Annotated in this window: 51 protein-coding genes, 1 pseudogene and 2 riboswitches; of the genes and pseudogenes, 13 read left to right on the plus strand and 39 right to left on the minus strand. The window is 35.3% G+C overall.

Annotated elements, in window-relative coordinates:
• The first annotated feature begins 332 nt into the window (after positions 1-332).
• Positions 333-1,961 carry an aspartate 4-decarboxylase gene (gene aspD / locus LY60_RS13535; protein ID WP_145084901.1) on the plus strand — a complete coding sequence of 543 codons (1,629 nt, stop codon included), beginning with the start codon at positions 333-335 and terminating at the stop codon, positions 1,959-1,961.
• A gap of 145 nt (positions 1,962-2,106) precedes the next feature.
• On the opposite strand, the gene LY60_RS13540 is transcribed toward aspD, so the two are convergent.
• The 4 genes from LY60_RS13540 to arsA all read right to left on the minus strand — a co-directional run bounded on the left by LY60_RS13540 (position 2,107) and on the right by arsA (position 6,182).
• Complete coding sequence (locus LY60_RS13540) at positions 2,107-2,766, minus strand: DUF2703 domain-containing protein (protein WP_145084904.1); 660 nt, start codon at positions 2,764-2,766, stop codon at positions 2,107-2,109.
• Between the two features lie 70 nt (positions 2,767-2,836).
• Entirely contained in the window at positions 2,837-3,739 is a 903-nt protein-coding gene (locus LY60_RS13545) for a permease (protein WP_145084907.1), read from the minus strand.
• Positions 3,740-3,765: 26 nt separating this feature from the next.
• Complete coding sequence (locus tag LY60_RS13550) at positions 3,766-4,206, minus strand: MarR family winged helix-turn-helix transcriptional regulator (protein WP_145084910.1); 441 nt, start codon at positions 4,204-4,206, stop codon at positions 3,766-3,768.
• Positions 4,207-4,442: 236 nt separating this feature from the next.
• Positions 4,443-6,182: an arsenical pump-driving ATPase gene (gene arsA / locus LY60_RS13555; RefSeq protein ID WP_145084913.1), complete on the minus strand. Its 1,740-nt coding sequence runs from the start codon at positions 6,180-6,182 to the stop codon at positions 4,443-4,445.
• Positions 6,183-6,541: 359 nt separating this feature from the next.
• On the opposite strand from arsA, the gene LY60_RS13560 reads away from it, so the two are divergent.
• Positions 6,542-6,991 (plus strand): universal stress protein, encoded by a 450-nt coding sequence (locus LY60_RS13560; RefSeq protein WP_145084916.1) that lies wholly within the window; start codon positions 6,542-6,544, stop codon positions 6,989-6,991.
• A 231-nt stretch (positions 6,992-7,222) separates the two neighbouring features.
• On the opposite strand, the gene LY60_RS18355 is transcribed toward LY60_RS13560, so the two are convergent.
• The 7 genes from LY60_RS18355 to lpdA all read right to left on the minus strand — a co-directional run bounded on the left by LY60_RS18355 (position 7,223) and on the right by lpdA (position 11,274).
• The gene (locus tag LY60_RS18355) at positions 7,223-7,345 is read right to left on the minus strand and encodes a hypothetical protein (protein ID WP_281291863.1); all 123 of its coding nucleotides are present in this window, start codon (positions 7,343-7,345) and stop codon (positions 7,223-7,225) included.
• Between the two features lie 165 nt (positions 7,346-7,510).
• On the minus strand, positions 7,511-7,915 hold the full coding sequence (locus tag LY60_RS13570; RefSeq protein WP_145084922.1) for a putative zinc-binding protein: 405 nt from the start codon (positions 7,913-7,915) through the stop codon (positions 7,511-7,513).
• A gap of 1 nt (position 7,916) precedes the next feature.
• Positions 7,917-8,327 (minus strand): putative zinc-binding protein, encoded by a 411-nt coding sequence (locus LY60_RS13575; RefSeq protein ID WP_170226231.1) that lies wholly within the window; start codon positions 8,325-8,327, stop codon positions 7,917-7,919.
• On the minus strand, positions 8,311-9,162 hold the full coding sequence (gene gcvH / locus LY60_RS13580) for a glycine cleavage system protein GcvH (protein WP_145084928.1): 852 nt from the start codon (positions 9,160-9,162) through the stop codon (positions 8,311-8,313). Before gcvH ends, LY60_RS13575 begins: the two co-directional genes overlap by 17 nt.
• Positions 9,155-9,448, minus strand: a complete 294-nt coding sequence (locus LY60_RS13585) for a 4Fe-4S dicluster domain-containing protein (protein ID WP_145084931.1) — start codon at positions 9,446-9,448, stop codon at positions 9,155-9,157. Before LY60_RS13585 ends, gcvH begins: the two co-directional genes overlap by 8 nt.
• Complete coding sequence (locus LY60_RS13590; RefSeq protein ID WP_145084934.1) at positions 9,448-9,831, minus strand: hypothetical protein; 384 nt, start codon at positions 9,829-9,831, stop codon at positions 9,448-9,450. Before LY60_RS13590 ends, LY60_RS13585 begins: the two co-directional genes overlap by 1 nt.
• A 48-nt stretch (positions 9,832-9,879) precedes the next feature.
• The gene (gene lpdA, locus LY60_RS13595; RefSeq protein WP_246145480.1) at positions 9,880-11,274 is read right to left on the minus strand and encodes a dihydrolipoyl dehydrogenase; all 1,395 of its coding nucleotides are present in this window, start codon (positions 11,272-11,274) and stop codon (positions 9,880-9,882) included.
• A 248-nt stretch (positions 11,275-11,522) separates the two neighbouring features.
• Here lpdA and LY60_RS13600 point away from each other — a divergent pair, with 248 nt between their 5' ends.
• The 3 genes from LY60_RS13600 to LY60_RS13610 are packed head-to-tail and all read left to right on the plus strand — an operon-like array spanning position 11,523 to position 13,100.
• Entirely contained in the window at positions 11,523-11,816 is a 294-nt protein-coding gene (locus LY60_RS13600) for an ArsR/SmtB family transcription factor (RefSeq protein ID WP_145084937.1), read from the plus strand.
• Positions 11,817-11,837: 21 nt separating this feature from the next.
• The gene (locus tag LY60_RS13605) at positions 11,838-12,842 is read left to right on the plus strand and encodes a permease (protein ID WP_145084940.1); all 1,005 of its coding nucleotides are present in this window, start codon (positions 11,838-11,840) and stop codon (positions 12,840-12,842) included.
• 18 nt (positions 12,843-12,860) lie between these two features.
• Positions 12,861-13,100 carry a thioredoxin family protein gene (locus LY60_RS13610; RefSeq protein ID WP_145084943.1) on the plus strand — a complete coding sequence of 80 codons (240 nt, stop codon included), beginning with the start codon at positions 12,861-12,863 and terminating at the stop codon, positions 13,098-13,100.
• A 56-nt stretch (positions 13,101-13,156) separates the two neighbouring features.
• Here LY60_RS13610 and LY60_RS13615 read toward each other — a convergent pair whose 3' ends face one another.
• The 4 genes from LY60_RS13615 to LY60_RS13630 form a co-directional block, all read right to left on the minus strand.
• Positions 13,157-13,441: an ArsR/SmtB family transcription factor gene (locus LY60_RS13615; RefSeq protein WP_145084946.1), complete on the minus strand. Its 285-nt coding sequence runs from the start codon at positions 13,439-13,441 to the stop codon at positions 13,157-13,159.
• Between the two features lie 112 nt (positions 13,442-13,553).
• Positions 13,554-15,044, minus strand: coding sequence for an HD-GYP domain-containing protein (locus tag LY60_RS13620; protein ID WP_145084949.1), 1,491 nt, complete (start codon positions 15,042-15,044; stop codon positions 13,554-13,556).
• 64 nt (positions 15,045-15,108) lie between these two features.
• Complete coding sequence (locus tag LY60_RS13625; RefSeq protein WP_145084952.1) at positions 15,109-16,284, minus strand: iron-containing alcohol dehydrogenase; 1,176 nt, start codon at positions 16,282-16,284, stop codon at positions 15,109-15,111.
• 190 nt (positions 16,285-16,474) lie between these two features.
• Complete coding sequence (locus LY60_RS13630; RefSeq protein WP_145084955.1) at positions 16,475-16,879, minus strand: hypothetical protein; 405 nt, start codon at positions 16,877-16,879, stop codon at positions 16,475-16,477.
• Positions 16,880-17,310: 431 nt separating this feature from the next.
• Between LY60_RS13630 and LY60_RS18215 the strand changes: the two genes are divergently transcribed.
• Both LY60_RS18215 and LY60_RS18220 read left to right on the plus strand, forming a co-directional pair.
• Positions 17,311-17,571, plus strand: a complete 261-nt coding sequence (locus LY60_RS18215; protein WP_246145482.1) for a hypothetical protein — start codon at positions 17,311-17,313, stop codon at positions 17,569-17,571.
• 9 nt (positions 17,572-17,580) lie between these two features.
• Positions 17,581-17,994 (plus strand): C-GCAxxG-C-C family (seleno)protein, encoded by a 414-nt coding sequence (locus LY60_RS18220; protein ID WP_281291867.1) that lies wholly within the window; start codon positions 17,581-17,583, stop codon positions 17,992-17,994.
• Positions 17,995-18,252: 258 nt separating this feature from the next.
• Here LY60_RS18220 and LY60_RS13640 read toward each other — a convergent pair whose 3' ends face one another.
• From LY60_RS13640 to LY60_RS18395, 6 genes are all read right to left on the minus strand, one after another.
• Positions 18,253-18,897 (minus strand): hypothetical protein, encoded by a 645-nt coding sequence (locus LY60_RS13640; RefSeq protein ID WP_145084961.1) that lies wholly within the window; start codon positions 18,895-18,897, stop codon positions 18,253-18,255.
• Between the two features lie 586 nt (positions 18,898-19,483).
• Positions 19,484-20,221: a peroxiredoxin gene (locus LY60_RS13645; protein WP_145084964.1), complete on the minus strand. Its 738-nt coding sequence runs from the start codon at positions 20,219-20,221 to the stop codon at positions 19,484-19,486.
• Positions 20,222-20,416: 195 nt separating this feature from the next.
• Positions 20,417-20,812: a universal stress protein gene (locus LY60_RS13650; RefSeq protein WP_145084967.1), complete on the minus strand. Its 396-nt coding sequence runs from the start codon at positions 20,810-20,812 to the stop codon at positions 20,417-20,419.
• A 27-nt stretch (positions 20,813-20,839) separates the two neighbouring features.
• Positions 20,840-22,027 (minus strand): cation:proton antiporter, encoded by a 1,188-nt coding sequence (locus tag LY60_RS13655; RefSeq protein WP_145084970.1) that lies wholly within the window; start codon positions 22,025-22,027, stop codon positions 20,840-20,842.
• A 185-nt stretch (positions 22,028-22,212) separates the two neighbouring features.
• Positions 22,213-22,271: riboswitch (Fluoride riboswitch) on the minus strand.
• Between the two features lie 361 nt (positions 22,272-22,632).
• Positions 22,633-23,643, minus strand: coding sequence for a GNAT family N-acetyltransferase (locus tag LY60_RS13660; protein WP_145084973.1), 1,011 nt, complete (start codon positions 23,641-23,643; stop codon positions 22,633-22,635).
• Positions 23,644-24,165: 522 nt separating this feature from the next.
• Positions 24,166-24,258, minus strand: a complete 93-nt coding sequence (locus LY60_RS18395; protein ID WP_425474239.1) for a DUF6578 domain-containing protein — start codon at positions 24,256-24,258, stop codon at positions 24,166-24,168.
• 55 nt (positions 24,259-24,313) lie between these two features.
• On the opposite strand from LY60_RS18395, the pseudogene LY60_RS18225 reads away from it, so the two are divergent.
• Positions 24,314-24,611, plus strand: a pseudogene (locus tag LY60_RS18225) (transposase); the annotation flags it as partial.
• A 206-nt stretch (positions 24,612-24,817) separates the two neighbouring features.
• Here the strand turns inward: LY60_RS18225 and LY60_RS13670 are convergent.
• The 5 genes from LY60_RS13670 to fusA all read right to left on the minus strand — a co-directional run bounded on the left by LY60_RS13670 (position 24,818) and on the right by fusA (position 32,455).
• Entirely contained in the window at positions 24,818-26,503 is a 1,686-nt protein-coding gene (locus LY60_RS13670) for an SAVED domain-containing protein (protein ID WP_145084978.1), read from the minus strand.
• Positions 26,504-26,568: 65 nt separating this feature from the next.
• Positions 26,569-27,036: a Mov34/MPN/PAD-1 family protein gene (locus LY60_RS13675; RefSeq protein WP_145084981.1), complete on the minus strand. Its 468-nt coding sequence runs from the start codon at positions 27,034-27,036 to the stop codon at positions 26,569-26,571.
• Positions 27,037-27,041: 5 nt separating this feature from the next.
• Positions 27,042-28,778 (minus strand): ThiF family adenylyltransferase, encoded by a 1,737-nt coding sequence (locus LY60_RS13680; protein WP_170226235.1) that lies wholly within the window; start codon positions 28,776-28,778, stop codon positions 27,042-27,044.
• Between the two features lie 9 nt (positions 28,779-28,787).
• Positions 28,788-29,795 carry a nucleotidyltransferase domain-containing protein gene (locus tag LY60_RS13685; protein WP_145084986.1) on the minus strand — a complete coding sequence of 336 codons (1,008 nt, stop codon included), beginning with the start codon at positions 29,793-29,795 and terminating at the stop codon, positions 28,788-28,790.
• 605 nt (positions 29,796-30,400) lie between these two features.
• The gene (gene fusA / locus LY60_RS13690) at positions 30,401-32,455 is read right to left on the minus strand and encodes an elongation factor G (RefSeq protein WP_145084989.1); all 2,055 of its coding nucleotides are present in this window, start codon (positions 32,453-32,455) and stop codon (positions 30,401-30,403) included.
• A gap of 192 nt (positions 32,456-32,647) precedes the next feature.
• On the opposite strand from fusA, the gene LY60_RS13695 reads away from it, so the two are divergent.
• Positions 32,648-36,739 (plus strand): DUF445 family protein, encoded by a 4,092-nt coding sequence (locus LY60_RS13695; protein ID WP_145084990.1) that lies wholly within the window; start codon positions 32,648-32,650, stop codon positions 36,737-36,739.
• Positions 36,740-36,864: 125 nt separating this feature from the next.
• Here the strand turns inward: LY60_RS13695 and LY60_RS13700 are convergent, their stop codons facing one another.
• From LY60_RS13700 to LY60_RS13750, 11 genes are all read right to left on the minus strand, one after another.
• Positions 36,865-38,229, minus strand: coding sequence for a sodium-dependent transporter (locus LY60_RS13700; protein ID WP_145084991.1), 1,365 nt, complete (start codon positions 38,227-38,229; stop codon positions 36,865-36,867).
• Positions 38,230-39,056: 827 nt separating this feature from the next.
• Positions 39,057-40,256, minus strand: coding sequence for a TolC family protein (locus tag LY60_RS13705; RefSeq protein WP_145084992.1), 1,200 nt, complete (start codon positions 40,254-40,256; stop codon positions 39,057-39,059).
• Between the two features lie 27 nt (positions 40,257-40,283).
• Positions 40,284-40,862, minus strand: a complete 579-nt coding sequence (locus tag LY60_RS13710; protein ID WP_145084993.1) for a TetR/AcrR family transcriptional regulator — start codon at positions 40,860-40,862, stop codon at positions 40,284-40,286.
• Between the two features lie 9 nt (positions 40,863-40,871).
• On the minus strand, positions 40,872-43,949 hold the full coding sequence (locus tag LY60_RS13715; protein ID WP_145084994.1) for an efflux RND transporter permease subunit: 3,078 nt from the start codon (positions 43,947-43,949) through the stop codon (positions 40,872-40,874).
• A gap of 2 nt (positions 43,950-43,951) precedes the next feature.
• Complete coding sequence (locus LY60_RS13720; protein WP_145084996.1) at positions 43,952-45,061, minus strand: efflux RND transporter periplasmic adaptor subunit; 1,110 nt, start codon at positions 45,059-45,061, stop codon at positions 43,952-43,954.
• A gap of 120 nt (positions 45,062-45,181) precedes the next feature.
• Positions 45,182-45,727, minus strand: a complete 546-nt coding sequence (locus tag LY60_RS13725) for a permease (RefSeq protein WP_145084998.1) — start codon at positions 45,725-45,727, stop codon at positions 45,182-45,184.
• Complete coding sequence (locus LY60_RS13730; RefSeq protein WP_145085000.1) at positions 45,727-46,206, minus strand: permease; 480 nt, start codon at positions 46,204-46,206, stop codon at positions 45,727-45,729. Before LY60_RS13730 ends, LY60_RS13725 begins: the two co-directional genes overlap by 1 nt.
• Positions 46,207-46,218: 12 nt before the next feature.
• A complete protein-coding gene (locus LY60_RS13735; protein ID WP_145085002.1) occupies positions 46,219-47,343 on the minus strand; it encodes an ABC transporter permease in 1,125 nt (374 codons plus the stop codon).
• Positions 47,340-48,143 carry an ABC transporter ATP-binding protein gene (locus LY60_RS13740; RefSeq protein ID WP_145085003.1) on the minus strand — a complete coding sequence of 268 codons (804 nt, stop codon included), beginning with the start codon at positions 48,141-48,143 and terminating at the stop codon, positions 47,340-47,342. The genes LY60_RS13735 and LY60_RS13740 overlap by 4 nt, the downstream gene beginning before the upstream one ends.
• Positions 48,127-49,071, minus strand: a complete 945-nt coding sequence (locus tag LY60_RS13745; protein ID WP_145085004.1) for an ABC transporter ATP-binding protein — start codon at positions 49,069-49,071, stop codon at positions 48,127-48,129. The genes LY60_RS13740 and LY60_RS13745 overlap by 17 nt, the downstream gene beginning before the upstream one ends.
• A gap of 8 nt (positions 49,072-49,079) precedes the next feature.
• Complete coding sequence (locus LY60_RS13750; protein WP_145085005.1) at positions 49,080-50,306, minus strand: HlyD family secretion protein; 1,227 nt, start codon at positions 50,304-50,306, stop codon at positions 49,080-49,082.
• 120 nt (positions 50,307-50,426) lie between these two features.
• On the opposite strand from LY60_RS13750, the gene LY60_RS13755 reads away from it, so the two are divergent.
• The 4 genes from LY60_RS13755 to LY60_RS13770 all read left to right on the plus strand — a co-directional run bounded on the left by LY60_RS13755 (position 50,427) and on the right by LY60_RS13770 (position 54,754).
• Positions 50,427-51,107 (plus strand): Crp/Fnr family transcriptional regulator, encoded by a 681-nt coding sequence (locus tag LY60_RS13755; protein WP_145085007.1) that lies wholly within the window; start codon positions 50,427-50,429, stop codon positions 51,105-51,107.
• Positions 51,108-51,201: 94 nt separating this feature from the next.
• Positions 51,202-52,608: a sensor histidine kinase gene (locus LY60_RS13760; protein ID WP_170226237.1), complete on the plus strand. Its 1,407-nt coding sequence runs from the start codon at positions 51,202-51,204 to the stop codon at positions 52,606-52,608.
• On the plus strand, positions 52,598-53,230 hold the full coding sequence (locus LY60_RS13765; protein ID WP_145085011.1) for a response regulator transcription factor: 633 nt from the start codon (positions 52,598-52,600) through the stop codon (positions 53,228-53,230). Before LY60_RS13760 ends, LY60_RS13765 begins: the two co-directional genes overlap by 11 nt.
• 111 nt (positions 53,231-53,341) lie before the next feature.
• The gene (locus LY60_RS13770; protein WP_170226239.1) at positions 53,342-54,754 is read left to right on the plus strand and encodes a flavocytochrome c; all 1,413 of its coding nucleotides are present in this window, start codon (positions 53,342-53,344) and stop codon (positions 54,752-54,754) included.
• A gap of 41 nt (positions 54,755-54,795) precedes the next feature.
• On the opposite strand, the gene LY60_RS13775 is transcribed toward LY60_RS13770, so the two are convergent.
• Both LY60_RS13775 and LY60_RS13780 read right to left on the minus strand, forming a co-directional pair.
• A complete protein-coding gene (locus LY60_RS13775; protein ID WP_246145489.1) occupies positions 54,796-56,469 on the minus strand; it encodes a methyl-accepting chemotaxis protein in 1,674 nt (557 codons plus the stop codon).
• Positions 56,470-56,898: 429 nt separating this feature from the next.
• A riboswitch (cyclic di-GMP riboswitch) is annotated at positions 56,899-56,982 on the minus strand.
• Between the two features lie 226 nt (positions 56,983-57,208).
• Positions 57,209-57,631, minus strand: coding sequence for a GNAT family N-acetyltransferase (locus LY60_RS13780; protein WP_145085015.1), 423 nt, complete (start codon positions 57,629-57,631; stop codon positions 57,209-57,211).
• Between the last annotated feature and the right edge of the window lie 40 nt (positions 57,632-57,671).

Genomic DNA, 57,671 nt, shown 5'->3' on the forward strand with positions numbered 1-57,671 from the left:
GGGAGAACACAAGGTTCTCCCCTACATACTGAAATCCAGGTTCACAGCCAAATGTTAATATTCGGTGCGTAGGGGCGGACCTCGTGTCCGCCCGTGTTTATTAAATATTGACTAACCTCTTTTATACAAAGAGGTTTTTTATTTTGTTCAGGCATATTTAAGATTTGCTTTTTTAAATAATTTTAAAAACAATAAGTCGTAATTATCAAATGTATTTTTTCAAATACACCTTATATAATGTATTCCATATTCTTAAGTGCTGTGATAAAATCAACCCATTCTAAATCTGATTGAGAACAAATTATTTAAATATATTACTATTGGGAGGATACATGTATAACTCAAGTTATCATCGAGAAGAAATCGAAAAAGTATACGGAAAAATAAGTCCTTTTGAACTTAAGGACAAATTGATAAACCTTGCAGAGGACTCCAGCAAGGGAAGCGCCCATTCATTGCTTGATGCAGGAAGAGGAAATCCCAACTGGATTGCTGCAACACCTAGAGAAGCTTTTTTTACATTTGGACAATTTGCTGTTCTAGAAAGCCGCAGAGTCTGGAATCAAGGAGACCTGTCGGGTATGCCAAGGAAAGAAGGTATTGCGGAGCGTTTCAAGGAATTTGTCAAAAACAATCCAGATGCTCCTGGAATTAATTTACTTAAGAAAATGATAAATTATGGAATCACCGTTAAATGTTTTAATGCAGACGCCTGGATACATGAACTTGTTGATGGAATTATAGGAGACAATTATCCTCAGCCTGACAGAATGCTGCGCCATGTGGAACTTGTAGTCAATGATTACTTGATTCAGGAACTTTGCTACAATGAGCCTCTTGAAAGGAAGTTCAACACATTTGCAGTTGAAGGTGCTACTGCTGGAATGTGCTATATTTTCGATTCGCTTATTGCAAACAACATATTGTCCAGAGGTGACAAAATTGCATTGATGACTCCTATTTTCACTCCATACCTGGAAGTTCCCCACTTGCCCAGATATAATTTCGAAGTCGTGAATATTTCAGCTGATGAAGTTGATGAAAAAGGAAGACACACGTGGCAGTATCCTGAAGGTGAACTGGACAAGCTGAGAGATACATCTATCAAAGCATTGTTTGTTGTAAATCCAAACAACCCTCCATCAGTTGCAATGAAGGCAGAGACTGTAAAACAGCTAAAGGATATAGTTAATAATTCTAACCCCGATTTAATGATTATTTCAGACGACGTATACAGCACATTTGTTGACAATTTTGTTTCCATAATGGCAGATTTGCCATACAACACCATTGGAGTTTATTCCTATTCCAAGTATTTCGGTGTGACCGGATGGCGTCTTGGAACAATTGCATTATACGAAGACAATGTATTTGACAAACTGTTGAGAGAACAGGATGATGACAGAAAACAAAGGGCAAGAAGGCGTTATTCCGGTTTGTCAACTGATCCTGATAAAATTCCGTTCATAGACAGGATTGTAGCTGACAGCAGACAGGTTGCCCTCAACCATACTGCAGGTCTTTCCACACCACAGCAGGTTCAGATGGCATTCTTTTCACTGTTTGCCATAACAGATAAGGAAAACACATACAAAAAATTAACAAAAAGCATATGCCGCCGCCGTAAAAAACTGTTGTTTGACGGATTGGGCCTGGAACTAAATACAGATGCTTATGATGCAGCTTACTACACCCACTTTGATCTTCTTGAATGGGCTACAACAAATTACAATGCTGAATTTGCCAGATATCTGCAGGACAATTACAAACCGGTTGACATTCTCATACGTCTTGCTGAGCAATCATCCATTGTGCTTATGAACGGCAGCGGATTTGGAGCTTCTGAATGGTCCATTAGAATTTCTCTGGCTAATCTAAGCGATGAATCATATTCCAAAATAGGCGAAATTCTTTATGATATTTTAGGAAAGTATGTTGAAGAATGGAAAACTTCCAAGTAAATAAAATGTGGCTGTTGCATTAACCATGTTCATGTCATCCTGAGCACCAGCGAAGGATCTCATTTCTTAAATGAGATTCTTCGAGCTAAAGCTCTCAGAATAACACGATAATAATCACTATGCAACAGCCCATTATCTTTACAACTTATTTTTTCTCTTTCATAACTCTGTAAAAATGTTTAAGGTTATCCGGAACAACATATTCATCTTCCTTGTAACTGCTGTTTGAAACTCCTCCGTACACTTCCTTAAGAATTCCTTCAATTATCATTGCCTTAGGCGGTTCCGTATATTCATTTCCCTGATAAATCCAAACTCTGCAGTCAACCTCGTCACCGCACAAATCTCCGCAGGATTCACAGAGGCTTTCCTTGTATTCCATTTGAATGTCTCGTCCGTTTACACGAATTGTGGGAGATGTGAGAAATTTATATTTTACAGCCAGTTCTTCAGTGTTTACATTGACCTTGTTTATTACAACATCTGTTCCTGTTGCTTCGAGAACATGAGAAACATCCTTCAAAGCCTCATCAAGATTGCTTTCTGCTCCCTGGCACCTTGTGCACACACTTAAATCCAGAAACAGGAAATCTATAGTAATTTTTTTCCTTTCAACCTTAACCTTGACTTCCTCTTTGTTTGAACAGCAGCCAGATGACCCGGAGCAACATGAAGAACTGCTGTTTTCGCTAACTTTCACGTTTTCTTCTTCCGGAATTTCCTCAATCTCAATATTGCAGCATGAGCTTTTCTTTTTATTACTTCCAGTTATGCGTCCAAATATTCCTTTTTTTTCATTATCCATGATAAAATTTCTCCTTTTATTCTATACAAGGATTATGCCCCTTGCAAGGCAATTTTTAAAACTATTTTACTTAAATAACCAGAATCATATTAAATATCAAGCCAGACAATACTGCAGAAATAAAAACTACAACAATGAATGTAATAATCAATTTTTCCTTAAATATACTTGCAAGCATTGTCAACTCTGGAATAGCTATACCTGCCCCGCTTATAATAAGCGCTATGACAGCACCAATACTTGCACCCTTATCCATCAATGCAAGGCCTATGGGAATTGCTGACGTTACACGTATATAAAGAGGCATACCAATAATCGCTACAACCAGGACAGCAAATGGGTTTTCAGGTCCTGCGACTTTTGTTATAAGCTCTTCCGGAAGGTATCCATAAATTGCCGCCCCTATTGCGACCCCAATTACCATGTAAATAAATACGTTCTTAAAATCTTCCCAGGCTGTTATAAATGAAACCTTAAGCCTGTTTATAAACCCTTCCGGCTTTTCAGCATTATCCTGCTCATGCCCATTTTGTTTAATTCGTACATTTTTAACTTGATTTGACCAGCCCATTTTATCAAGAATCATTCCAAATATTACTGCAAAGAATGATGTCAGCACCAGAAATCCTACAGCAACCTTCCACCCCATAAATGTTCCGAGCATAACAAATACCAACGGATCCATTAAAGGAGAAGAAATTACAAATGACATAACCGTTCCGAATGGTACACCAGCCTGTAAAAATCCAAGAGTCATTGGAACAGTTGAACATGCACAAAATGGCGTTACAGCTCCAAAAATTACGCCCATAATATTGCCCCATACACCTTTTCCAGACATCCAGTTTTTAAGTTTATCCTGAGATACGTACATGAATAACAATGCTATAAGAGTGCTGATTCCTAAAAATAGGATAACAAGTTCAGCCATAATAGATATAAAATATTTAGTTGTATCAATAAAAGTGTTCAACTAGCTCGCCCCCAAAATTAATTAAATCATATAAATCCTTGCTTATGTACTAAATTCACCAGAATATCCAATGATGTTTTGATATTATCAACAGTCTCAGAATCCAGTTCCTTAAGTATGTTTTCTAGGTATGCAACATATTCTTGTTCAATTTTATCGATTATTGATCTCCCCTTTTCTGTAATTCTGACACAGCATACTCTTCCATCTAAAGGAGATTGAACTCTCATAATATATCCCTTTTTTTCCAGCCTGTTTACAATTTTGCTTGCACCGCTTTTAGTTATATTCAATTCATTACCTATTGAAAGAATTGTTATGTGTTTGTTTTTAGATGACTTTTTCAGTGCCATAAACTCTATCAAAGATAAATCTTCACAACAACAATCTCCGCAGAAGCCCTGGCTTCCAAAATACCAAGATAAATCTTGAATTGAATTATAGACATTCAGTATATTGCTATTCATTAATTCCCTCCTTTCACAATAATAGTTTCCTTTGTCAACTATTATTATATGCATTTTGGTTTCCGCTGTCAACTATTATTACATGATATTCTGTTTTTTTTGCTAACATATTTGCTATTCAAATTAGAAACAAAAATGCCAACAAAGGCATATTAATACCTTGTCGGCATTTTATAATGTAAATCAACATTTTATATAAGGAAGAATTGTTGCTCCTTTCAGATAATTATCTGCTATTATAATAACTTGTTTAATTCATCACCTTTAATTTCATCTGCTCTCCACCCTATAACCGCAAAATTACCATTTGCATGTGCTGCAATTTTGTTAATCCATTCAATTTCATTGCTTGCCTTTGCAGCCAGCATTTTGTTGGTAGTCTTTGTCTGATATAGAGAAGAATTAATAACCCACCACTTCGCACTTATGCCGGCGCGTTTCAAATCTTCTTCCAGGCGCATTGCTTCATATACAGGTGTTGTTTCTGCCAGTGTAACAATTATTACCTCAGTTTCATCAACATTTTTCAATCTAGGCAGCAGCCTCTTAGCAGATTCAGGAATATCCCCTTGAGAACGAGATATTTCTTTGTTATAGCTTTGTGTTGATTCTAACAGCAGCAATGTATGCCCTGTGGGTGCCGTATCAATTACTACTGTTTGATCTTCTGCCTTATTAACGACTTCTGCAAATGCTCTGAACACGGCTATTTCCTGTGTGCATGGAGATCTCAAGTCTTCTTCCACATATGCTACATCCTCTTCAGACATGGTTTCTCTGGCCTTTGAAAGAACTTCCTCGCTATATTTTTTAAGTTCAGCCTGTTCATCAATGCTACTTAATGTAATACCTTCCTGTTCATTAATAACAAAATTAAGATGAGCAGCAGGATCTGTTGTAGTCAAATGTACCTTTTCCCCTTTTCTAGCAAGCCCCAGAGCAATAGCAGCAGCTATTGTAGTCTTTCCGACCCCGCCTTTGCCCATAGTAAAGATTACCCTTTTACCACTGTCATACAAATCATTTACAACATCCTTTAGACCAGGTACATATTCAGCATTTATTTTTTCTTCACTTAATATATAATTATCCCGCGTTAATAATGCTCTGACATTTTCCAGACCTGTAATGTTATAGGCTCTGAGTGGAATAACATAAGATGTTAAGTTCTTTAAGCCCTCCGGAATTTGTGACAGAGCTATTTTTTGTTTATTATAAAGACTCTCGGATATTTCATCATCATAGGAATTCATCAAACCATTGATTATCAACATTTGATTGTTTACACCGATTTCAGAAAGTTCCTTGGAAGCTCTTTCTGCTTCTGTGAGAGGGCCGGTTTCAGGTCTTGTTACAAGAATAAGGGTTGTTAGCTTACCATCAGCTAATGTTTCAACCGCCTTCTTATAAACTTCCTTTTTGCTTTCCAGTCCGGATAGTTGCCCTAAGCAGGAAGCTCCATGTGTATTTTCAATTATAAAATTGCTCCATGCAGATGGCAGCTGCAGCATTCTTAGAGTATGACCTGTTGGTGCAGTATCAAATAATATATAATCGTATTCTTTCTGTGCTGCTTCATCTGTTAGAAAGTTAGAAAATTCATTAAATGCAGCAATTTCAACAGTACAGGAGCCTGATAACTGCTCTTCCATGTTATTTATTACAGACTTTGGCATCAATCCTCGATATGGAGAAATTACACTTTCACGATACTCTGCTGCCGCTTGAAGAGGATCAAGGTTTGCCACAACCAAATTAGGAACTTCCTTAATTGGAACTCCTTTGTTATTCAAATCAGCATTGAATACATCCTGTAAATTTGAAGCAGGATCAGTGCTGACTAAAAGCACCTTTTTCCCGCTGTCAGCAAGTGCTACAGCAGTAGCACAAGCAGAAGATGTCTTTCCGACTCCTCCCTTGCCTGTGTAAAACAAGTATTTTGTAAGTTTTATGTTTTGTGGATTAAAAATTTCCATTATTAAATTATCTCCTTAATTTACATATGAATTATCATATTTTTTCTGGTCTTATTGACAAACATTTATATTATGCTCATATGAGCATGTACTCATATATCGCTGTTTTTTATAGCCATTTGTCAATGGCTTTTATACAATATTATTTTACTGCTTCAAATTGTACCATTAAATAGCCTCTTGTCAATATATTTTTATTTATTAACATAACTTATGATTTATTTTGTCAGATAATTCTTTAATTTTCTTTTTAATTATTATATATAATTAAAATTTATGTATACATTTTATACATTTAATCGAATACCATGAAGGGTAATGAAATATAAATATTGCTTTGACAAACAAGGAGGAAATGTATGAAAAAAATACTTGTGCCAGTTGATGGTTCTCCCGTGTCACAATCAGCAGCCGATATGTCTATTGACCTTGCAAGACAGAACAACAGCGAAATTAAATTTATAACCGTCGTGAAAGTTAACGAAATAGCTCGCTTCAGTGAAGAAGGGATAGGTTATGTAATTGATTACACAAAAACAAATGAAGAACTGATTAAAGAACAAACTAGAATATTAGATGCTGCTATTGATAAATATTACAGTTCCAGTGTTCCTTTCGAAAAAAAGGTGTTGATCGGAAAACCTCATGACCAAATATTAAAATATGCTGAGGAAGAAAATTGTGATTTTATCATTATGGGCCGCAGAGGCTTATCAAAAATTAGACGTTTTTTTATGGGTTCAGTAACACAGAAAGTAATTTCAAATGCTAAATGCCCTGTTATGATAATTAACGAGTCAATGAAATAGATGGATGCTAAGAAAATAAAATTAAAAACAGTATGCGTATTGAGCTAAAAACCACACCCTTGGAGAAAGCAATCCAAATTGATAACAAAGTCATTAAATCAATTAATATTGGTAATTGTCGTGAACTTGAAATCTAAGTGAATTTATAGCCACGGGCGGACACGAGGTCCGCCCCTACGCTTTGTCAATAGTCAGGATTGTTTTCGATAAGCAGTCTTTTAAATTAAATGATTAACATCCACATGACTTTCTATTTATTTTAAAATTATCCCCAGTCTTTATTATTTCTGGACTTCCAATACCTACTTCAAGATCACTTTCTATTACAAATTTAACTCCATCAACTTCTTCCAAAGCATCATCTTCTCTTAATTCATCAAACTTGATGTCAAAAATAGGACCGCTTCAGCCAAAATCCACCATTTCAAATCTGGCTGCAGTTTTTCCTTCTTTATTCAATGCTTCTTTCAATTCCTGCAAAACCTCTGATTGAATTTTAATATTCATATTTCCCTCCTTCTAGTCCGCTAATATTTTATCTACCTTTCTACATATATCTTCAGCAACCTTATCAACCATATCAAGATGTTCCTGTGATAAGTTCCTTGTTGATACTGTCTTGCCTGCTGCAGCTTCTTCACCGATAATATCCGAAACAACTACCAGGTCAGAAACATCGCCGCTGTATTTTTCTGTAGCTTTTTTTGCACAGCATTTATCGCAGCCTTCTACTGCTATAACAGGAAACGCCTTTGCAAAAAATCTTTCTTCCTGACCTCCTGCAACGTATAGCGGGAGACATAAGGAAACTACTTTTCCTTCTCTTAATTCTTCCATCACCTTTCTTGTTGCAAGTCTTGAGATTGTTCCCCCAAGGCATTCTTCGCCGCTGCAGGATAATACGCCTACTTTTGATTTATTCATTTTATTTCTCCCCCTCTATGATTTCCAGTATTTCTTTTTTAACCATATCGGCAAGTTCATCAACTATATTCCAGCCATCATCTGTTAGGAAAGTTGCAGTTCCTGCATCAATTCCTCTGTGCTCTTTCATTGCATCTATGGATTTGAACTCCTTAACTACATTTCCGCCTACAAAAGCAACGTTTTTAGCAGCGCACATTTTAGGACATCCATCCATGGTAACGCATGTAAATCCTTCTACTTTTTCTTTTGCATCTTCTTCGCCTGTCACTATATGAGCGAGGCAGACTGTTTCTGTTTCCTCAGGCAGCAGTTCTCCGCTTACTCTTAACATTGCTTCTCTTGCCATTAAACCATACACCTTACCAATTCCGCTGCATGGTATTACTTTTATTTTAGACATGAAATTCATCAACCTTCCTTTTTAATATTTCAAAATATTCATTAAAATCACAAATAAAATCTTTATCATTTTCAAAATCACTCAATTCTATTTCTGCAATCCATCCCTGTTCATATGGACTTTCATTAATAAGTTCCGGTTTTTGTGACAATGTGTCGTTAACGGCAGTAATTGTTCCGCTTACAGGACTTATGACTTCGTATACAGCCTTTCCTGATTCTATAGTGCCAACTTCGTCAAATTGGCTCACTTCGTTTCCAACTGACGGAGGAGTAAAAAACATTATGTCTGACAGGCTGTGCTGCACATAATCAGTCACACCCACTCTTGCCTTGTTTCCCACTACATAAACCCAGCTGTCATTTTCATTGAAATAAAATCCTTCTTTTGGAACCTTGAATAAAAATTTATCTTTTTGATATGTTTCATATTCCAAATCTACAGGAAACATACCTGCTTCACTTATTTCTGCCTTTTCTTCTTCTTTGCTCAGTTTATCAACTAAATTATTTACGAGTTCTTCTTCAGCAGTTCCCAATTTTAAGCTGCTTCCCAATTTAACGTTATTGGCTTTTGCTTCATCGGTAACATTAAGCTTCTCTGAAATTCTTAAACCTTTTTCAGAAGCTAGCTTGCTTGCACACCTTGTAGCACATCCGTCCAGAACAAGCAGCGGCTTTTCTGCAGCAATTTTACTGTATCTTGCATCAGCTACTCTGTATAAGACAGGACATATGATTTCACTTTCTGTATTTTCAGCAAGCTTTACTGCAACTTCTTTTGTAATGCATCCTGCACATTTATCAAGACCATTGCATGGAAGAATTGCATACGACTTAGTCATTGCTTTCCATCTCCTTTCTTATAGATTTAATCATTTTTGTTGTTGCATTTTTATCCGGAAACTCTATTGCATCCAGGCCGCATGTTTTACCGCATGCACGGCAGAAAACAACACAGTTTTCAGGATTTTTTACGGTAAACTTCTGAACTTCACTTTCATGTACTTCAAATACATTGTGAGGGCAAAACTTGACGCATTCCATGCAATAGTTGCATTTTGCAAAATCTATTCTTGGACTCCAGTCAATTCTTTCTCTAGGAACTCCCATAAACGTGGTTTCACTCATTATTCCTCATCTCCTTCAAATCCCAGTCTTTCAAGAGCTGTTTTAACGATATCAAATGCCTTTTCATTGGTCATATCTCTAATATCAAGCATTACAGCATCCTTTTCTATATCTAGTCCTGCGTCCTTAAAAGCCTGCTTGAACATTTTTTTCTGCATGTTTGGAGCACAGGCGCCTATGATCAATTTTCTGTTGGACTGCAGGAAATCAGCAAGGAATCTGTCACCATCCTCTTCGCAAAGCTGAGGATGAATAAAGCCGTATTCCACCGGCAATTCAACTCTGACCTGATTAATAAAATCCCATATGTCCATGGCTTGAAATCCAGGGCACTTTCCTGTGCACACGCACATTATAAATCCGTAACGTTGTTTATCTTCCATTTCAAAACCTCCATAATATTTAATTAATTACATTTTTAATGCAACCATTTACTTATGTATAGATCTTCCTGCTATTTCTGCACATGCTTCCCATATGGCTTCACTTAAGCTTGGGTGAGGGTGAATCATATCTGCTAACAAATCTGCCTTGGCCTTTAAGGCTATGGCAAGGGTTACTTCGGAGATAATTTCAGAAGCGCTATGTCCCATAATCTGACCTCCGATAATTGTGTTGTTTTCATCGGCAATTATTTTTACAAATCCTTCTCTTTCCCCTAATGATAAAGCTCGTCCATTATTTCTCAGGTTGAATTTCCCCGTTTTGACCATTATGCCGCGTTTAATAGCTTCTTCCTCGTTAATGCCTACAGAAGCTATTTCCGGGTTTGTATAAACACAAGCCGGAACTGCATCATAATTTATTACATTGTTTATTCCTAGAGCGTTTTCTGCCGCTGTTTTTCCTTCCATAAATGCAAGGTGTGCCAAAAGCTTTCCACCAACAATATCCCCTGCAGCATAAACCCCATCTACATTAGTTTCCATTCTATCATTTACAACAACAGCACCATTTTCAATATGTAAACCCAGTGTCTTAATCCAGTCACTGTCAGAATTAAGTTTTCTTCCTATAGCAAGAAGTACATTTTCAGAGCTTATTGATTCCGTCTTATCCTTTATAGAATATATTGTCTCCAGTCCATCTTCTGAGCGCTTTATCTGCTTAACAGCTGCAGACAACTTAAAACTGATTCCTTTTCTTTTCATTATTTTCATCAGTTCTGTTGATAATTCACTATCCTCATTAGGTAATATCTTATCTTTCATTTCTATTATTGTTGTTTTAACACCAATTGAGCTGAACATAGTAGCAAATTCAAGTCCTATAGCCCCACCTCCTATAATTGCCATACTCCCCGGCAATTTATTCAAGCTTAAGGCGTCAGTGCTTGTTATTACTCCTGGTGAATTTATACCTTCTATATTTGGTATTAAGGGTTCAGATCCTGAAGCAATTATCAATTTTTCACAATTAACTTCTATTTCACCTTCACTTGTTATAACCATAATTTTTTTTGAGCTTATAATTTTACCAGTTCCTTTTACAACATTGATTCCTTTGTGAGGTAAAATGTTTTCAAGACCCATGTTCAAATTTTTAACCACACGATTTTTTCGTTCTATGCTAATGTTCCAGTCAATTTTAGATTGACTTACATCAATTCCAAATTCCTTGGACTGTTGAATGTTATTGCACAATTCCGAACTCTTCAATAATGTCTTTGTAGGAACACATCCTACATTTAAACATACTCCGCCAAGTTCCCCTTTTTCTACTAGTACAACTTCAGCACCAAGGCCTGCAGCTCTAATGGCAGCCACATATCCGGCTGGTCCTCCTCCTAATATAGCAATTGTTGTATTTATAGTATCTCTAATCACAAGACACCTCCTTTAGTTAAAAATTTAACTTATAATTGTATAAAGCATTGACAATCATCAATATATAGTATTATAGTTTATACATAGATATGTGTCAATATATTTATTATGATAGTGAGATAACTTTATCTGCTCATTCATTATATAAAAATATTTTCGCAAGCATATTGACAATTATCTATATGTCGAATATAATGCATATATAGATGAACGTCTATGAGTAAGAAAAATTTAAAGAGGTGCTAAATTTGAAAAACGATTATAAAAATTACGCATTGTCCATGAAAGCTCTTTCAGATGAAACAAGAATAAAAATATTTGAAATGATTTCTCACAATGAACTTTGTGCATGTAATATTTTAGAAGAGTTTAACATTACTCAACCTACATTGTCCTATCATATGAAGACTTTATGCGAATGCGGCTTAGTAAGAAGTCGAAAAGATGGAAGTAAGACCTTATATTCCATCGACAAAGAATCTCTAGAAGATTTGAGAAGGTTCATTGATACCATAGACGGCAACATGAGCACCATATCATAATACCATATAAAAGGAGAACTAATGTTTATATTTCAATGGTTAAATAATCAATTACTTAAAATGGAGTGGCTTTCCAATTTAATAAAGCTTTTGGTAGAAAATGTTTTTGGGCTCAGTGTCCAGGAAAGAATTGGCGGAAGTATTCATTTTTTCATATATGATGTTATTAAAATATTCATATTGCTTTCAGTGTTGATATTTGCAATTTCATATATACAAAGCTACTTTCCTCCTGAAAGAACAAAAAAAATATTAGGAAGATTTAATGGAATATCAGGTAACATCCTGGGAGCCTTGCTGGGAACAGTTACTCCCTTTTGTTCATGTTCTTCCATTCCGTTGTTCATTGGATTTACAAGTGCAGGGCTTCCTTTAGGAGTGACATTTTCATTTTTAATATCTTCACCCCTGGTTGACTTAGCGTCAGTGTTATTGCTGGCAAGTATTTTCAACTGGAAAATTGCTATAGCTTATGTTGTGGTTGGTCTAGTTCTTGCAGTATTAGGCGGAACTATAATCAGCAAACTTCATCTTGAAGAATATGTAGAACCTTTTGTATACGGAAACAAGTCAGCGGATGTTGAACAGGAAGAACTGACAGTTAAGGACAGACTAGCTTTTGGTAAGGAGCAGGTTTTATCTATAATCAAAAAAGTATGGCTGTATATTTTAATAGGTGTTGGAATTGGTGCAGCAATACACAACTGGATTCCGGAATCAGTTATAAGTGCAATTCTGGGCCAGGACAAATGGTATTCAGTACTTATAGCAACATTTGTCGGAGTACCAATGTATGCAGATATATTCGGAACATTACCCATCGCCGAAGCTTTGGTTGCAAAAGGTGTAGGACTTGGAACTGCGCTTTCATTCATGATGGGAGTTACGGCATTGTCACTGCCATCAATGATTATGCTCAAACAAGTTGTTAAACCAAGACTTTTATGGACCTTCTTCGGCTTGGTAACTGTGGGTATAATAATTATCGGATATGCTTTTAATGCCTTCGGGTATATATTTATTTAAATTATAAGGAGAAATAATATGATAATTAAAATTTTAGGCTCAGGCTGCAAAAATTGCGTAGCTTTAAAGGAAAACACAGAAGCTGCCCTCAAATCAACAGGAATCGAAGCAGAAATCATTAAAGTTGAAGCTATGAAAGACATTGTGTCTTACGGTGTTATGCAGACACCTGCATTGGTTATTGATGAAAAAGTTATGTCCTACGGTAAAGTTCTTAAGCCTAAGGATATAGAAGCAATACTTGAAAAAGTGAAATAGACGATAATGAACTGAGAAGAGGTGTGCCTAGGTACACCTCTTCTTTTTATTATAATTTATTTAATTGATGTTAAATCAGTGATAAAACTACGAAAATATTCAATTTTTTCTTCATTCAACCAATAGTGCATCCATTTGCCTTCTTTTCTTGACGACACAAGTCCGCATTCAGTTAAAATTTTCATATGATGGGATAATGTAGGCTGCTTTATGTTAAAATCAGCCAGTATCTTGCATGCACATTTTTCACCGCTGGTAAGAGTGTTGATTATCATCATTCTGTTTACGTCTGACAATGCTTTAATTATTTTATAATTCTCTTCGAAATCTTTATCTTCCATGATTCTCCTCATTAATGATGTTGAAATATTTATTTCCGGTTAAAATGTTATTACATTCATTATAACATCATGCATGAATTTTATCAAATCCAACATTGCAAATAAGTCAAATTTAAATAAGATTGAGTTCTTTTGCAATGCCGTAAAATATATCAACAATCTTTGGGTCATAAAATATACCGCTGCAGGCTATGATTTCTTTTGCTGCTTCAGCTTCATGCATTGCCTTGTGATAAGGTCTGTCGTTTGTCATGGCATCAAAACTGTCAACAACAGCAAGAATGCGGCACTCAATTGGTATATCCTCTTTTGACAGTCCCGAAGGATATCCTGTACCATCCCATCTTTCGTGATGGTGAAAAATTAGAGGAGCAATATCCTTAATTTCTAATGACTCCAAAGCAATTCTTTCACCAATTGATGTATGTGTCATCATAACCTTCCATTCATCTTCTGTGAGCTTTTCCGGCTTCTTCAAAATGCTGTCCGGTATACCTATTTTTCCTATATCATGAAACTTGGTCAGCAAAATCAGACGGTCCATTTGATCCTGATGCAGAAAAAGTGCCTCTCCTATTAGAACAGCCAATTTTTCCATTCGCACCACATGTCCTTCAGAAACATAATCTTTTGCTTCCAAAGCCTTCATGAGGGTTTTTACAAAAGTGCCTCTTGTACTTTCCTTCTTGAGAAGCTTGTTCTGATACATATTGTTATCAGCTACTTGAAACAAGTATTCCATATTGACAAGTCCAATTGTATGGTGAGAATATCCATAAGCAACAGACATATTGCCGTTTGGTGCAGTAAAATTATACTGCTCAATTTTCAAGGAAAGAATATTAAGCAGCTTTTCCACTTCTTCCTCTCCAACATTCTCAAGTATGACCCCGAACTCATCCCCTCCAATGCGCGAAATATGTCCATAATCTTCAAATACTTCACGGATGATATTTGCGGTGTCAATAATTATCCTATCACCGGCAAGATGACCCAATGTGTCGTTGATAAACTTGAGTCCATTCAAATCTATTGATACAGCAGTTATTTTTTCTATTTCTTTTCCATTGAATTTATTCATGGTTTCTTCAAAGCATCTGCGGTTGTAAAGATTTGTCAGATTGTCCCTCTCAACCAAATCTCTCAGTCTGTGTTCCATGATGATGCGTTCCGTCATGTTTCGAAGCATAATTAGGATTTCATTGCTTTCTGACTGATGAAAACGGGCTTCATAATAATAAGACTGTCCATCAATTTCCAACTTCAGTTCTTTTATGTAAACAGATTGTCCCATACGCACCTTAAGTGCAGCACTGCTTAAAGTTTCCATGATTTCACTGTTGCTTAGAAAATGTTTAAGTATATAATCGTCATCCCTTGATGCTGCTGTAACCGGACTGAGGCTTCCGTAGGGATTGCTCACAAGCAAAATATCAGGAATTGTTGAAATAATAGCCTTGTTTCGTGCATTGATTTTTTCAAGATCCTGTATTTTATTCTGAAGCTCCGGGTAATAATTTTTACGAAATGAATCCTCTCCTAATCCAATAATAGAATCTCTGCTGAAATTTTTCTTGTTCTTCTGGCCATATGAGTTTTCCATAAAAATAATCACCGCCGTCCTTCAATCAATTTTTTTACTGAATTTTCAACATTATATTTCATTATCATTCCTTACTTTTCCTTAGAATCTTTTTAAAGATTGCCCTTATTTCTTCCTTGGTGACATTTTTAGGATTTGTAATGATGCATGGGTCGTCCATTGCATCTTCTGACAGTTTGTCTAAAATGTCATCATTCAATGCTTCTACTTCCTCATAACCTTTAACTCCAAGGTTAATTCTCAATGTTTTAATCTTTTCAATCAGACTTTCTTTTATCTCATAACTATTTTTGTCTTTTATTTCTATGTTCAGCTTTTCTGCAATGTCTGTATAACGCTGTTGTACAGCATCAAAGTTTAAGTCGATGACATGTTCAAGCAATACGCTGTTGCATTCGCCATGAGGCAGGTCAAGAAGTCCTCCCATGCTGTGTGCCATTGCATGAACCAGCCCAAGACTCGCATTTGAAAAGGCAAGACCTGCGTGGAGAGAACCAAACATCATCTTAAACATGGTGTCAACACTTCTTTCCCACTTTACTGATTCTTCAATATTTTCTCCTATAATGTGTATGGCCTCAAGGGCATGAACATTTGCAAGATGCGAGTGTGCATTTGAAACATAAGCTTCAATTGCATGAGTTAAGGCATCCATACCGGTGCATGCTGTGAGATAAGGATCTAGAGTCATGAGGGGAACAACATCCAGCAGTGCAAGGTCCGGTACAACCTTCTTGCTGATAATTGCTTTCTTTACCATATTAGCCGTATCATAAATTATAGCAAACTGTGACACATCTGCTGATGCGCCGGCAGTTGTTGGTATGCAAATAAGAGGAGGTCCGGGAAAATTGATTTCATCAACTCCCTCATAATCCAGGATATTTCCGCCATTGGTTGATACAATGCTTATTCCCTTGGCACAGTCAATAGGACTGCCTCCTCCAATGGCAATAATCAAGTCACACTTTTCAGAAATGAACATTTCAGCTCCCTGCATGACTTCACAATCTCTTGGGTTTGATGTCACATGACTAAACATACAATAATCAGCAGCACAATTTTTAATCTCTTCCAGTATATCCATAAACCATGGAAGAGAAAGCAAATTTGCATCTGTTACAACCATTGGTTTTTTTGAAGCAAAATGCATAATATATCTTCCTATCATAAGTCTTGCATCAATCCCGGTAATAATTTCAGGTGCAACGAATTTCCTTAATTCAGTAGTTATTTCCATTAAGACTCCCTCCCATCTATTACTAAATGTATACCCTATGGCATATTCCATAATCAATATAATAACTAATTTTTGTACAAGTAAAACGATATTTGGAGAATTATATCATATGCCATATTTATTTTGAAGTTTTTATTTCAATATTTCATATATTGTTCAGAAAAATTTCCTATTACAAACTAAATAAAGATCAATGATTTTTTTCCGGATGGACATTGATAAATATAGGTATGTCGTCTATTCTGGAATAAAAATAAACATCCTCTTCATTAAAATAATAAATTTCATCATTGCTTTTGACAATATACTCTTTTGACTTATTGTTTAAAACATATACGTTATCATGAATTTTCTCATATTCACCCTCTTGGAGGACATCGAACTGCTTATATCTGCAGTAATAATTATTATTATCAAAAACAAAATATTCTGCATCTCCAGTTATAGCTTCCCCCATAATATAAGAACCAACAATATTTTTGTTCACTTGTTTTTCTACATTCAATATAAATAATATCAATATCAATATTATTAATATAATGTATTTATAATTTTTCACAAAATACTTTTCTGCTTTGCTTAAAAAGTTTCTCATAGTACCCCCGTTATGATTTGATAAGTCTGTTTTAACAATATGACTAATTATGTTGATTGTATTATCATTATATTAAGAAATTGGAAATAGGTAAAGCACAATGTTATAATTTGGAAATTACGAAGGCTAATATGAGAAAATATAATATTATACAATCTTGATTATTAAGATTTTAACATTTTTAATATAACTATTTTTTTGTTTTTGTTAGTAAATGCATAACTATTTTTTTGCAAAATCGGCATCTTAATTTTAGTTCAATTTTAATTTTACTTAATTATATAAGTGATTTTTTAAAATGCACCTAACTATATTAATTTGTTAACGATATTATATATTGAACCGAAACTTTAGCATTGATAAATATATATTTATATGTTATACTTGTTAAGTATTGCAAACATTTATATCATTATATTAGGAGAGTTTAAATGTCAGAAAACAAACAATTAACAAGAAAGGAATTTCTTAAAGGAATGGGTTACACTGCAGCAAGTGTAGTTGCAGTTGGATCAATCAGTGGATTGCTTACAGGATGTGCAACAGCTCCAGCAGCAGCTCCAGCACCTGAAGCAGCAGCAACAGCTGTAGATACTGCACAAACACCACAACATCCATTTCCATACAAGAAATTAGATCCTGCAGTTGTAGAACAAAGAGCATTCCAAGGCTATAAAGAAAAGGGCGGCTGAGGTGCCGGCATAGCCGAAGGGTTCTTCGGTACATTAGCTGATGAAGTTGGATATCCATTCAACCAAATCCCAGTAGCAGCATTCGTTAATTATGGCGGAGGTTTCCAGCAAGCATCTTTATGTGGTTCATTAGGAGCTGCAGCAGCATGTATAGGTACTGTATGTGATGCAGACACATCTAAAAAAATATTAGTTGAACTTGAAAATTGGTACAAGGGTGCAGCATTCCCTGCTTATCAGCCTGAGAATTTAAATCTTGCAACAACTGTTGCAGACTCAATTCTTTGCGGTGATTCAGTAGGAAAATGGATGGAAGCAACTGGCTTTGAGTATGGTTCTCCAGAAAGAAAATCTCGTTGTGCAGGCGTTACAGCAGACACTGCCAAAAAGATGGTTGAATTGTTAAATGCAGCATTAGCATAAGCTGACAATTTGCAAAGTATTTATGTAAATCTAAATGAGCTTTCTCATTTAGGCATTATCCCTCGATAGCTACGAGGAGAAACAAAAGATGATTTCTGTATTCAGAAATCATCTTTTTTATTATAAGTTTTTCAAATAAAAGGTCATAGGGTAGGTCATAGGGGACGGTTCTCCTTGACCATTCATTAGGTCGTTACACCGTTAATCTAGGAATTTGCGATTAGCCATAGAGAACTGTCTCCAAAAATTTAAATCTTTTTATTCTGCTGATGGACACGTAACGTTAATAATATCAAGTTTATCATTATAAAACAATAATGTTATAAGAATAGATGGAGGTAAATTATTTTTATACCTTATTAAGTCAAGCTTGGAATAATTTATTGGAATAATAACAGCTTTTGTGTATTTAAGTTTAGAACTATTGAAACCATTATATCTACTAGTTATATTTAAAATGTTATTAGTAATTTCGGAATTAGCGGTTAAATCTATAGCTTCAAAGTCAGGATATCTATTAATTAGAGATTTTATATCATCACCAACCATAATATCTTTAATAGGATATTTATTGCTAATAATATCATATGATATTACCAATCCATTTTCTGAACTACCCTCATGAGTAAGATAAGTAATTCTAATATCATCATATATATATGTTTCGTGTATTCTTTTTTTGTTAGGCGAATTTGTTCCTATATTTTCATATTTATAGTCTTTAAAATCTGTAAAAATTTTAGTAATTTCAGATTTTCTATCAAATAAAATGAGTTTATTGCTTATTAACAAATCATCTAATGTTATTGTTTTATTGTTTTTATAATAATCTATTTCTAGTACATTAATAAAAAATATTATAATAATTAAAGCGATTAAAATAAGTATTTTTTTATTTTTCATTATTTGACTCCTTATATTAAATATTAAAAAATAAAAAGTAGAGACAAAATTATATCTAGATTTATGTCATATATCTGGAAGATAAGCAATATAAAGATATATGCTTAAAAACTGCTCTTATTTGTGTTTCTTTAATTATTGTATGCTTAATTTACAAGGGATTATTTACGCTAACTGACTATGTAATTAGAATATTATAAATGCATAATTTGACAAATACTTATCAATTGAAAATATTAATTTGAGATAGCCAAATCATTCTGGCTTTATATTTTACGACATTCAACCGAACACCCCCCGCATTCAAATTGCATATTAATTGTACTCCCACAATATGATAAAATCAACTATATTAATGCGTTTATTATTAAGTATTAATATGGCTTATACCTATTCCCTTATAACGCAAAATCACCTATTGGTAATGTACCAATAGGTGATTCCTCGATTTAAAACTAAGTTTGACTAACCCCTATTTTTGAACTATTTAACTTTAATATTTTATAAATGTAGTGATAAGTTAGCAGTTTTCTATTGATTATAATCCTTCGTAAACGAAAAAATTCTTAGGAACTAAAATTCAATCTCAGCAATTGCTATTTTGTGCGTTTAAATTTGGATTTGGATTATTAATTGCTTCCGTTTCAGTTTCTGCTGTCATGTTTTTATAACATACATACCAGAATGGACATTCATAGCCTAATTCAGCAGCTGAGTCGACTCTGTTAATAAGGTCTTCATATGTATGAACCGGAGGAACTAAGACCGGGTCACCAGGCTGCCATGCAGCAGGGGTGTAATAATTATAATTTTTAGTTACTTGAAGCGCATCAATAATCCTTAACAGTTCTACAGCATTTCTTCCGTTGGTGTGAGGCATTGTTACAATTGCCGCTATTTTTCCTTCAGGGTCTATTAAAAAAGCATCTCGCACAGATTCTTCATATGTCCTGTCTGCATTAACCATCCCATAAAGATTTGAAACTTCTTTATCGTTATCTGAAATAACAGGAAATGGAACGGTTATTCCTGTTTTAGCGAAAACATCATATACCCATTCTAAATTTGCAAAATTGTTATCCGTAGTCAGTGCAATTATTTGTACATTTCTTTTTAGATATTCCGGATAATAATAGGAGCCCATAATAATTTCTGTGGTTGATACCGGAGAAAAGGCTGCAGGATGACTGAATAATACAACCCATGACCCTCTGTAATCTGATAAATTAATATATCCGTGAGTTGATAAAGCCCTGAAATCAGGTGCCAGCCTTCCAACGGTCACGGTATTTATTCTATCTTGATTTGTTATGTTCGTAGACATATTATCACCTTATATTTAGATTTATGTTATTACAATATGTTGTAACTTGTAAATTGATATAAAAATTGAATAACATTAATTAAATAAAGTTGTGATAAGTAGAAACTTTTATTGTATTATTAAATAATATTATCAACAACATAAAAGTTTAATATGTAACATGTTTAAAGTAATTTGCGTTATTATTAATTAGGGTTATTCCGGTATTATCATAACAATACACTTGGCATACTTCACCACATGTGCTGTGACTGAGCCTATCATTTGAGTCCACCCTTTTCGTGTTGATTTTGTCATTATTATGATATCCGTTTCATCAGATTCTGCAAATTTCAATATTTCTTCACCGGCATTGCCTACTCTCACATGTTTTGTTACATTGAAACCTTCAAGTTTTCCGGCGACTTCATCCAAAAATGGCATTGTTTCTTCTTTGATTTGCTTGTAATCTGATTCCGATCTAATTCCATCGTCTTCCTTGACGAGAATTATGGAAACATCAACCTGATCTGGTTTGTAAAGAGTTTTTACCAAATCAATTGATTTGATACTTCTTTTGCTGCCGTCAATAGGCAATAATATTCTCTTCATACTTATCTCCTTTCTATTTTTATATGTCTAACGATTTAAATTATGATTCAACAGTTTTTTGTGGGTCATGTCTATTCCAAAGGCACCCAGCGGAGCAGTAATGAGTATTGCTATAACAGCAACAGTAAGAACTATTTGGCCGCATGCAAGACCCATTGCAAGTGGCACTGAACCAATTGCTGCCTGAACTGTAGCCTTAGGTGTATAAGCTATCATGCAGAAAAGACGTTCCTTATTTGACAACTGTGTTTTAAGTAAGCAGGTATAAACTCCAATCATCCTGAAAATCAGCACACCTGCTATCAGCAATATTGAACTGAGTCCGGCAGCGGCGGCATACTCAATGTCAACTGCAGCACCTACAAGAACAAATAAAATCAACTCAGCTGCAACCCACAGTTTAGAAAACTTTGAAGATATGCGACCTGCTAGATTTTGATTGTTTCTTTGCACAATTATGCCCATGCTCATTACTGCCAGCAATCCAGAAAACGGCAACATTCCTGCTAGTTTGTCTTCTAACGCAACAAGTAAAAAAGCAATGCTCAGCATAACTATAACCTTGTATGAGTCTCTCATGTGAAATTTCTTAAACAACTCCAGCATCAAAAGTCCAACAGCAATTCCACCAACCAGTCCCAGAACAATTGATATTGGAATCTCAAGGAAGCTTGATACAGAAATACCTTCTCCCATGGCCAAGCCTGTAAACGAAGTAAACATTACTATGACAAAAACATCATCAACAGATGCTCCTGCCAATATAAGCTGCGGAATGCTTTTATCAGTGCCATAGCCATTTTCCATGAGATTAAGCATCTTCGGAACAACCACAGCCGGAGATACAGCTCCAACCACAGCTCCCATAATTGCTGCATCAAGTAATGAAACTCCCAATAACTTTGGTGCCAGAAGAATCATTCCTACCATTTCAAAGCAGGCTGGAACAAAGCACATGAGAACAGCCGGTCTTCCCACCTTGATTAAATCCTTAATATCCAGAGACAGCCCTGCTCTTGCAAGAATTATTATCAGAGCCAGCTTGCGCAGCTCGGCTGATATTCCAAGTATTGAACTATCCAGTAAATTAAGTACATGCGGACCAAGAACAATTCCTGTTAAAAGCATACCTAGGAGACTTGGCAGCTTTAGTTTTTTAAAAACTGAGCCCATCAACATTCCTATTAAAAAAATCAAAGCTAAACTTGTTAGCATAAATACCTCCTGATTGTAATGTAAATTTATTATGTAGTGTTTCAGAATCATTAAATTATGCTTTCAAGAATATAACTATGACTCTGTAAATTAAAAATTTGTGACGCTTATTTCATGCATTTCCAATAAGACCACAGCTACTGCCTTAATTTCATTAAATAAAAAATCCTACAAATGAAAAAATAACATCTGTAGGAGTCATCAGCTTATGCATTTAAGGGCGAACTCCATCGCCATTTAACATATTAAATTATCTTATATTTCTTAGATTATATCATTCAAGCTGTATTATTACAAGATTAATTTACTTTTTAAACTGCAAATTTGTACCTCTACTAAAGCACCTATTGGTTATAACCCAATAGGTGCTTCATTGTAATTTTATTTATATATCTAGTATGTAGCGGTAAAAGAAAGTTTGACATAATACAACTAAAAAACATTTAAATTGCAGCAGTCAATTTTTTAGTTTTTGCAACAAAGTTTGACATAATCATTTAGTTATAAACCTACTAAATTCAAAAATGCTAATTTTGATTTTGCTGATTCTACTCATTATTAATTTAATTTTATTGAGCAAAACTATTTCCCATTTTATTAATAATTTACTTTACATTCTTTTCACAATCATGCGAATTGCCAATATATTGCTTCACAATTCTTTCATCAATATTCCTTGTTAGAGTATATGTAAATCTTGAAAAATATCTATCCCAGAACCTTTGTGCATTTGGATTAGTTGTTCCATGTTCGACCCACAAGCGTTTATAATTTTTCTTTTTTAAAACATTACTTACATACTGTAATAGTTCCTGTGCAATATTCTTTCCACGATAAGCACTTTTCAAATATAAATCTCCAACATTTATTGTATATTTATCACTATTAGCAAAACAATTACCATCACATGATGCATCAAGAATTCCGATGATTTCTCCTTCATCCATCGCAACAAATAATCTTGTGTTCACATCATTAATATATTCCCAATAAGCATCATCCGTAAACTCTTCACCATAATAATACGTCGGACTTGCTTGTAAATGTTTAGCTAGACTCCTCCATAACTTTAAAAGGCTTTCTCTGTGTAATAATATATCATGTTTTGTAAGTTCACTATACTTTAAAATGTAAGTATTCGTATCGCAAAATGGTGTATCAATGTTCTTTATTGCATCTGTACACAATATGCCGAACTGATTTAATACAAATGAAGAAATAACCTCTTTATCATGTGAATAGACTTTTACTTCAAAATTTCTAACATTTAATTTTATTAAGTTTTCTGAGGCATATTGAAATAATAATGAAGCAATCTTTCCTCTGTCTATGCCCTCCTTTATTCCATATCCATATATAGGTGAATAAGCCTTTTTATATCCATTATAATCTTCATATCCACTTAATCTGAATGCCATATATCCTAACAAGTTATCATTTTCAAATACCATTACTCCTAAATCACATCTAAATAACTCGTTGATATATTGACTAATCTCAGTTTCATATTTGTTATTGAATAAAGCACTGACTTCTTGTTGTTCGCTTAAATAATTATCAACTGCTAATTTAGTCGCTGCCTCTATATAATTCATATCTATAGATTTTATATTCATATCATTCTCCTGGTCTAAATATAGCACCTTTATTTTTCTGCTTTATTGCGGCATATGATATAATCATATTTTCATGCATAATTAAAAAGTAGCTCAACATGCAATTAACTTGTCTAACTTTCGCGTTATAAACATAATGGGAAGTTACACCAAATTTACAGTTTACTAATTTTGTACATTTATACATGGTTCATATCGCTAATTAAAGGTAACTTCTGATTTTTTAGCTGCTCGTATATTTGCATCATCGAGTTTAACAATGTACGCACTAAAAGGTAACCCTTCAATAGGTTCATCACAACCACCGCACTATCTACATTCACTGTATGTAGACCCAGATATTGGAATCATAACATGAGAATTGTTAGGTGATTCCTCATACTTGTAATGTAAAGCTTTAATTTCGGATACAACTCCATTGAGCATAAAAAGTGTTTTATAATCAGAGTCATGCGCCTCATAGTAATAATCTATTGTCCCAACATTAACAGGTGAATTATCACCATCCCATTTTAACACAAGCTAACTAACAGAATCTCCGATTTTGAAAGGAGTACCACAACATTGCATTTGCCAATCATCGTATGAAACGATACACTGATTCAAAACATTCACTCCTTTATCGATGGATTAACTAAATAATTTGCTTTTTGAGTTGTCTTAAATAACTGTTTTCCATTCTGACCAGGGGTGGCAATATCAGATGAAGCCTTATCAAGCTCAACTAAAAGAAAAAGGAATACAATAAAGTATGTCTCGAAAAGGGAACTGCATTGATAATTCAGTTATGGAGAATTTTTTCGGATTACTTAAATCAGAGCTATTGTATTTACAAGATTTTAAGAGTATAGAACATTTTAAGAAAGAATTAGAAGATTACATCAACTGGTATAATACAAAAAGAATAAAGAGTAAACTAAAAGGACTGAGTCCTGAAATACAAAACTCAATCCTTATTGGTTGCTTAAAGCTATATGTCTAACTTTTTGGGGTCAGATCACTCTTGCTGTTCTTTTCTTTTCAGTAATGGTATGTATTTGTAGTTAAATGATTATACTTTCAAATCTGTGTACGTGTAGTGGTATGGAAACCAACTGCATGTACAATACTGTAACATAGGTTACTGTAAGTTATCCTTTTAGACTAATTGCAAATATGTGCTATCATCAATCGCTCAACAACGAATTGCCTTTAAATTATATATTCTTGTATATTTATTCCCTTCAGGTACCATTTGATAATTATATACAAATGTACTCGGGTACATATTTTCGCGTATTATTCTTCCAACTTCAATACATACTCCTGCAGGAGCCGCTAAGAAAAGATGTATCTCGTCATATTTGTAATAAATCTTATCCAACTCACTCTTCAATGTTTTCTTAAATCTTTGAACATCAGCATAATAGTTTAAGTATGATAACTGCGGATTATCTACTCCAATAGACAGAAGGTCAAACTCAACATTTAGAGCTGATTCAACGTCCCCAATATCAACAGGTGCACTTACACTAACTGATACTGCCAATATTTTTGAACCGTTTGCTTTCAAATCTAAAACAATATTTATACTGTCGTCTTGTTCATTATAAACCCATTTATTTTCATTTTCAAAATACTGGTATATATTAATATTCGGATTATCATTTTGAAGCAAATATCCAAAAGCTACGAGTAATGGAATCGCTGCTATTGGGAATATATGTACTGCATTATTTGAATTCTTTATTATGCTCTCATAGATATTAATAACATTATCCAAACATACATTCCATTCTTCAGATGATTTTGGTCTTATATTTTGAATAGATGATCTATAAATCGCAGAATTTTCAATATTAAACGCTTTCATTATAACATCGTAATCCAGTGCTACCCCATACAACTTAAAATCAACAATAATGCTTCTACTCGCTTCAGGAATCTTCGTAAATTTTTCTCCATGAAGATAGTATTTACCATGTTTAGCTGGAGTAACTCTATAATCGTATGTCCATTTAGCAAGACTAACTTCCCAATTATAGAATTGAAAATGGCTTTGATCAGTTTCTGTATTTATTTCTCCTACGACGAATCCTGCAGGATAATCTTTATCTTCAGCTCTTCCCTGTCTACAAGAACAAAATTCTGTATTTATAGATGGATCATAGACCACCGTAGCATCATGACAATGACCACCTAAATATAGATCAATATCCATTGTCTTATACAGACTTTTTATGTGTGCTTTTACACAATTGTTAAAATCACTTATTCGATGATGTCCAATTGCAATTTTAATTGGCTTTGTCTTTACTAATGGCTCAGAAAGACATTCAAATAGGCTATTGAGCCCAACATGTAATTTACCAGATTCATTTTCTGAATTGTAACACATCCAAGCTGTATTAAGATGAATTATTGCAATATTGTCATCCAAACTTTCCACAAAATGAATCTTGTCTTTAGGATATTTTCGCCCAAGTATATTTTGATATGTGTCAAAAAAATCGTATTGAGCCTTGTTTAGCTTGTCATAATATACTCTTTCATCTTCATCTAGTAATTCAATTTCCCAGGCTTTCCTAACGATTTGTTCTCTTTCGTCGGGTATATTTCTATTCAAATCATGGTTTCCGGGAATCATAAAAACTTTGAGAAATGGAACATCAGTAACTGCAATAATCCTTTTAATCAGTAATTCAGCATCTTGATATCCATTATTTTTATCACTTATATCTCCTGTAATAATAATAAAATCAAACGGGCTCTGTTGACTAATATCTTGAATCTCTGCGATTAATGCTTCTCGCATAATAGTGGTTTTAATTCCCGAAGCTATCGAATGTAAATCTGATAAGTGTATCCACCTATACCTCATCTATAAGTCCCTCCATTCAAGCGTAATAAAAGCTTTATAAAAAATTTTCATTACTCAAAACATTCCTACATATCATGTGCTTCCATTTTTACTATTTTCCCGTCCAGCACACTCCACACACCAATCTGCTCAGTACCAACAATTACAAAAAGGAGCCATTCCGAATTTTGTTTTCTCTTAGATATCTGTAACCAGTTTCTTCGATCTATCCAAGATGGGTGAGGCATACGTTGATTGTGGGTATGCCACTCTCCAATATAGGTTTTTACAAATCCTGATTCTTTCCATAAATTATCCATTATTTCTTGATGACCACACTCTGCACGTTTATACGCATTATTGGTGCACTTATCTTCCTTTTGAGGCTCTGTTATATCAGTAGCGATGACTTGTTTTTCTGCCGGATTTAGCTTTCCAACGATAATTCCACCGCTTTCAATTTCAAAGTTATAATTGTGGATATAACTGGTCCATTTTTGATAAACAATTTCATCTATAGAAAAAATCATCAAATTCTCACAATAATAGTCCATGTGATTTACTCCTTACTTCTTCGATTACATATGCTACAATTGTGGTTTGTAATTGCATCTATGGTAATGCTACTTTTATTCTTATTTGCCAAATACCATTGCGATAAGTAAAATCCTTGTCCAAGTAATTCTTCCGATGCTCCTATCCAAGAAGACACTGAATTATTAGTATATGTGCCATTCAAAATACCAATAGACTGTCTTGCCGCCATCAACGCTGTCTGTTGTGAGTCCAAGCAACTATATGGAACAAAAGCACCACTGCATCCAGATAGATTTTTCTTAAAATTCTGTTCTGGAGCAACAAAGCTACCTCTAAATTGAACCAAGTCACTTGAAATCACATCTGTATATAGGCACTGCAAACATGATTTATTGTCAATATTTATTGATATGACATGGCCTCCGACACCATATGGTTCATTGAAGCAACATACAAATGGTACGTCAAGATTATAATCATTTAAAATTCTGTTTATCTCAAGATTAATCGTTGGTTCACCAAGTGCTGAAATTATAAGATCATATTGTCCTAATCGCTTCTCATCGGAAATAAATTTTTGAGCACTTCTATCTATATAATTCAATGGATCAATATCAGAATAAGGATACATTGCTTCTAGTTTCTCCTTAACAAGATCAGCTTTATATCCGCACTTTTTAGGGCTTATTGAATCAAAACCTAGCCAATGTCTATGTACATTCTCAGGCTGGAAAAGATCATTATCTAAAATATCAATATTCATAATTCCCGCTTGGCAAAGATTATTAGCAATATAGCCCCCGATCGAACCACATCCAAGTAAAAGTACTCGTTTGTCTTTCAATTCTGACATTGCACCGCCCCGCATAGTTAAATACTCAAAATCTATTCGTTCGACAAAAACATTTTCTACTCTACACATCTGGTTACAACCAATCTTTAAATACCTTGAATTATTAAATTCAATACGGAAACCAAATAATATATCTCCCTCGTCAGAAGGATAAGCAAGGATTATATATCGCATATAGTACTTAACTTTCTTATCAAGAAACTTTTTAAACTGATGCCTTACAGATGAACTGGTATTCTCAACAATGTACCTTCGAATCACGCTCCACTTAAATTGTTTTGACAATGGTATCATAGAACTTCCCACTCTAATTCTTATAACTAGACAGGTTTTTTCGAAATCGTCTTTATCCGGAACAAGGCCAAAATTATTACGCAGAATAACCTCAGCTTCATCTTTTGTATTGCCTACAATACTAATACCATGTGAAATGACAATCGGTACTTCAGCATATTTTATGTCCTTTGTATCAAGAGAGGAGTATACCATTTTATTTCGAATTGAAAGCCAATATGAATCAAACTCTCTACAAACCTCTTTATTATAAGTTTCACTTCCAGGATGTATATTTAGAATCTTAACCGCTTGATCGAAGCAATCAATCACTAACTGAGCAGCCATATCTTGTTTGATTAATATTGCACTAGAGTCAAAAAGGCATATCTTCCCCTCTGTTCCCACATGTGTGCGAAATTTATTATTATCAACAACAAAAATATCCGGCATTGTTAGTGGGAAATCAGAGAAAAACGAGATTATCAACTCAATCTTTTCGTAATTTTTTAGTAGAATGTTTCCACTATACTCTACGATATATTTCTTTTTGCAGTTTTCAATTTGTTCGAAACAAACATCGCGATGAATATTAAGATTATTAATGATACCTACTACATCCTCCTTTGTCATAGGCATCACTTAAGCTGATTCGGATGTACCGACCATGCTCTTGTCTACAGTAACAGGAAAATCTGCACCAAATAGATTGACTAAAATCGAACACGCATCAGCCTTCTTTTCTTTTGTTTTTACGTCATCAAGTTTTGTGCTCATCGTTACAATCTTCTGATAAAAACTCTCCATCTGTTTATCCGTCATCTTTTCAAACAAATTATTACCGGGTTCTACCGGTAAGGCTGTATCGATCACATGGTAGTACTTTTCGTCCTGACTATTCCATGATAATGTGAATGTATTTTTAATATTCTTTACCATATTATCAAGTGCTGAAAAATCATCATACACATTCTTTTGGGTTGCCCAATCATACTGTTTGGTAACAGAAAACAAATGATATGCTAGTACCGTAAGACTTATTCCCGTTGGCGCTTCATTTCCGTTTGAAGAGAATTGATGTGTCCTCCACTTTTTCATGTATCGAATCACTCTTCGAAATTGAGCTGCATCATCTCCACTATGTTTCCCTTTGATTGTTGCAATTAATCCTTGTGGATCCGTTAATTCCCATTTTTTGTTTTCAGTCGTAGAAAACTCTTTACCTTTGGCTATATACAGCTTCCCATCAGCATTATCCGCTGCATATACTGCAAAGTCTACATGAAAAACAGACTCACCGTCTTTTTGATATGTAACAGTAACACAAGATCTACGTATCTCAACACTCTTTGTATGACCTATCAAGGCATCCCTTACCCATTTCTTTGGCACAAGTGGATCTGAATAATCATCTTTATTAATGTTGAACTTAATGCCAACATCAATATCATAATCTTCATCTTCGGGAATGATCCCAGTACCCATAGAATAACTTCCTTGATTAAAGGTCGTATATGAAGCTGCATCCTTAGATATATTGTCTTTAAGCTTTTTCAACAAAATATCTCTTTTTTCTCGTAAAGTAGCATTTTCATCATCCAGCTTGATTTCGTCATGAAAATCAATAAATTCTTTTTGTAAATTAATCATTTTCTACACCTCACCATTTTCTTATTAAAATAAAATTATTAGGTACATTTCCATATACTACAGCACATATGAACTTCCCATTATTGCTATAATTAGTGGCTTGATTATAATGAATTATTTTTAAAATTTGAGATAATTGGAGATTGTATAATATTTAAAATAAAATTTTAATAAATTACCATAACATACAAAATAGCCTTCAATGTTTAATAAAAAAGTGTTAATGATATATATTTACTTTTATGACATGTCTTTGTGCACAATGGAAATTTAGACTCATTATTCTAAGATTAGAAAATTATAAGTTATGATTTGACAAATACTTTTTAGTAAAAGTATTCATTGAGATAGCCAAATTATTCTGGCTTTATATTATATTGGACATACAACCGAACACCCCCCGCATTCAAATCGTATATTAATTGTACTCCCATATTTTGATAAAATCAACCATATTAATACATTTATTTTTCTAATGCAACGAATATTTTAGTTTCTAATGTAAGTATTGAGTCAATATCCTACTTGTTTATTAATAACGTAAAAAGCACCTATTGTTTACTACCCAATAGGTGCTTCATTGTAATTTTACTTATATATCTAGTCTAATTTTCATTCTTAGCCTTGTAGTCTGATATTACTTTTTCAGCCATCATGAACGGCATTTCGTCGTATCTTAAAAATTCCATCTCAAAGCTTCCTCTTGCCTGAGTCATGGATTTCAGGTCTATGGCATATGTGTACATTTCTGCCATTGGAGCCTCTGCCATTACGTGCTGAGTTCCGTCATCCTGTTGTTCCATACCGAGGATTTTTCCTCTTCTCTTGTTCATGTCACCCATGATGTCTCCTAAGTATTCATCAGGAATGCTGATTTCTACTTTGGCAATTGGTTCAAGAAGAACAGGTTTTGCTTCAGCCATACCTTTTTTGAACGCCAATGAAGCAGCCAGTTTAAATGACATTTCATTTGAGTCAACGTCGTGGTATGAACCGTCATACAATGTTGCTTTTACGCCAACAACTTTGCAGCCTGCCAGGACACCTTTGTCCATGCATTCATGGAGTCCTTTTTCAACTGCAGGTATAAAGTTTCTTGGAACTGCTCCTCCGAATACTTCATCCACAAATTCAAATTCTGTCTGTGAAGGTTCAAATCTTACACGAACATCGCCGTATTGTCCGGCTCCGCCTGATTGTTTCTTGTGTTTTCCTTGAACGTCTGATTTTCCTCTTATTGTTTCTCTGTATGCCACTTTAGGCGGAGTTAGATTTACTTCAGCCTTGAAGTTGTTTTTAAGCTTGTTGGCAATAACTTCTAGCTGAATGTTTCCTTGTCCTCCTAATATTTGTTCTTTTGTTTCTACGTTTCTTTCTATCGTAAAGGTTGGGTCTTCTTCGTTAAGTTTGTGAAGTCCTGTACCAACTTTTTCGTCATTATCTTTTGACTTGGCACTTACTGCCATGAAATAGCATGGTTTAGGGAAATCTATGCCTTCATATACTATTGGGTTTGTTTTTATTGAAATAGTGTCTCCTGTTTTAAAGTATTGCAATTTAGAAGTTGCACCAATGTCTCCTGCTGCTATTTCAGAAGCTTCAACCTGATCTTTTCCCCTTAAACAGAAAATACTTCCGATTCTCTCTGTTTCGCCTGAATCTGCATTGTAAATATCCATATCTTTTTTAATAGAACCGGACATAACTTTGAACAACGAAATTTTACCTACAAACGGGTCTACTATTGTTTTGAAAACTAAAGCTGAAAGTGGAGATTTTATATCAACGTTTCTTGTTTCTTCTTTGGAGCCATTCATTCCTTTAACTTCGGCAAGATCCTGAGCACTTGGAAGATACTCGATTATGGTTCTTAAAAGCAGTCTAGCTCCAAGACCTTTGATAGCTGATCCCAGTATTACAGGAACCAATTCTCCTGAAAGGACAGCTTTCTTTAAGCCTGTATGTATTTCTTCGTCTGTAAACTCTTCACCGTTGAAGAATTTATCAAGCAGTTCTTCATCTGTTTCGGCAACGCTTTCCATCAAAAGAGCCCTTACTCTTTCAGCCTTTTCAGCTGTATCTGGAAGTGTATCAACTGGTTCTGGTCCTATGTAGCATTGTCTGTTCAGGATATCCATGTATCCGTCGTGATTTTCACCTTTACCCAGAGGAATTGTAAATGGAGCTACTTTTTTTCCGAATGTTTCTCTCAATGAATCAAGTACTTCGTCGAATTTAACGTTTTCTTTATCCATTTTATTAAGCACTATGATTCTTGGCATGTTTCTTTGTTCAGCATATTTCCATGCCTTCTCTGTACCTACTTCGATACCTGAGCTTGCATCTACTACTAAAACAGCGCTGCTTGCAACCCTTAGGGCTCCATACACTTCGCCGACGAAATCAAAATATCCAGGAGTGTCAAGAAAATTAATTTTAGTATTGTCATACTCTATTGGTATGATTGAAGTGCCAATAGAAACTTGTCTGTCTTTTTCTTCTTTATCGAAGTCTGAAACTGTATTACCGTCTTCGACTCTACCCATGCGGTTTGTAACATTGGTAAAGTATAAAAGTGATTCCGTCAGCGTTGTTTTGCCACAGTTACTGTGGCCAATTAAGGCAACGTTTCTAATTTTGTCTGTGCTATACGTTTTCATTTACTTTATTCCTCCTAATAGATTCTGCTTATTTATTATATTTTACATTAATTTACATGATAAATCAATATAATTTTAATATTGGGACTATTATGCCTGTTTTGTGCAGACAATAATGATACATTTAATGCATATTTGCATTTTTTTAAAAGAGTGATATAATCTACTATTATTAACAATTCGAGGAAAATTATGAATGAAATTTTATTAAATTTTTTAGCACAGGCAGTATTAGGCGGAGCATCGGGATACATAACAAACGATTATGCAATTAACATGCTTTTCAAGGAATATACTCCGTTGAAAATAGGCGGAGTGATCAAAAAAACAAGATTAGAGTTTATTGACAACTTAAGCTCCATGGTTGAAAATGACATTATAAACAAGGAAAAGCTCCATGAAATCCTTACAGATGACAAGTTTAAGGAAAAATTTGATGTTCTCACAGAGGATTTCTTTAAAAAAAGCCTTTATGAATCAGCAGGAAATGACAAATTTTCAGACATTGATGGATTCAGCTCCACTATGTCAAATACAGATAACTATGTATCATCATTAATAGAAAAAATTGTTCCCCCAGGAACTGATTTGATTGTTGACAGCATGGAACCAGGAGACATTTTAAGCAATGTGCAGCTTGAGAAAATATCCTCTACTCTTTATGATTTTATTGTTGAAACTCTTGAAAGCAAGGATATATTAGAAAAGTTTATTCTAAAACTATATGAAACAGTCAAGGATTGCAATGTAAATGAGCTTTTATGCGGAGCAGAAAATTTTTCTTCAGCAATATTAACAAATATTTTTGAAAAACTACCGGATATCTTCCGTTCAAGCTCAAATATAGATGATGTATCAGAATTAATAAACTTAACCAGTGCTCTGAACAGTTCAAAGCAAGTTTTATACAATAGAGAATTAAAAACTATACTTAACATAGATAGCCTTAAAAAAGCAGAAATTTCAAAGAAGTTTCTTGATTTCATAAATTCAGACAAAGGCCAGAACTTAGTATCAAAGCTTGGAAGTTCTATTTTTGAATATGGAAAAAAACTTGATAAAAGCATTTTTGACCTACTTGATTCTTCATTTGAAAATAATCTGAAGGAATATATCAAAGAAAATCTGCCTCACCTGACCAGCAGCATTGTAGCATGGATTGAGGAAAACAATAAGTCTATTGATCAGCTTCTTGAAGATTCAATTGATGAAGTTATTAAGGAATCAGACGGTTTAAAGAGAAAGCTTCTGTCTACAATTAAAAACTCATATTTTGGAAATCTCAGCCAGAAATACAGCATAGTCAATAAAATCATATCATTTGTTGAAAAGATTGCAGAGCCTGAAAAATTATCAGAAAAGCTTAGTTCAAAGGCTATAGAAATTCTAAGCAGCATGACTGTTGCAGAAATCGTGCTTGAAGCCGAAAAAAACAACATAACAGCTGAACGTCTTTCTCAGGCAGCAACAACATACATTAACAACAATTTTGAAGCAATATTTAACGAAGTAATAGACAAAGCTGGAAATCTGAAAATCAGCGACATGGCTCCTGACTATGCATTCGGCCATATCAGCCTTAAGAACATCCTAAGCTCAAATGCTATATTATCAATGGCAAATAAAAATGCTCAGCAAGCTGTTAATGATAAATTATCCTTAAAATTATCTGAGCTTTCAACAGAACAGACTGCAAAGAAAGTTATAGATAAGACTGACAAATTGATTGTAAATCTAGTTAAGAACAGTGATGGAGACATTAGGAAAGAAATCCAGATTAAAATTGAAAACGCATGGAATATGAAGTCGTCCCTGAAAAGTAAATCAATATATGAGCAGGTGGACGGTGAAATTTATGGTGCTTACAAATCCTTGTCTGAAAATTTAAAACATATGAATGTTTCAGAGGCACTGGACAAATTAAACTCCATCGAAAATCTTTCGCTAAACAGCTCAAGATCTCTTCGTGAATATGTGGTTAACAACACAGATACAATTCTCAAGGGTTCAATAAAAGGAATAGTGTCTTCAAACCTCAACAAGCTTAGTGATGATGACCTTGTTGAATTTGCAAATGAATTTATAGGGCGCGAGCTTAAACCAATAATGTTTTTCGGAGGAGTTCTGGGAGTTACTGCCGGTCTTATTTTGGCTGCATTTCAAAATGCTCCTGCAGATCCGGGCAGCATAAGTGCCGTAACCATGGCAACATATGCATTCGTGGGATTCATTACAAACGTCCTTGCAATAAACATGCTTTTCAAGCCTTACAAGGAAGTGAAGATTTTAAGCAAAATCCCTATTTTAAGACACTTTTCCCATGGATTTATTTTAAAAAACCAGAAAGCTTTTGCAAAGAGCACAGCAGACTTTATTGACAAAAGCTTGTTAAGTCAGGAAAGCATCAATTCCCTTTTCAACGAATACGAATCAGTTATAAAGGAAAGCTTCTTGAACAGTGCAGCAGATAAAAATTATGAAACTGCTGGAAGAATATTGTCTGACAACAAAAAAAGTATTACAGAAGGCATATTGAAGTTTGGCAAAAATAAAATTTCAGAGAATTCAAGTGTAGTTGCTGCTTCTCTTTACGACAAGGTAGGAACAACAAAACTATCGGCAATTGTTGACTCCAATATGGCAGAAAACTTCACAGATGAAGCATTAAAAGGAATTTCAAGCAATAAGTTAAGCAGTATGGCTTTCGAAAAGATAACCAGCGATACAAACACACTTGAATTTGTATCATCACCCGCGGTTAAAAAGGTGCTTGTAAGTACAGTTGATAAATATTACACATCATTTGAGGAATTTGTAAGTGACAGCACTAAAATCAAAAATTTCGCGTTGAAACAGCAGGATAAATACAATACTTTAACCGGCAAGTCCTTGACTGAAATACTTGGCAATGAAAAAACAGAAAAACTTACAGAGGGTGCCTCCGTAAAAATTTCATCCATGGCTACTTCAAAATCCTCCAGAGAAAAAATTTCTCAAGGTTCAGTAAAAATAATCAATCGATATTTTGACAGCGACAAGAAATTCGAAGAACTTTTTGACGGTAAATTAAAAGGATATGTAGACAAAAATCTTCCCGGTATTCTCAAGAAGTTATCCTCAGCTGTAAAAAACAGTTCTGTACAAAACAAGGACAAAATATCTCTCATGGTGCAGGCTGAAATAAAAAACAGTCTCGGATTCATTGAAAGAGGAATGTATTCATTCATGGGCGGCGATGCAGTTGTAGATGAACTGATGAAAAAAGTAATGTCAGAAAAATTGCCCCTTTTCATTGATAGCAAGGAAGAAGAGCTGGAGAGTATTTTCAGAGCAGTAATAGAAGATAAATTATATAAATCAAAGGTACAGGTCCTGCGTTCAAAACTTGATAAGATAGAATTTAGCAGTATGATTGACAAATACCTGGATGAAGGAAATTCAGCTAAAATTGAAAGCAACATTCAAAAAATCGTTAAGGATATAATGTGCAATGAAGCTTCTAAAAATATAGATGAGCTATTAAGATTTATTTATATAAGTAACATAGAGAGCATATTTGATCATTACGGCGAAGAAATAAATGCATTCACTGAAGAACTGGGTTCTTCTCTTAAAAATGGGAGTCAGGAAATTCATAATAAGATTTTTGATCTTATAAATGAAGTGCTGAACAGTATTTCTAAAATTCCTGTGACAGAAATATTTGAAGGGCTCAGCAAAGAAGACTTAAGCAAGATGTTATCAAGCTTATTTAAAGCTCTTGAAAAAGATGAAAAACTGCAAGAGTTTACAGCAGAAGCATTCAAAGAAATCGCTGTATATTTAGGTGACTTAAGTATTTCTGATGTCGCAGACAGAGATGAATTCATAAAATCAGGAAGCACCTTAATTGAAAGGATTGCAAACAGCAAGGAATTCGAAGAATTGTCAAGTACTATCATGCTTTCTTCATTTGATGAAGCTGCAAGTAATAATTTTAATTTCATTGATGAAAAATCAAAGAATTATATTTTGAATATTTTTGTCGACTCATGTATTATGAGTTTGAAGAAAAATCTTGATGATATATTGAAGGCAGTTCAGTTTGACCAGATAGCAAGAGAAGAAATTGAAAAAATGGAGCCAAAGAAAATTCATGAAATGTTCAATTCCTTTGGAGAGAAATATTTCAGCCGTTTAATGTTATATGGTTTTGGAGGCTTTGTTTTCGGAATCAACATGTATATAGGATTTGGCCTCACTGCATTGAAAGCAATATCAGGATTGTTTGGAAAAGAAAAATAAAAAATGTGCTGTAAGCACATCAGACTGCCATTCTGCGGGCGGACACAAGGTCCGCCCCTACAACCTGAAGAATATATGGTTGTGAATAGCCTGATGTGTTTATAATAGCACATTTTTTTGTTTATTTAAAATAAAGCTATTATATTTTGAATCAAGATAAATCCTATTCCTATTGGTGCCAAATATTTGATTGAAAATGCCCACATTCCGGCTAAGCCAAACTTCACAGTTCCATTATTAGTTGCTTCTTTGAGAGCCTTATCTGTTCCCCATACCCATCCAACAAAAATACTCAGCATGAATGCGCTTAGAGGCAGAAGAAGATTTTCAGCCAGGAAACTAATTGAATCAAAGAAGTTCATTCCATTAATAAATGTTATTTCACTAAATAACGGTCCATTGGCCAATGATGAAGGAACACCTATTAAAAATGCTACTGCTGCCAAAACAATTGTTGCATTTTTTCTTTTCCAGCCATGCTCATCTACACAATATGTCACTGCAGCTTCAAGCAGTGATATTGATGATGATAGTGCTGCGAAAAGAACAAATATGAAGAACATGGAACCAAAAAGTGAACCCATTGGCATTTTTGCAAATACTCCAGGCAATGTTATGAACAACAGTCCAGGTCCTGCTGATGGGTTGTAACCAAGAGCAAACACTGCAGGCAATACTGCAAATGCTGATAAAAGTGCTGCAGCAGAGTCCATAAGCGGAATTTGCACTGAGCTTGTTGTAAGCTTTTCATTTTTATCAAGGTAGCTTCCATATGTGATTATAACTCCCATACCAAGACTCAAAGAAAAAAACACCTGTACAAGAGCTGCAATTATTACCTTAATGCCAAACTTCGACCAGTCAGGTTTCAGCATGTATTCAAGACCTGCTGATGCTCCAGGCAGCGTAACGGCTCTGATAACTACAACAAACAGTATTATAAACAATGCAGGCATCATCATCTTGCTTGCCTTTTCTATACCTCCCTGTATACCACCCATTACAATGCCCAAGGTCAATGTTATGAATATAGCGTGATATATCAAAGGTTCAAATGGCTTGCCTATGAAAGTGGTAAATATGTTTCCAAGAGCATCAATATCTGTTGTGTTAAAATTGCCAGTGAAAGCAGAAACAATGTATTTTATTATCCATCCGCCTATTACGCTGTAATAAGTTAATATTAAATATGATGCCAGTATTCCTATTATTCCGACCCAAGACCATCTCTTCTTGATTGCCCTGTAGGCTCCAACCGGACCCTGATGAGAATGCCTGCCCAGGATTAGCTCTGTAAGCATAATTGTGAAACCAACTAATACTAGTATTGCTATATAAGTGAAAATAAAGACTGCACCGCCATATTCACCGCATAAATAAGGAAACTTCCATACGTTTCCCAGCCCTATGGCTGAACCTGCTGCTGCAAGCAAAAAGCCTACTCTGGATCCCCATGAACCTCTTTCATCTGTTGAATTTAAATTTGACATTTTTACCTCCCGTGTATTGTTAATTTTTTGTTGATAGGTACTTTTTAACCTCCCATTCAAAAATGCAGACTTTTCTCTGATAACGTTTTTTTAGACGATATTTATATGATTCGACCATTATGATTAACAACAGTTTGTTAAATTAATAATGATTTCACGACTAAACGTTAAATACAAGCAGATTTTAAGCCAACTTTTCCGATTATACTATAATTTGTGCTATATTTCAACCCTTTTATCAATATAAAGCAATATTTGGGCTAAATTGGCATATTGCATTTTAATTTTTGAATTTTGTTATTTGCGGGAGGACAGTAGTCCTCCCCTACAATCTGGTGTTTGAATTAACCGCTATTTTCTGATATATTAACTCGTTGGGGCGGATCTTGTGTCCGCCCGGGGTTTTAATTTAAATAAATTTGTTGACACGGGAGGACAGTAGTCCTCCCCTACAATCTGGAATTTCGAATTCACTGCCATTTTTGATATATTAACTCGTAGGGGCGGATCTTGTGCCCGCCCGGGGTTTTAATTTAAATAAATTTGTTGACACGGGAGGACAGTAGTCCTCCCCTACAATCTGGAATTTCGAATTCACTGCTATTTTTGATATATTAACTCGTAGGGGCGGATCTTGTGTCCGCCCGAGGTTTTAATTTAAATAAATTTGTTGACACGGGAGGACAGTAGTCCTCCCCTACAATCTGGTGTTTCGAATTCATCGTCAATTTTCAATAAAAAAAAGGAAGTCTTATTCGACTTCCCTGTATACTAATTTAATTCTGTCAAAATCATGCTGACTATAATTATTTTGCTCATTGTTTCCTCTAATTGCCTGCTGAAGTTGAACCTATTAAGTTTGAATTATCAAACATAAGCTTGCTTAAATTGTAAGCAACCAGGACCTGGTAACGTCCTATTTCAGCCTGTGCGAGATTCGCATCTGCAGAAATCACATCAGCTGCAGCGGCCATGCCGTTTGCATATAGAAGCTTGTTGATTCTTGCTGCTTCCTTTGCCAATTCAACGGTCTTATCCATGTTTACCAAAGATCTTTCTGCCTTAACAAGATTCAGATATGATTTTCTAACATCAAGCTCCACATCTTTGTATGCCTGAGGTACATTAAGTTCTGCATCTTTAAGTTCTTCTACAGCAGCTTTGTGTTGTCTTAAGTTTGAAGTGTAGTATGCAGTATATACATGAGTTTTTATTTTTTGAACTTCCAAAGCATTTTCTGCTTCGATTATTTCTGTTCTATCTTTTTTTGCCTTCTCAATTGCTGCATTAAGGTTTAGCTGTTGTGTTGGAACATAGTTTAAATCCTTGCTTGTGAGAATTACTTCTGTATCAAAAGGCAGATTCAATCCATTTAATAGATTGAGTTTTGACATGTTTAAATCGTCATTGGCAGAATCCAGTTCTGTCTGAGCCTGCTGAACTGACATTTCTCCGCTTAAAACTTCAGCTTTTGTAGCAGAACCTGTGTTGAACTTCAGATTTATAACTCTTAACTGTTCATTTGCACTGGCAAGCTTCGCCTTATTTATTTCGATTGTTTTTTCTGCAATCAACACATTGTAATAAAGAGATTTTGTTTTAATTTCTATTCCAACCGTAAGAACTTCCTTGTTTTTTTCAAGAAGCTTCATTTGAGTGTCAGCCGTCTTTATGTAATAATCATTTTTAACCAGCAATTTTTCAACATAATTGTCTGTTATATTCATTCCTGCAGTGGCTTCTAGTGACAATGACATCAAATATTCAACCTGTTTCTTGGCATCACTTCCATCTTTTCTCATTTGTTGCATTTGTTTTATACCATCGTTAATTTTCCACATTCCTCTGTCGTTTTCAACAGCCAGCTTAATGGCATCTTCAATTGAAAGCTGAAGAGGCTGTACAGTCTCTGTTGTAGTTTCAGCAGTTGTTGTAACTGCTTTTTCCTCATCTGCCAAAGCATAATTTGTTTGTATTGTAGTCAATGTAAGTACCATCGCCAATAAAAGCGCAATTTTTCTTTTCATACGCCCTCCCGTATTTAATGTTTTTATTTATTTTACACCAAAACCGTTGAAAAGTAAATTTATTATAATTTCTTCTCCGCTAATTCCGGCGAAATTGTTTGTACATTTGTTTCTGATAAACTCGCTGACGGTTCCAACAATCATTGTTACTACCAAATCGGAAGGAATATTCTTGTTAACAACTCCTTCTTTTTTGCCCTGCTCTACCATTCTGATTATGATTTTATTCATGTCTGATACATGGTTCATCATGGCATAAACCACTTTCTCAGAAATTATGTTTTTATTGGACATTATACCTTCGATAGTTGGTTCAGGACATTTTTCACTGCCTTGTTTCATTGAAATCATTTCTGTGAGCTTTTCTCTGAAAGTAATGTCCCTTAAGCTTATTTCCTCAATTTTTTCCTTGATTCCTGTCACTTTTTCAATGCAGGTTTCATCGAAAATTTCCTGCTTGCTGGTGAAGTATTCGTATAGTGTTCCTTTGCCTACCCCTGCCTTCAAAGCAATTTCTTCCATCCTGGTATTATGAAATCCCTTTTCTTTAAATAACTCCATGGCAGAGTTTAAAATATCTTGTCTTTTTTGATTGAATTCCGCCACTGAATCCTCCTAATTTTGTTCTACTGTATTTTTATGTTTAATGAATTTTCTTTTAAAAAATTCTGTAATATCATCAAATATTGTGTACATAACCGGTACAAGTACCAATGTTAAAACAGTGGACAATGCCAAGCCTCCGATTACTACAACACCCATGGATTGTGTCAGCTCTGCTCCTTCACCGATTCCTAAAGCCATTGGCACAAGACCCAGAATAGTTGTGAGTGCAGTCATCATGATTGGTCTTATTCTTATAGGACCTGCCTTCATAATTGCTGAAGTCCTGTCTTCACCGTTTCTTCTCCTGTTGTTCACATAATCAACAAGCACTATGGCGTTGTTAACTACAATACCAACAAGAATAATCAAACCTATGAGACCTATTACATTCAGAGGCAGTCCTGTGACAAACAGTCCTATAAATCCTCCTGACAAAGCAAGAGGAACAGAAAACATGATTGACAACGGCTGAATCAGCGATTCAAACTGTGCTGCAATTATCATGTAAACAAGGGCTACAGCAACTATCATAACCATGAACAAATCTGCAAAAGTTTCTTGTATTTGTTCAGTTTCTCCTCCAAATGTGTAGCTGTATCCGTTTGGCATCTCATAATCAGCAAGTGCCTTTGTAATGTCGTTGGAAACTGACTGAACGTCTCTTCCTGCAACACTTCCTGTAACGGTGAGAGTCCTTGTCTGGTTTTCTCTTGTTATTCTTACAGGGCCCTTGGCTGTTTTAATTTCCGCTACTTCAGAAAGAGGAATTGTTCCTCCTGCCGGAGTTGTTATTGGAAGCATATCCAAAAGCGACATGCTTTGTCCGTACATATTGTCTCCTTTTAAAACTACATCAAGCTCATCTCCGTCAATTTTGAATTTTGTAACAGTTGAACCTGCAAGAGTACTTCCAACCTGAGAGCCTATTTGAGCAGTTGTAAGACCATATTGAGATGCAATTCCTCTATCAGCTATAATTTGTACCTGAGGAATGCCGTCTTCATAACTTGATTCTACTTCTCTTGTTCCGTCTACATTTTCAATAATTTTCTTGAAGTCCTCGCCAATGCCTTTTAAAGTGTCAAGATCATCGCCCTTAATAGCTATAGATATTGCTCCGCCGCTCATGCCCATGGACATGGTTGAAGTTTCTGTAACGCTTATTTCAGCACCAGGAACATCTTTAAGCAATGTTCTCATTTCATCGCTTACTTCCTTGACGCTTCTGTCCCTGTCAGCCAGATCTGTAAGCATTACCATTATGCTTCCTGCATTTGAGCCGCTTGATATGCTCATCATTCCTCCGCTGCCTGCTGAGGTGAACACCGTCTTTACTTCAGGTATTTCTTTAATAATTTCATTTATTTCGCTTAAAGTATCATCAACTTGAGTAACTTCTGCTCCGTCAGGAAGAGTAACACTTATGCTGATTTGTCCTTCGTCCGTAGCAGGGAAAAACTCTGCTCCAACTGAAGCCACCATTGCAATACTTGCTGCAAATATTCCTATTGCTGTCAAGACAGTTGTAATTCTATGCCTCAAACTCCAGCTAAGAACTCTCTTGTATGTTGTAACAATTTTGCCGTGTTTTTTCTCCTGTTCTTCTTCGGACTCGAGGTTTCTTACTGAAACCAACTTTGATGACATCATTGGAACAAGTGTCAGCGCTACAAGCAATGAACTCATGAGTGCCATTACTATTGTCAGGGCAAAATCTCTGAATATGGTTGCTGCAAGTCCCCCGGTAAACACAATTGGAATAAATACGGCAACTGTTGTAAGTGTGGAAGCTGTTACTGCCATTGAAACTTCGTTTGCTCCTTCAATTGATGCATTTATTCTGTCCATTCCAATACTTCGGTGCCTGTAAATATTCTCCAGTACAACTATGGAGTTGTCAACCAGCATACCAACACCCAGAGCAAGACCTCCTATGGTCATCATGTTCAGTGTTATTCCTGCAAAGTATAAAAGAACAAATGTGGTTATTATTGATATTGGTATGGAAAGAGCTATTACCAATGTTGTTTTGAAACTTCTCAAAAATATCAATAGTATTACTACGGCAAGCATAGCTCCGGTAATAGCTGTGTTTTTTAAATTGTCAATGGACTGGTTTATGTAATCTGCCTGGTTAAAAACCGTTTCAATCTTTAAATCAGGATATTCCTTCTGAATTTTTTCAAGTTCCTTAGTAACGTCTTTTGCAACACTTACAGTATTTCCGTCAGATTGTTTCATAACAGATATTTGAACAACGTCCTGGCCGTTAAGTTTTGTCACAGTGGACTGATCTTTGTTCACAAATTCAACATCAGCTATGTCGCTTAATCTAACTGTTCCTCCTTTGGGAAGAGTAATATTTAAATTTCTTATTTCTTCAATATCTTTAAATTCCCCTACAGTTCTTACCGTAAGTTCGTTGCTTCCCTTCATAACCGTTCCGCCAGAAAGGTTTAGGTTTTCAGACTTAAGTATTCCGGAAATGTAGCTTTGGCTCAAATTGTAGCCCTTTGTCATTTCTTCCTTGAGCATTATTTCAACTTCTCGCTCAAGTCCACCTGAAACATCTGCTGAAGCAGTTCCTTCTATTCTTTCCAGTCGAGGCTGAATTACATCCTCTGCTAATTTCTGAGTTGTCTGAAGACTTCCCTTGCTTGAAATTGCAAGCTGCACTATTGGCATGCTGTCAAGGTCTATTTTCATTACAATAGGTGACGTTGTTCCGTCAGGCAGGAAGCCTTTTATCATATCAATTTTTTCTCTCATCTGAAGTGTTGCTTCGTCCATGTCTGTGCCGAAATTAAACTGCATCAGCAACAGTGAGCTGCCTTCATTTGAATAAGAAGTAATTGTGTCGATATTTTCTATGGTACCAACAGCCTGTTCCATTGGAACTGTTATGAGGTTTTCAACTTCTTCAGGTCCTGCACCTGAGTATGTGGTTTGAACAATTGCTATTGGTAGCTCGATGTTTGGAAGCAAATCTATTGACAGTTTGCTCAGGGATATGGCTCCCAGAACTATAACTATCAATATCATCATGGTTATTGTAACGGGTTTTTTTACTGAAAACTTAGCAAACATGCTTATTCACCCCTTACTACCTTTATTTTGCTGCCGCCTGTTATGTAATCCTGTCCTTTCACAATTACAGTGTCTCCTGCTGTAAGACCAGATTTAATCTCTATGTACGAACCAGTGTCAAGTCCTGTAACAACTTCTCTTTCTTCAGATACATCGCCGTTAACAACATAGACATAACTTTTTCCGTCTCTGTCAACAACAGCTTCCGTCTTAACAGCCAGAGCATTTTCGATTTTGTCTGTTTCAAAATTTATTTTTGCAAACATTCCGGGTTTAATAGACCCGTTGTTTTCAAGTATGATGTTCACTGTATAAAGATTTGTCATTGGGTCCGAGCTGGTGCTGATGCTGTCGATCACTGCTTTTTCGCTGTAATTTGCAGCACTGATTTCAACATTAGCTTCTGTTCCCTTATGAAGTTTGTTGACCATGTTTCCCGGAACTGCAAGTTCAATTGTTATGCTGTCTGAATCAACAATTGTAACAGGAGGTTTTGCTGAAGTTGCAAATTCTCCTTCAACAATGCTTATATCAGAAATAACTCCTGATATGGGAGCCTTTACAACTGCATTGTCCAAAGCATCTGCTGCGTTTTCATAGGCAACTCTTGCCTGATCAACACTTTTTGCAGCAACTTCCAAAGACTCGTCTGATGCAGCAAGCTTTGCCTGATCGTATTGACTTTCAGGTACTGCTCCTTCTTCATAAAGCTTTTGGATTCTTTCAAATGATTTTTTAGCATTTTCAATTTGTGATACGCTGACTTCATATCCTGCCTTCGCTGATTCATATGCAGCAAGAGCTTGATTAACCTGGTTTGTAATACTATCCGTATCCATAACGAATAACACATCATCCTTTTTAACCTTGTCTCCAACCTTTACATTGATTCTTTCAACTTTTCCGGACATGAGAGGTACAACATACACGTCCTTGTCTGCATAAGTCTTTGCTGTCATAATATTTTCAATATGCAGCTCCATTGGTTTCAATGTTTCCACCTCTACAGCTGTATATGATTCTTCTGTAACTTCGGCACTTATATCATTTGTTTTGCCGCAACCAGTAAAAACTAATGCTGTAACTAATAATAATGTCAATAATTTTTTCAAAATTCCCTCCAAATATTTCGACCGACCGGTCGGTTTCCAACTTATTGTATCACTGAGTTGTTGAAGTGTCAATTTTATTATTAACAAAATATACAGTTACAGCATAAATTTTACTTATTTTTACTCAGCCTTGGCTGCATTTTTGTAAATTTCATCCTTTTCTTCACTAGAAAGCAATTTTTCTGTTGTATATGCAATGAATGCTATTCCAAAAATATCAAGGACAAATCTAAGTGCCATGAATTTTATTCCCATGGATGACGCCTCAAATAAAAGAAGAGGAATTTTTGTTGTAGACCATGCTCCTATCATAATGAGCACATTTGAAAGCTTGCTTCCTTTTTTAAGAAGGACAACTGCCACAGGAAATGCTGCATACAAAGGACCTGCTGCAGCTGAGCCCAGGAAGAACGCGAGCAGCACTCCCACAATCCCTGATTTTTCTCCCATGTACTTAATCATTGTTTCTTTCTTAACCCATACATCCAAAAGTCCAAGGAGTATAAAAATAGGGGGCAGTATGGAAAGCATTTCAAGGGCATTGTCTATTGTCAAGTCTATTGACTTCATTCCTATGTCAGGTCTTGCAATTATTACTGCAATGTTTACTGCTGCAAGGGCAAAAAACACCTTGTATCTTTTTATTATTTTATTAAGCTTATCCATTACAGAAACACCCCCATAACAAATGCAACTATATAAGAAAACACAAATGCTTCTGCGTTTCTAATGAGAGTTGCCTTCTTCCCAAAAAATTTCATTTCAACGGGCATAGTAACCACACCAACCATCATGAGAGTTGATATGAATGCTGCAATCTGCATATATCCTGCTCCGCTTTTTAAAAGAGCTGCTGCCAGGGGAAATGCAATAAATCCCGGAATCAGTGTTATTGCTCCTATTACCGAAGCAATGATTACTCCAAACCACCCGGATTCGCTCCCAATCATGCTTGAAATTTGCTCCGGTGTTAAAATGGCTAACATGATGCCGATGATGACCAGTATAGAAAGAAACTGCGGTAAAATATTTTCAAATGATTTCCATGCCTTCTTCAAGGCGAGTTTTGTATTTTGTCTGCTTTTTGCAAAAGATACAGCCAAGGCTGCTATAGCAATTGCATACAAGGCAATTGTCGATGTCATAAATCCTCCTGTTTAATCAATTTTCTTTTTAAATTTTAATGTTGCAAGGGCTAGAAAGACTATGCCGAAAGCAACAAGAATTGCAAATTCTTTATAAAGTTCTCCAAATCCGTTTCCCTTCAAAATAATTCCCCGAAGAACCTTGATAAAATATGTGAGTGGAAGAACGTTGCTTAATCCATGTATAAAATCCGGCATTGCTTCTCTGGGAAACATGTAGCCTGAAAGAAGTATGTTCGGCATTATCATGAACATTGATAGCTGCATTGCCTGAAGCTGGCTTTTTGAAACCGTCGAAATTATTAGTCCCACTCCCAGAGCTCCGAACAAAAATACTGCCGAGAACAGCAATAGGAGCGTAATGCTTCCAGCTATGGGTACCCTGAACCAGAACACCGACAGAGCCAGTGCCAGAACAATATCCACGAAGCCTATCACAACGTAGGGAATGATTTTTCCTATCATCAGCTCCATTTTTGTTATGGGAGTCACTATGAGCTGCTCCATTGTACCTCTTTCCCTTTCCCTCACTATGGAAAATGAAGTAAGCATGAGTGTAACAGTTTGAAGTATAACTCCAATGAGCCCCGGAATGTTGAAGTAAATGCTGCTCATGTCAGGATTGTACCACACTCTGCTTCTCAAATCCAGTGACTTAGGCACAGTTGTTCCTCTTGTTTCCTGAATTATTTCTACAGACATTGACTGAACTACTCCTCCTGCACTAGAAAGTATGGTCTGCGCTGTTGTTGGATCTGTCCCGTCTACAATAAGCTGTAACTGAGCAGATTTGCCGCTTTTTAAATCTGCTGAAAAATCAGGAGGTATTACAATTCCTGCCTTGGCATAGCCGTTGTCTATATAATATTCAATATCATCCATGCTTTCAGCATAATAATCCATATCGAAGTATTGAGAATTTACAAGTTTTTGTACCAGTTCCCTGCTTTCTCTTCCCATGTCGTAATCCAGCACTGCCGTAGGAATGTGATCGACACTTGTTGAGGCCGCATATCCGAACAACAGAAGCTCCATGATGGGCATCATTATTATTATGGCAATGGTTCTTTTGTCTCTTTTAATCTGAGAAAATTCTTTTTTGATTATTGCCTTTATTCTGTTCGTGTTGAAATTCATTTTGTCACCTCTTTTTTACTTTTTTCCCTTTCCACAAGGAAAACAAACACGTCCTCAAGTGTCGGCTTACGTTCAATAGCCTTCAATGTGCTGTCAGACTTTATTTCAACTATATTCCCATCTATAATTTTTTCTTTCATGTTGTTGGGAGTGTCCAGAGACAAAATATTGCCATAGTATAGAAAACCAATTGAATTGCAGTGTTCAGCTTCATCCATGTAGTGAGTTGTAACAAGAATGGTAACACCTTTCTTTGACAATTTGTAAATTATTTCCCAAAACTGCCTTCTCGCTATGGGGTCAACACCTCCTGTAGGCTCATCCAGCAAAAGTATTTCAGGTTCATGTATTATGGAGCATCCAAGAGCAAGCCGCTGCTTCCACCCTCCTGAAAGATTTGAAACAATCAGCTTTTCTTTTCCCCACAAATCTGCCATTTTAAGAATTTCTTTTTTCTTTTCCTTCAATTTGTTTTTTGGAATGCAGTATACTCCTCCGTAAAAATCCAGATTTTCTTCGACGGTCAGTTCTTCGTAAAGGCTGAACTTCTGTGACATGTAACCTATTCTACTCTTAAGCTTTTCCCTGTCCTCCATTATGTCATATCCAAGTATGTGACCTGAGCCTGATGTTGGATTTAAAAGACCGAGAATCATTCTTATTACAGTAGTCTTGCCCGAGCCGTTAGGACCTAAAAAACCAAACACTTCTCCTCTTTTCACATCAAAGCTTACATTGTTTACGGCAACAAATTCACCGAACAGTTTTGTAAAATTCTTGATTTCAATTGCATTTTCCATATGTCATCTCCGCACGGCTTTTTACAATATTTACAAACACATCTTCCAGAGTCGGTATGTTTTCACTCATAACAAAATCTAAATTTATATTCTTTAAGGATTCTTCAATTATGTTTTTTGTACATTCCATGTTTGCCGTAACCACATGAAGTTCTTCTCCTCGCAAATACACATCCTGTACACTTTCAATTCCTTGTACAGCTTCCTTTAAGGAGTAGATGTCATCGGAAACAATGCATAAAATGTGTTTGTCGAAGTCCCTTATTATGTTGTCGGGTCTGTCACTTTTAATAATGCTTCCCTGATACATGAGTCCTATTTCATCACATCTTTCTGCTTCATCCATATAAGGAGTGCTGACAAAAATGGTTACTCCTTGTTCCCTCAAGTCAAAAAGTATTTTCCAAAGTTCTCTTCTTGCAACAGGATCTACACCTATGGTGGGCTCATCCAGAAACAAATATTTAGGAGTGTGGATCAAGTTGCATGAAAGAGCAAGTTTCTGCTTCATTCCTCCTGACAGCTGGTCTGCAAGCTTGTACGAATGGTTTAATAGGCTGCTGAATTCCAGCAGAAATTTAATTTTTTCCTTGCTTTCTCTTTTTGGAACCTGGTATATTTCAGAATAAAACTCAAGGTTTTCTATTACAGTCAGATCTCCATACAAACTGAACTTTTGAGGCATGTATCCCATGTGTTTTTTTATTTCTTCGCTGTTTTTAACTATATCAAGGCCTCCTACTTTTCCTGTGCCGCTGTCAGGCTTTATAAGGGAACACAGCATGCGCATGGTTGTTGTCTTTCCTGCTCCATCAGGTCCTATAAGACCATATATTGTGTTTTTTCTTACATTAATATTTAGGTTGTCTACAGCTGTAATGTCGCCAAATTTCTTAACAAGGGAAAATGTCTGAATGTCATGTTCCATAATGCCTCCTAATCCACCTTGATTTTTATGTCAACAGGCATTCCTGGTTTCACAACTCCGTTGGAGTCATTAACAGTTATTGTCACTTCAAAAACAGTGTTTACTCTTTCTTCCTTTGTCTGTATGTTCTTTGGAGTGAACTCAGCTTCTTCGTTTATTCTTGATACATTACCTTTAAATGTTCTTGAACTATCTGAATCAACATATACTTCAGCTTCCTGCCCTACCTTTATGAGGCCTATGTTCTTTTCAGAAACGTAAGATATTACTTCTGTGTTCTGTTTTTCAAATAATTCTGCAAGCAATTTCCCTGCGGACACAAATTCTCCTTTGTTTACATGAAGTGTATTTACCAAGACATCTGCAGGTGCTTTAATGAGTGTTTTTTCGAGTTCTGCCTTAGACTGTTCCATGCTTTTTTGTGCTTGTTCATGCTGAGCCATTGCTATTTCAATTTGACTTTCAAGCTGAGCAAGCTGTGTGTTTCCTGAAGACAAAGATAGTTCATACCCTGATTTTGCCTGAAGCATTTTGTTTTTTGCTGCTGAAGCGATTTCTTCTGTAGGATATGAATTTACAATGTTAAGCTGTGACAGGGCTGAATTGTATTGTGCCAGTGCTATGTCGTAGCCCTTTAGCACCTCGTCATACCTGCTCTGTGAAACCGCTCCTTCATCAAGCAAAATTCTTGTTCTCTCTGCTGCTGATTTTGCAAAATCAAAATTTGCTTCTGCCTGCTTCACTGCTTCCTGCACCTGGTTAATTTCATCATCGCTTGCTCCACCCATTACTTTTTCATATTCAGCCTGAGCAGACAAGTATGCACTTTTGGATTGGTTTGACATGTCTTCATTTTGAAGTTTTAAGTTGCTTTGATTTTTTTCAAGAAGTTCCAGGTTCTTTTCTGAAATCTTAAGGTTAATCAGTGACTGCTCATATTGATTTTTAAGGCTTGTGCTGTTAATTTCTGCTATTATGTCTCCTGCCTTTACACTGTCTCCTTCTTCAATATTTATTTTTTCTATGATTCCTGTTATTTGGCTGCTTATTGAAATTCCGTTGTTTTCTACGGTTCCTGATGCTTCAATAAATGTGCCATTGTTTGCATATACCACTGCTGAATCATTTTTTTGCAAATTGTTGAAAATATAAATTGAAATGAGAACTAAAAAAATTATGACAGGCATGATTACTATTTTGCCATTTGACTTGAGATGATTAAAAATATTTTGCATAACGCCCTCCGTTTATATTGATTGTTCAGCTTTGAACAACTATAATATAAATCAGTCGTTAAAACAGTTACCACGGTAACTTTTTGAAAAACATTTATAGTTCATCGGAAAGGAAATATTATGAAAAATTTTAATAAAATACTTGTAAATACTCAATTATTCAAATGCTTTACCTGCGAAGAACTTGACGAAATTTTTGATGAACATTATTACACAGTAAAAGACTATGAAAAAAACACCATAATATATTTACAAAATGAAAAATGCGAAAGTCTGGACATTATTTTAAAAGGAGTAATAACAATACAAAAAATTGATCAGGACGGTAAAATACTTACAATCAGTGATTTTATGAGCGGAGACGTTTTAGGGGAAAACCTGCTTTTTTCAGCCAGCAGCAACTATCCCATGACAATTACAGCAAAGACCGACTGCACCTTGCTTCACATGAAAAGTTCTCTTGTACTGTCCCTTTGTCAAAAAAACGAATGCTTTTTAAAGAGTTTTCTCATGTCACTTTCAAGCAAGACACTTATCCTTTCAAACAAGATAAAGTCTCTTACTATGAAGACAATACGGCAATACATCGTAGATTTTCTTTTGATAGAGTATTATTCCCAGGGAAGCAATAAAATAAAACTTAAGATGTCAAAGAAAGATTTAGCTGAAAAACTTGGAATTCAGCGTTCTTCCCTGTCACGTGAGCTTAATAAAATGCGAAGTGACGGACTGGTTGAATTTGATGCAAATTACATATTCATAAAAGATGTTGATTTCATGAAAACACTGCATACAAACTGAAAAGAATCTGAAGAACAGATTCCTTAATTTGTTATTTATGATTATACAATTCATTTGATGGTATAATAAAAGAAAAAGTTTAGAGGTGAAACTATTGTTAGAAGCTGAAAAAACTACACTTGTTTTTTTTATATACGGATTGGCATTTTTTTCGATGGGTATTTCAGCCCTACAGCAAAATACATACGGTGACAGCAATTTCACTCTTCTTAAGTCCATAAAATACCTTGGATATTTTGGACTGGTTCATGGAATGGCTGAATGGGTTTGGATGATCATAATGTTGAAGGCTTATCCGGACTTTTATACTGAATTCTTTGCTCTGGCAATTTACTTAAACACGCTGTCATTTTCATTTTTATGGAGATTCGGCACAGAACTCATTGAATACAACGGAATATTTAATAAAATAACGAAAAGATTGCCTTATATAGTGTCTGTATTTTGGGCAATTGAATTTTTTTATTTTTACTTTGTTCAAAAAACATTTTTGTTTAAGTGGTTCTTTGTTGATGATATAATGAACCGCTACTTCCTGGGGCTGCCCGGCAGTTTGATAACATGTTATGCCCTTTATAAAAATGCCAGAGCACTGAATCTTCTTAATTATAAGAAAATTGCTTCAAGGTTGAAAGGAATTTCATATTTATTTTTGCTTTATGGCATTCTATCGGGACTCATCGTTGATGAAAGAGAATTTTTTCCTGCAAGCATATTAAACAGGCAAATGTTTATGAATATATTCAATTTTCCTGTAGAGGTAGGAAGGACAGCAACTGCTATTTCCATTACGATTTTGTTCATTTTGGTAATAGATATTTTCAGACTGGAAACAAAACAAAAATTAGCAAGGCTTTCACGAAGTAACGCTGCCGGTCTTGAAAGAAGAAAGTTAGGCCGTGAGCTCCATGATATTATCATTCAAAACCTTTTTGCTTCTGGACTTGCTGTAGAAAATTTAATTGAAAACACAGAAGATGCTCATAATAAGGAAAGTCTACTAAACGTTAAATCAAATCTTAATGATACTATCGGACTAATTAGGAGTTTTATTCAAAACTCACTAGCCCAGAGCATGGATTTGGAAGATTTAAATGTCAAGCTTCAGGAACTTGTGCAGCAGGTTCAGCGAGGACGAATACTGCGCATAAAATACAGATACAACGTTTCTGAAATATATACATCGTGCCTGTCCAACGAGAAAATAACCGAACTTTACTATATATTAAAAGAAGCCCTGACAAATGCAGTTAAACATTCTAATGGTGATACTATTGAAGTCATTGTTGTTTCAACCATCGACTCCATTCGGGGAACCGTAAAAGACAACGGCAGCGGATTTGATTACAGCAAGGAAATCTATAAGGAAAATCACTACGGTTTACTTTCAATGAATGAGCGGGCCGCAATTGTAAGCGGAATACTGAACATAGACAGCTCCAGCAATGGAACTGAAGTAAAAATTATTATTCCTTGGGGAGTGTGTGAATATGAAAAATAATGTATCAATTATGCTTGTGGATGATCACGCTGTTGTGAGATTCGGCATAAGATCTTTGATTGAGAAAAACCCAGGCTGGTTTGTATGTGCAGAGGCAGAAACATTGGCAAGCGCTTATGAGCTGGCAGAAAAACTAAAGCCTGATATAGTCCTCCTTGATATAAAACTTCCTGACGGAGACGGTGCTGTAGGATGCAGAGAAATAAAAAAAATAGTGCCAAACGTGAAAATAATCATACTCACAGCGTACAGCGATGACTCCATAGTTGCAGAGGCAGTGAAATCAGGAGCTGATGGATACCTTCTCAAGAATATTGACAGCAAGGGAATAATTACAGCAATAGAAAATGTTATAAAGGGTGCTTCCATACTGGATACTGCCATGGTAGGCAGCTTATTTAACATAGTAAAGAAGACAGAACAGCTCGAAGAACTTACTGCTCAGGAAAAAACCATACTGCAGCTCATATCCATGGGCAAGACAAACAAAGAAATAAGCAAAGAATTGTTTTTAGCTGATAAGACAGTAAGAAACATTGTAAGCAGAATACTTAAAAAAATCAATGTAACCAACAGAACAGAAGCAGCATTATATTACATAAGACAAATGTCCCTTAAATGAGGGACATTTGTCTTAATCAAAGGACATTGGACATATAGTAAATAACCAGTCTCTCTGCTATGATAATAATATAACAATTTGATTGTTTAAAACTATATGGAGGATACGAATTTGAAGAAAAGAAGTTTATTATTAATTGCAGTAATGGTTGTTTCGCTGCTTGCGGCATGCTCTCAACAAACTCAGCAGCCACAAGTTGACAATAGTGAAAAAAATACTGAAGTTACAACTGATGTATTGGTTATAGGTGGCGGCGGCGCAGGTATGGTGTCAGGAATTACTGCAGCCGAAAATGGTTCAAAAGTAATAATCGTTGAAAAAATGCCAATGCTTGGAGGCAATACTATAATTTCAGCAACAGGTATCACTGCTTCTGATACTGACCTTCATGAAAAAGCAGGAATCCCTTTTACAGTTGAAGATCATATTAAAAAAACAATGGAAACAGGAAAAAATCTTCCTGATGAAAAGCTGGTTAGAATCCTTGCAGAAAACAGCAATGACGCATATGAATGGCTGGTTTCTATGGGATTAAGCTACAAACTTGATGAAAAAGAACCTTGGTGGATAATACCTGTTGAAGGACACTACGGAAGACAGCTTTTCAATGCATTTAACACTAAAGTTGAAGAACTTGGAGACAAAATAGAAATCAAACTTGATACAAAAGCTACAGAATTGATTGTTGAAGAAGGTAATGTTGTTGGAGCCAAAGTTGCTGACAAAGAAGGCAAAGAATTTGTAATCAAAGCAAATTCAGTTGTAATAGCAACAGGCGGATTTGGAAACGCACCTGAATTAATAGGCGAATACAACAAAAATTATGTTGGAGCACACAACATCATGAGTACTGCCGGTTCAACAGGAGACGGATTTAAAATGGCCGTGGCTGTGGGAGCAGGAACAAGAGACATGGAACACCACCAGATGAGACCTTTGGCTACACCTGGTTACTGGATAAGAGAAACAGTTATTAATGAAGAAGGCCTTGGCGGAATTTTGGTTAACACATCAGCTGTAAGATTTACAAATGAAACTTTAAAGCCTCTTGAACTGGTTCCTCAGATTTTGAAACAAACGGACAGAATTGCATACGTAGTTTTCGACTCCGAAATGGCTGCTACAAAAAATGGAACATCTGCAATAAAAAACGGAAATATGATTGAAGCAGCAACTATAGAAGAACTTGCAGGAAAACTCGGTCTTGATTCTGCAAAGCTCATGGAAACTGTTAACAGCTACAACGAAGGTATTGACGAGTTTGGAAGAAGCACAATGGGTAAAGTAACAGTAGGACCATTTTACGGTGTAAAAGTTGCTCCGTCTTCACACTACACAATGGCTGGAATTACAATAAATGAAAATGCACAGGTTACAAACGAATCTGGAGAAGCAATACCAGGACTTTATGCAGCAGGTGAAGTTGTGGGAGGTTTGTATGGTGCAGGCCGTATAGCAGGAAACAACACTCTGGATGATATAGTATTCGGTAAAATCGCAGGAAAAAATGCTTCAGTAAAATAAGAACTAAAAAAGATTTGCGTTCACCGCAAATCTTTTTGCTTTTACTTTTTAAGCTTGTACTTTCCTACCATTTCTTTTAACATTTGTGCCTGACTTGTCAGCTCTTCGCTTGCAGCAGCACCTTCTTCAGATGTTGCTGAATTTGCCTGTACGACCTGTGACACCTGCATAACACCAATATTGATTTGCTCAAGACCGGCTGCTTGTTCGTTTGATGATGTTGCTATATCATTTACTAGATTTGCTACTTTATCAACCTCTTCAACAATTTCATTCAGGGCTTTTGCTGTATTTTGTGCTATATTAGTTCCCACCTGTGATTTTTTAATAGAGTTTTCAATCATTTCAGTTGTTTCTTTAGCGGCACTGGCAGATCGTGCAGCAAGATTTCTTACTTCCTCTGCAACCACCGCAAAACCCTTGCCATGCTGCCCAGCCCTTGCAGCTTCAACTGCCGCATTTAGAGCAAGTATATTTGTTTGGAAAGCTATGTCATCAATCACCTTTATAATTTTTGATATATTTGTTGAAGAACTATTTATTTCATTCATGGCATTGAGCATTTCCTTCATTTGCTGATTGCCGTTTTCAGCAGTAAACTTTGCTTTTTCTGCAAATTCATTTGCTTTATTGGCATTTTTAGCACTCAGGGACGTCTGGGCAGAAATTTCTTCTAAAGATGCTGTCAGTTCTTCTATGGAGCTTGCTTGTTCTGTTGCTCCTTGTGACAGCATAATACTTGATTCAGATATCTGGCTTGCACCAGCTGCCACTTCCTCAGAAGCAACACTTATGTTTGATAAAATGGCATTGTTATTTGCAACCATTTCAGCAAGCTTAATCCCAAGGATATCTTTATCCGATCTGGCTTCCACATTTATAGTCAAATCTCCCTCAGCAATGCTTTGCGCTGTCAAAGCTTGAGAACGGATGTTTTCAATCATCCTTTCAAAGGCTTTCATCAGTCTTCCTATTTCATCATTTGAGCTTGTATTAACATTGACATTTACATTTCCAATTGCCAGTTCATCCGAAACTTCAACAAGATTGTTTATTGGATTTACTATACCTTTAGTGATTGCAAGGCTTAATACTATACTGATAATAATAGAAATTATAACTACTATAATTAAAATAGTGCTTGTAAATGAATAAAGTTTGTCAGCATTCTGATTTTCCAAATCTGCATTTTGCTGATTAAATTCTGCCAATTCAAGCAGCATAGCTGATACTTCGTCATATATTACCCTTGAGTTTCCTTTTGCAAGAGCTACTGCTTCATCTGTCATCATATTGTTGCTTAGAGCAACAATCTCTTCATTTATTTTCAGGTACTCATTCCATTTTGATTTTATGGATTCTAAAAGTGCCCTATCCGTGTCATTGCTGATTAAATCGCTGTACAAATCAAAGTAATTATTTATTTCAATGTTCTTTGAATTCATTTTATCTTCGTATTGAGCAAGTTCAGATTTTTCTTTAGATAAAACATGACCAAGTTCATATATTCTGAAATCTGAAACAGCTGTGTTCATTTCACTTGAATACATTACGCTGGGCAGACTGTTTTCTGCAATGACAGTTGTACTATTATTTATATCTCCCAGTGAATAAATTGAAAACAAACCTATAAATGCAAGAATTATAGTTATAATACCAAATCCAAGCAGCAATCTTCCTCTAATTGACAAATCTTTTCTAATTTTAAGCTTCATTTAAGTTCTCCTTAGTTGATTTAATTTAGCTAGTTCATAATTTCTTTCATAACGTTTGCTATAAAATAATTTACGAACAAAAACAGATTTCCCAATTCCGTTAGCATACTTGCTTTTAATTTTTGTTATTCAATTTTAGCTTATACAGCTTATAGGTCATGTGTAATATATAATTTAATTTTCCCTCCTGTTTTTCATCTCCTTTAAATTTATGTTAATAAAAATCAACTGAAAAGTATAAAATTTAACCGAACAAATGTTGCTGCGCCACTTCCGCAAAGGAGGGCAGCGCCCCCTTCACCTATGCCCCTTAACGGCAGTACGTACCAATCCTTACTAAAAATTAAATATAATTGCACAGAGTTATCCGTCAAAAAAAAAGTAGGCAAAAATTGCCTACAAAAATTAGACTATATAGTCATTAATAATCTTGGCAACCTGACAATCATGGCATTAAGCTTTAGACTCACGGCTTTGCGTCACCACTTTTCAATGGTTTTGCCTTTTCAATTTATTTTTATTACTTTCACATTGTTCTTATATATTAAGCTTAGATGAATATAAAGTCAATAAATATATATATATGAATTTTTATCACAAAGCATCTTTCTAACGTGTCATTCTGGGTATGTAGACTGAATACTCATACCTTCAAATGATGAGATCCTTTGCTCAGGATGAAGCACCGGAAATTTTTGCCAATAATACGAGGCTGACATTTTCTGGTCAGTATTAATCATTATTCAGTAAATCCTGCTGAATGCATTTGCTCTTCTTTAACGAATATTGCCATTCCTGTTTTCAATTTCCTGAAATTTAACTTTTGATAAAACGGTTCTTTTCCTGGAGATGCAAATAGTATTATGTTGCAATGGGAAAGACGTTGTATGATGCTCTCCATAATTAATTTGCCTACACCATTCCCCTGATATTCAGGTACTACTGCTATATCATAAACTGCAGCTTCATAAGCTCCATCTGAAATAGCCCGACCAAACCCTATCATTTGTTCCTCATGGAAAGCAAACACAACACTGTGGCTGTTCTCAAATGCTTTTTTATGAACCTCACCATCAAAATACCCCATGCCAACTCGTTTTAAAATTTCACAAACATTATTAAAATCAATATTCGAACAATTTAATTGTAAAGTGACCTCCATTTTATCCTCCCTATTAATTATGCTTTTTGCCGAAATGAAT

It is taken from the genome of Sedimentibacter saalensis, assembly GCF_007830175.1.
Classification (GTDB): domain Bacteria; phylum Bacillota; class Clostridia; order Tissierellales; family Sedimentibacteraceae; genus Sedimentibacter; species Sedimentibacter saalensis.

Coding starts and splice junctions, on each gene's coding strand:
- LY60_RS13670 (WP_145084978.1), bottom strand. CDS start 26,503: ATGAGGTATAGGTGGATACACTTATCAGATTTACATTCGATAGCTTCG.
- gcvH (WP_145084928.1), bottom strand. CDS start 9,162: ATGACTAAGTCGTATGCAATTCTTCCATGCAATGGTCTTGATAAATGT.
- LY60_RS18215 (WP_246145482.1), top strand. CDS start 17,311: ATGTCAGAAAACAAACAATTAACAAGAAAGGAATTTCTTAAAGGAATG.
- LY60_RS13570 (WP_145084922.1), bottom strand. CDS start 7,915: ATGAATAAATCAAAAGTAGGCGTATTATCCTGCAGCGGCGAAGAATGC.
- LY60_RS13740 (WP_145085003.1), bottom strand. CDS start 48,143: ATGGAAAATGCAATTGAAATCAAGAATTTTACAAAACTGTTCGGTGAA.
- LY60_RS13585 (WP_145084931.1), bottom strand. CDS start 9,448: ATGAGTGAAACCACGTTTATGGGAGTTCCTAGAGAAAGAATTGACTGG.
- LY60_RS13550 (WP_145084910.1), bottom strand. CDS start 4,206: ATGAATAGCAATATACTGAATGTCTATAATTCAATTCAAGATTTATCT.
- LY60_RS13705 (WP_145084992.1), bottom strand. CDS start 40,256: ATGAAAAGAAAAATTGCGCTTTTATTGGCGATGGTACTTACATTGACT.
- LY60_RS13540 (WP_145084904.1), bottom strand. CDS start 2,766: ATGGATAATGAAAAAAAAGGAATATTTGGACGCATAACTGGAAGTAAT.
- LY60_RS13590 (WP_145084934.1), bottom strand. CDS start 9,831: ATGGAAGATAAACAACGTTACGGATTTATAATGTGCGTGTGCACAGGA.
- LY60_RS13660 (WP_145084973.1), bottom strand. CDS start 23,643: ATGAATATAAAATCTATAGATATGAATTATATAGAGGCAGCGACTAAA.
- LY60_RS13775 (WP_246145489.1), bottom strand. CDS start 56,469: ATGAAGCTTAAAATTAGAAAAGATTTGTCAATTAGAGGAAGATTGCTG.
- LY60_RS13695 (WP_145084990.1), top strand. CDS start 32,648: ATGAATGAAATTTTATTAAATTTTTTAGCACAGGCAGTATTAGGCGGA.
- LY60_RS13630 (WP_145084955.1), bottom strand. CDS start 16,879: ATGAGAAACTTTTTAAGCAAAGCAGAAAAGTATTTTGTGAAAAATTAT.
- LY60_RS13560 (WP_145084916.1), top strand. CDS start 6,542: ATGAAAAAAATACTTGTGCCAGTTGATGGTTCTCCCGTGTCACAATCA.
- LY60_RS13765 (WP_145085011.1), top strand. CDS start 52,598: ATGAAAAATAATGTATCAATTATGCTTGTGGATGATCACGCTGTTGTG.
- LY60_RS13715 (WP_145084994.1), bottom strand. CDS start 43,949: ATGTTTGCTAAGTTTTCAGTAAAAAAACCCGTTACAATAACCATGATG.
- LY60_RS13610 (WP_145084943.1), top strand. CDS start 12,861: ATGATAATTAAAATTTTAGGCTCAGGCTGCAAAAATTGCGTAGCTTTA.
- LY60_RS13625 (WP_145084952.1), bottom strand. CDS start 16,284: ATGGAAATAACTACTGAATTAAGGAAATTCGTTGCACCTGAAATTATT.
- LY60_RS13780 (WP_145085015.1), bottom strand. CDS start 57,631: ATGGAGGTCACTTTACAATTAAATTGTTCGAATATTGATTTTAATAAT.
- LY60_RS13605 (WP_145084940.1), top strand. CDS start 11,838: ATGTTTATATTTCAATGGTTAAATAATCAATTACTTAAAATGGAGTGG.
- LY60_RS13730 (WP_145085000.1), bottom strand. CDS start 46,206: ATGACATCGACAATTGCCTTGTATGCAATTGCTATAGCAGCCTTGGCT.
- fusA (WP_145084989.1), bottom strand. CDS start 32,455: ATGAAAACGTATAGCACAGACAAAATTAGAAACGTTGCCTTAATTGGC.
- LY60_RS13575 (WP_170226231.1), bottom strand. CDS start 8,327: ATGAATTTCATGTCTAAAATAAAAGTAATACCATGCAGCGGAATTGGT.
- LY60_RS13645 (WP_145084964.1), bottom strand. CDS start 20,221: ATGTCTACGAACATAACAAATCAAGATAGAATAAATACCGTGACCGTT.
- LY60_RS13755 (WP_145085007.1), top strand. CDS start 50,427: ATGAAAAATTTTAATAAAATACTTGTAAATACTCAATTATTCAAATGC.
- LY60_RS13750 (WP_145085005.1), bottom strand. CDS start 50,306: ATGCAAAATATTTTTAATCATCTCAAGTCAAATGGCAAAATAGTAATC.
- LY60_RS13735 (WP_145085002.1), bottom strand. CDS start 47,343: ATGAATTTCAACACGAACAGAATAAAGGCAATAATCAAAAAAGAATTT.
- LY60_RS13620 (WP_145084949.1), bottom strand. CDS start 15,044: ATGGAAAACTCATATGGCCAGAAGAACAAGAAAAATTTCAGCAGAGAT.
- LY60_RS13685 (WP_145084986.1), bottom strand. CDS start 29,795: ATGATTAATTTACAAAAAGAATTTATTGATTTTCATGACGAAATCAAG.
- arsA (WP_145084913.1), bottom strand. CDS start 6,182: ATGGAAATTTTTAATCCACAAAACATAAAACTTACAAAATACTTGTTT.
- LY60_RS13680 (WP_170226235.1), bottom strand. CDS start 28,778: ATGACAAAGGAGGATGTAGTAGGTATCATTAATAATCTTAATATTCAT.
- LY60_RS13655 (WP_145084970.1), bottom strand. CDS start 22,027: ATGCTAACAAGTTTAGCTTTGATTTTTTTAATAGGAATGTTGATGGGC.
- aspD (WP_145084901.1), top strand. CDS start 333: ATGTATAACTCAAGTTATCATCGAGAAGAAATCGAAAAAGTATACGGA.
- LY60_RS13640 (WP_145084961.1), bottom strand. CDS start 18,897: ATGAAAAATAAAAAAATACTTATTTTAATCGCTTTAATTATTATAATA.
- LY60_RS13650 (WP_145084967.1), bottom strand. CDS start 20,812: ATGAAGAGAATATTATTGCCTATTGACGGCAGCAAAAGAAGTATCAAA.
- LY60_RS13745 (WP_145085004.1), bottom strand. CDS start 49,071: ATGGAACATGACATTCAGACATTTTCCCTTGTTAAGAAATTTGGCGAC.
- LY60_RS13675 (WP_145084981.1), bottom strand. CDS start 27,036: ATGGACTATTATTGTGAGAATTTGATGATTTTTTCTATAGATGAAATT.
- LY60_RS13700 (WP_145084991.1), bottom strand. CDS start 38,229: ATGTCAAATTTAAATTCAACAGATGAAAGAGGTTCATGGGGATCCAGA.
- LY60_RS13725 (WP_145084998.1), bottom strand. CDS start 45,727: ATGGATAAGCTTAATAAAATAATAAAAAGATACAAGGTGTTTTTTGCC.
- LY60_RS13615 (WP_145084946.1), bottom strand. CDS start 13,441: ATGGAAGATAAAGATTTCGAAGAGAATTATAAAATAATTAAAGCATTG.